Raw genomic sequence first — 57127 nt, forward strand, 5'->3', positions numbered from 1 at the left:
GCTTGGCGCTGCGGCGGACGCATAGGGGGAGAGAAGTGTCACCTATGTATCCGGTTCAAAGTGTTACCCATCTATCGGCTGGACAGTTAACCGTGTGCCTCGGCGCCCTTGCCTGCAGGGCTGGTAATTGGCAAAACCTTCGGCGCCGGCGACCTTTCTCCCCTTACGGGGAGAAATGCCCGGCAGGGCAATGAGGGGCAGCGCTGGCGCCGACGGTATCGCCTTCCCAGTTACCGCGTCCGCGATTTCAGCGGCAGCCTGCTTGCGCCGTCTCGTATGCAGTGCGGCGCGCCGTCAGGCGAAACGGCATGTCGGCGAGTTCGCGCTCCGACATGGTGTCGAGCACGGGATGCGACAGCGGATCGGTCACCCAATTGAGGACATCGCCGTCATGGCGCCGCCGCGTGTAGCCGGCAAAGACTTTGAGCAATGATACGATCGTCACCATCCTCACCTCCTCGGTCTGACTGTCCCGCTAGAATCTGCCCTGTCTCGCCGTCTTTCAATTGAGATTTCGGCCGCGCCGGTTTAGAAAAACTGGAATGGCTATGCTGAACCGCGTCCATCTCAACGGCTTGCGCGCCGTCGAAACCGTCGCCCGCCTCGGCTCGCTGGCGGCCGCTGCCGGCGAGCTCAACGTCTCCGTCAGCGCCGTCAGCCAGCAGATCAACCGCACCGAAAAGCAGCTTGGACAGGCGCTGTTTGAACGAACGGCGAGCGGGCTGGTGCTGACCGAGTTCGGCACGGTTTTTTCCGCCCGGCTGGGCGCCGGTTTTCGCGAGCTGGCGCAGGCGGTGGCGCTGGCCGACGAGGCAAGCCAATGCACGCTGGTGGTTTCGGTGGCGCCGGCCTTCGCTTCGAAATGGCTGCTGCCGCGATTGTCGCGGCATTTCGATCGCCATCCCAACGTGCTGCTGCGCATCGACGCCTCGGTGCGCCTCGCCGATCTCGAACGTTCCGACATCGACATCGCCATCCGGCTTGGCGACGGCAAATGGCCGGGCGGCCGGGCGGAACTTTTGTTGGCGCAGGAAGTCTTTCCGGTCTGCGCGCCGGTGATCGCCAAGAAACTGAAGTCGATCGAAGACCTGGCGCAGACCTGCGCCATCACCGACGAGCGGGCGATGATCAACTGGGAGAGCTGGTTCAAGGCTGCCGGGGCCGAGCCGGTCACTTTTCGCAAGGGCGCGCGCTTCACCGACCCGATGTTGTGCCTGGAATCGGCAATCGCGGGCCACGGCGTCATGCTCGGCTGGCAATTGCTGGCCGCCGATGCGCTGGCCGACGGCCGCCTCGTCGCGCCTTTCGGCGTGCGGGCGCAGAGCGGCCTCGGCTACTGGCTGGTGACCTCGGCGACCAAGACCGAAAGCCGCAAGGTGCGCGATTTCAAGATCTGGATCCGCGAGGAAATCGCGGCGACCGTGGCGCAGTTCAGCGCGCTGGAAAGCGCTGCCTAGGGCTGTCCGTCGCGACAGTGCTGGAAAGCACAGCCGCGCCGATCTATGTTGGAAGCTTCACCCCCAAGACCAAGACAGGCAGGATCATGACCACACATTCGCGCGGCGTTTCCGCAACGATCGACCCGGTGAAGCTCGACAGGCTGGCGGAAGTCGCCATCAAGGTCGGGCTGCAATTGCAGCCGGGGCAGGATCTGGTGCTGACCTCGTCGACCGCAGCCCTGCCGCTGACCAGGCGCATCGTCGAGCACGCTTACAAGGCGGGCGCCGGGCTGGTAACGCCGATCTTCAACGATGACGAGATCACGCTGGCGCGCTTCCGCTACGGGGCGGATGCCGGCTTCGACCGCGCCGCCGGCTGGATGTATGAAGGCATGGCGAAGGCCTTTTCCAACAATGCGGCGCGGCTTGCCGTGCGCGGCGAGGACCCGTCGCTGTTGTCGGCGCAGGACCCGGCGAAAGTGGCGCGCGCCAACAAGGCGAACTCGATGGCCTACCAGCCGGCGCTGGAAAAGATCACCGGCTTCGACATCAACTGGAACATCGTCGCCTACCCGGATCTCGCCTGGGCAAAACAGGTCTTCCCCGGCGATGCCGACGATGTCGCCGTGGTGAAGCTCGCCGATGCGATCTTTTCGGCATCACGGGTCGATGTGGAAGACCCGATCGCAAACTGGACGGCGCACAATGCAGCGCTGCGCGGCCGCACAAAGTGGCTGAACGAGCACAATTTCCATGATCTGCATTTCAGCGGCCCGGGCACCGACCTCACCGTCGGGCTGGCCGATGGCCATGAATGGATGGGCGGCGCCTCGACTGCCAAGAACGGCGTCACCTGCAATCCGAACATCCCGACCGAGGAGGTCTTCACCACGCCGCATGCACGGCGCGTCTCCGGCCGTGTATCCTCGACCAAGCCGCTGTCCTACCAGGGCACGCTGATCGACGATATCTCGGTGCGTTTCGAAGAGGGCAGGATCGTCGAGGCCAAGGCTTCGAAGGGCGAGGACGTGCTGAAGAAAGTGCTCGACACCGACGAGGGTTCGCGCCGGCTCGGCGAGGTGGCGCTGGTGCCGCATTCCTCGCCGATCTCGGCCAGCGGCCTGCTGTTCTTCAACACGCTGTTCGACGAGAACGCCGCCTGCCACATCGCGCTCGGGCAGTGCTATTCAAAATGCTTCGTCGACGGCGCCTCGCTCAGCCAGGACGAAATCGCCCAGCGCGGCGGCAACAAGAGTTTTATCCACATCGACTGGATGATCGGCTCGGACAAGATCGACATAGACGGCGTGCACAAGGATGGCCGCAAGGTGCCGGTGATGCGCAAGGGCGAGTGGGCGTAAGCTCGCGGAGGGCGGATGGGTTTCGACCTGACGGTCAAGCGAATTTACGAAGCACCCGCGCCCGATGACGGGCAGCGGGTGCTGGTCGATCGCATCTGGCCGCGCGGCATCAGCAAGGAGGATGCCGCGCTGACGCTGTGGCTGAAGGAGATCGCGCCGAGCGATGAATTGCGGAGGTGGTTCGGACATGAGCCGGCGCGATGGGCGGAGTTTCAGGTGCGGTATTCGGTCGAGCTGGATGGGAATAGAGAAGCGGTGGCGAAACTGCGTGGCTTGCTCGGCAAGGCCAAGGTGACGCTGCTTTATGGCGCGCATGACGAGGCGCATAACAATGCGGTGGCGTTGGCGGGGTATTTGCGCGGGACGGGTTGAGAGACAGCGAACCGCTGCATACGCCGCAAGCGAAAGCCTTCACAATTAGCGATCGCCCTCCACGCGTTCGTCATCCTCGGGCTGACCCGAGGATCCTGTGTGTTGTTCCCATGCTATGTTTGGGGTGGGAAGGAGACCGACAGGATCCCATGGTCTGCGCTGCGTCGCTTCGAACCTAGCTTCGCCACAGGATGACGAAGCGAGGCGACGCTACTTCACCACCCCTTCATAAGCCTCCGGCTTGAAGCCAACCAAAATCTCATCCCCGACCTCGAGCACCGGGCGCTTGATCATCGTCGGGTTGGCCAGCATCAGCTTCCTGGCCTTCTTCTCGTCGAGCCCTTGCTTGTCCTTGTCCGGCAGTTCGCGAAATGTGGTGCTGCCCTTGTTGAGCAGCTTTTCCCAGCCAACCTTGCCGACCCACCCGTCCAGTCTGCCCGCCTCTATCCCCTCGGCCCGGTAGTCGTGAAAGCGGTAGGGCACAGCATGGCCCTCCAGCCAGGTGCGCGCCTTGCGGATCGTGTCGCAGGTGGTGATGCCGTACATGGTGATCGTCAAAACGCGCTTCCCTCGACTGACAGTCGAATCCTCAGACAGCCTAAAACCGCCCTCCCCGCTTTGCCAGCGTCCCAATCGCTAGCGGCGCTTTTTTAGAGGTTGCCAATACTAAGGAAATTTCCTAAGTATCTGCTGCACCGCGTCGACAGACCTCAGGATCGCCCATGCCAAGCCTCCACGCCCCAACTACAAGTCTCCCGCCGATCGACGGCATCTTCCGCGCGCTGGCTGACCCGACGCGGCGGCGCGTGGTCGAGCGGTTGAACCGCAGTCCGGCCTCGGTCAGCGAGTTGGCGCAGCCTTTCGAGATGGCGCTGCCTTCCTTCATCGAGCATCTGAAAGTGCTGGAAGGCTGCGGTCTGGTGCGATCGGGAAAAATCGGCCGCACCAGGACCTATCAGCTGGCGCCCGAACCGCTGCAGCTCGCCGAAAACTGGCTGGCCGAACAGCGCACGCTGTGGGAGCGCCGACTCGATCAATTCGACGCCTATGTGATGAGCCTCAAGGAGCCAGAAAAGTGAGCTATCCCTTCAAGCCTGACCCCAGACTGGACCTTGTGCTGGAGCGCAAGCTCGACGCGCCGCGCGAACTCTTGTGGAGCGCGATGACGGTGCCGGAGCATGTCAAGCAATGGTTCACGCCCAAGCCCTGGCTGATCACCGATTGCGAGATCGACCTTCGTCCGGGCGGACTGTTCCGGACGCGCATGCAATCGCCCGACGGCAAGGAGGTCAACGACCGCCATTGCTGCTATCTCGAGATCGTGCCGAACGAGCGGCTGGTGTGGACCGATGCGCTGCTGCCGGGCTATCGGCCCTCCGGCGAGCCCTTCATCACCGCAGTCATTTCGCTTCAGTCAGATGACAAGGGCACGCGCTACACGGCAACGGCCATCCATCGCGACGAGGCTACCCGCAACAATCATGAAGAGATGGGGGTTCTTCGACGGCTGGGGCACGGTGGCCGATCAGTTGGCGCACTATGTGAAGACCATTTGAGCTTTTCCCACTGCGGCCAGGACTTTGTCCCGGCCGCCTGGTTTTTGGGTCGTGCAGCGAAGTGCGCCGGAACCCTACGGCACCCGGGCTCAGTAGTAGAAGCGCTCTTCGGTGATCTTGCCGTTCTTGACCGTGTACAGGCCAACCTCGTCCATGGTGACCCGTTCGCCGGTCGCCTTGGGCGTTATGTCGAACTTGAAGCGCACCGCGAACTGGTCGCCGTTGACATAGGGGCCTTCGACAGAGCCGCCATGGACTTCGTGGTTGTCTTGCCACCATTCGCCCTTTTGCCTGAGAGCCTCCTTGCCACGGGCGATGGCCATCGGCCCCTCCATGGCTTCGAGGCTGACGATATCATCGGCATTGTACTTTTCACCAGCACCCAGGTGATCCCCCTGCTGGAGCATTTCAGTGAAATCCTTGGCAACATCCGCGATGGTCATGTGTGTTCCTCCTGTTCAGACTGGTTTGAAGTAGGTAAGCGCTTGCCGGCCCGCCACCTTTACCCGCACGACAGCTGACAAGGTGTGTCAGGACGATGATATAGCGCGGCTGTGTGACGACGATTGCGGCGGCGTCGGACAGCGACTTCGGTTGCAGACAAAAGCCAATTCCGCAATGCTGGGTGCATGTGCAACCTCTACAACATCACGACGACGCAAGAGGCGGTCCGCCAATGGACCCGCACATTGCGCGATATCAGCGGCAACCTCGAACCTTCGCTTGATGTCTATCCCAATCAACCTGGGCTTGTCGTTCGCAACAGGACGGATGGGGAGCGTGAACTGGCGAAACTGCTTTGGGGGTTGCCAACGCCGCCCGAGCGCATGAAAGGTAAGGCCGACTACGGCACCACCAACGTTCGCAATCCGCAATATTCGCACTGGCAGCAATATGTGGGCGTCGAGCACAGATGTGTCGTGCCGGTGACCAGCTTTGCCGAGCCCAGCCCTGCGGCGAACGATAAAGACCCGGAAACAGGAATCCAGCGAAATTACTGGTTTGCCCGTGGCGAGAGCCGGCCGCTGTTCTTCTTCGCTGGTTTCTGGACGTCTTGGCAGGGCGTGCGAAAGGTCAAGGACGGTCCCGGCGACTTCGAGCTATACGCCTTCATGACCACCAAGCCTAATGCTCTCATTGCGCCGATACATGAGAAGGCTATGCCCGTGATCCTCACCACGCCGGAGGAAACCGAGGCTTGGCTGACGGCGCCATGGTCGGAAGCACGGCATCTGCAGCGGACGGCGCCCAACGACGCGTTGGTGATCGTTGAGAAGCCAGCCACACAGATCAAGTTCCCACCACAGGCCCCGGCCCAAGGGTCTCTGTTTTAGCCCGAAATCGGCTCTCCTCAATCGTCGTCTCGCCAGATTACCCGGCGAACCATGCGGATTTCGACAAGACGTCTGACGCGAATTTTAAGGCGTTCAGCAGCGCTTGGCAGAATGATGCCTGCATCGAGCTCACGACCTTTGCAGCGCTCGCACCGCATGTGCCGCTCCACATCCCAAAAGGGGATATCACCAACCAGCTTTGCGAGATCGCCAGGCAGATAGTGTCGAGTGATGTTGCAGTTCCGACATCGAACACGAATTAGCTGCCCGACTTCATGCGCCAAGCAGAGGGTTTGCACATTTCGGCGCGGTCGGGTGCTTAGTTCGGGCATCCCGCAAAGTAGGAATATGTTCCTTTGCGAGTCAATTCACACTTAATTCCACCTTGGCGATCTTCACAGCAGGTTAAATCCAACCGTCGATGAAGGGATTGGGTTGGATCAGCTTGGCAGCATAGGGCAGTTGGCACCACGGCGCAGGCTGATATGCGCCACGTCGCCGACGCTGAATTGAAAGCCCTCGGCCTGGCGCGGCGCATCGATCACCACCGGCAATCCCTGCCCCAGCTCAGCATGCAGCCGCAGCGTGCGGCCGTGGAAGACGATGGAGTTGACGCGCGCCGGCGCGGTGCCGGCGGCGGCATCGGTGGTGGCCAGCAAGTCCTCGGGGCGAACGCCGATGGTGCGCTCAGTGCCTTCGCCGGGTGTGTCGCCGGTTTCAGATGTTGCTTCCAGCGAAAGCCCGCCAGCGGCGAAGCGCAGGCGGTCGCCGTCGCGGCCGATGAAGCGCGATTGCAAGAGGTTCATGGTGCCGATGAAGCTTGCGACGAATTTCGTCGCCGGCCGGTCGTAAAGCGTAGCCGGCGGCGCGATCTGCTCGATGCGGCCCTTGTTCATGACGACGATGCGGTCGGAGATCGACAGCGCTTCGGTCTGGTCGTGGGTGACCATGACGAAGGTGGTGCCGAGCCGCGACTGCAGCCGCTTCAGTTCGACCTGCATCTGTTCGCGCAGATGCGCATCGAGCGCCGACAGCGGTTCATCGAGCAACAGAACGCGCGGCTCGCAGACTATGGCTCGGGCGAGCGCGACGCGCTGGCGCTGGCCACCCGACAGTTCGGAAACGCGGGCGCCGAGCTTGTCGGCGAGGCCGACCATGTCGAGGGCTTCGCGGACGCGCTTTGCCTGCTCGGCGCCGGACAGTTTGCGCAGCGACAGGCCGAAGCCGACATTCTCGGCGACGTTCATATGCGGGAACAGCGCATAATCCTGGAACACGGTGTTGACGGGACGGTCGAACGGCCTGAGCGCGGTGATGTCGCGGCCGTCAAGCAGCACCTTGCCGCTCGACGGGCTCTCGAAACCGGCAATGACGCGCAGGCTGGTGGTCTTGCCGCAGCCCGAGGGCCCGAGCAGGGTGATGAACTCGCCGCTGATAATGTCGAGATCGACGGCGTCGAGCCCGACAATGCCGCCGGGGAAAACCTTCGAGACCGTGTCCAGGCGTACCAGCGCATCAGGCGCCATCGCGAACCTCGGACGGCTTGGTGGTGTTGACCCAGAGGATCTGGCAAGGCTCGGTGCCGGGATTGCGGAAGGCGTGCAGAAGCGTGCTCTTGAAGGCAAAGGAGTCGCCGCTCTTCAGCACGTATTTTGTCGAGTCCACCACCAGTTCGACCTCGCCCGACAGGACATAGCCGAACTCGTGACCGATATGCGCATAGGCTTCCGCCGTGCCGCCATCGGCTTCCACGGTCACCAAGAGGCCGGTCAGCGCCGCGCCCGGCGGCGACAGCAGCGCCTTGGCGATGCCTTCCGACTTGACCGGGAGCTGCCGCCTTTTGTCGGCGCGCACGCAATAGAGATCGTTGGCGGCTTCGTTGCCGTCGGTGATCAGCGCCGAAGGCTCGATGTCGAGCGCGGCCGCAAGCGGCCAGATCACCTTGACGCGCAGCGAAGACAGGCCGCGCTCGATCTGGCTCAGCGCACCGATGGAGACGCCGGCTTTTGCTGCCAGCTCGGCCAACGACAAATTGCGCTCCAGCCGCAGCGCCCGCACGCGCCGGCCGACGCGAATGTCGGCGTCGGCCTTTGGTTTCGCTTCAAGCATGTCCATCAGTTGGTCCTTGTTGCAGTCTTTGGCGCGGCGGCAAGACCCGCGGGCTTCAGGAGATTAGTCACAATTACCTGCCGTCGGCGCTGCCCCTCATTGTCCTGCCGGACATTTCTCCCCGTATAGTGACGGGGAGAAAGCGGCTGGTCGCAAACTCGGCGCCATTTCTGCAACGTTTGCGATTTGCGAAATCGCTGGTGACAGCGCCCCTCTCCCCGTCACTATACGGGGAGAGGATGCCGGCAGGCAGGTGAGGGGCAGCGCAACCGTCGGCGATGGATCCCTCAGCCGCCCGCCTTCACTTTCTCGAACATCTTCGCCACATCGTCGTTCTGCTCCATCGGGCCGGTGAAGATGGTGGTCTTCAGCATCACCTCCGGGTCCGCCGGCAATTGCAGCTTGTCCAGTTCGTCCTTCGCCACGCCGGCGAAGGCGGTGCTCAGCGAGCTGCCATAGCCGTAGGCCTGGATCAGGTACTTACCCGAGTCGGCGTCGAGCCGACTGTTGATGAAGTCATAGGCGAGGTCGACGTTTTTGGCGTCCTTGAGCATGACGAAGCCGCAGGCCCAGGTCAGCATGCCCTCCTTCGGCTTCATGAACTCGACCGGCACGCCCTGCTTCTTCAGCGAGGTTGCCGACGCGTTCCAGGTCATGGCGGCGACCAGCTGGCCGCTGGCCAGCGCCTGTTCGACCGAGGTCATGTCGGTGGTGTAGTTGGAGAGCAGCGGACGCTGCTCGCGCAATTTTTCCGCCACCTTGTCCATCTGCTCCGGCGTCATATCGAAGGGGTTTACGCCGGCCAGAAGTGCTGCAACGATCGGCGTGTCATGCACGGCATCGATGGTCGCCATGCGGCCGGCATATTGCTTGTCCCACAGAAGGTTCCAGCTCGCTTCCGGGTTCTTCACCAGATCGGTGCGGTAGAGGATCGAGGTGTTGCCCCAATCCCACGGCACCATCCAGACCTTGCCGTCGCCGGCCTGGATGTCGGGCAGGTTCTTGAACACCGGGAAGATCGAATCCCAGTTCTTGATGCGCTTGGTATCGATCGGCTGCAGCAGGCCTTCCTTGTTCCAGCGCGCCACCTTGTCGTAGCAGGGATGGGCGATATCGGGGCGGAAGCCGGCCTTGACCTTGGTGAAGGCATCGTCGTCGTCGCCGAAGATCGAGGCCTCGACGCCATCGGGATGGGCCGTCAGGAAGCTCTTGTTGAAGTCTGGCAGTTCATAGCCGGACCAGGTGAAATATTGCAGCTTGTCGGCGGCGAAGGCGACAGTCGACGACAGGACGATTGCAAGCGCGGCAAGCCCGGTGCGGGCTGTCTTTGCAGTGATCGATTTCGGGCCAGTGATCGATTTCAGCCCAGTAATTGATTTCGGGTCGAATGCCATTTCGGTTCTCCTCTTTTGTTATGGTTCAGGCTGGACTGGTGGGCGCCGNACGGGCTGTGCTCAGCCCGCGATGGCGCAGGATTTCGGCGATGCCGGCGATGATGACGGACACAGCAAGGATAGCTGTCCCCAGCGCCATCACGGTCGGCAGCGAGCGAGGAAAACGCAGTTGGCTCCAGATGTAGAGCGGCAGCGTCGGCTCGGTGCCGGCGAGGAAGAAGACGACGATGAACTCGTCGAAGGAAATCAGAAAGGCCAGCATGAAGGCCGAGACGATGGCCGGCAGCGAGAGCGGCAACATCACCCGCCGGAAGGTCGTCCAGTCGGAAGCGCCGAGATCGAGTGCGGCCTCGCGAATGGTTTTCGGAATTGCGGCAAACCGGCTGCGCATGATCACCACGGTGGTCGGCAGCGCCACCAGTATGTGGCCGAGAACGATGGCGATGCGCGACGGGCCGAGGCCGATGAGATTGACGAGGATCAGCAACGATATGCCGACGATGACGCCGGGGATCAGGATCGGCAGCCTGGAGATGGCGCTGATGGTGGCGGCGAGCGGCGAGCGGCCATAGAGATCCATGTAGGACACCGTGATGCCGCAGAGCGTGGCGCCGGCGGCGGCCACGACCCCAATGACGAGACTGTTCAAAAGCGCGCCGGACAGCGCCGGATTGCCATAGAGCGTGGCATACCATTCGAGCGTGAAGCCCTGCAGCGGAAACGCGGCCTGGATGGAGTTGTTGAAGGAAAACAGCGGGATCAACAGCACCGGCATATAGAGGAAGACGAGATAGGCACACACATAGACGCCGAGCCAGCCGCGGCCATCATCTCTCCGCGCCGCGCTCATGTGCGGCTGCCGAATCTGCGGTCGGCGCCACGTGCGACCAGCACCACGCAGAGAATGACGAGCATGACGCAGACTGAAAGTGCCGCCCCGAACGACCAGTCATTGGCCTTGCCGAACTGCGACTGGATCAATGTGCCGATCATGGTACTGGCGGGACCGCCGACCATGGCCGGGGTGACATAGTCGCCGACCGTCGGCACAAAGACGACGAGGGCGGCCGCCAGAACGCCCGGCATCGAATTGGGCAAGACGACGCGGCGAAACGCCGTGAACGGTCTGGCGCCGAGATCGGAGGCGGCTTCGAGCAGCGATTTCGGGATGGTGTCCAGCGCCACATAGATCGGCAGGATGGCGAAGGGCGCATAGGCATGCGCCAGCGTAACGACGACGGCGGCCGGCGTGTTGAGGAAGGCCAGCGTCGGTTCCGACCAGATGCCGCTTTCGATCAGCGCCGAGTTCAGCACGCCATTGTAGGCGAGCACGATCTTCCAGGCGAAGACGCGCAGGAGATAGCTGGTCCAGAATGGCAGGGTCACCAGAAACAAAAGCAGGCTGCGGCGGCGGCCGGCATGGAAGGCGAGATAGTAAGCGACGGGATAGGCGGTGACGACGGTTGCCAGCGTCACCAGGCCGGCGATCACCAGCGAGCGCAGCGTCACCGTCCAGTAGAGCGGATCGGAGACCACGGTGATGAAGTTGCCTGCCGTGAAGCCAGCGCCGAGCAGCGAGCCGTCATTGCCGCGCAAGGCGAGGAACAGCACCAGGCCGAGGGCAAACAGGATCAGGAAGAAGGTGACGAGCCCGCCCGGCAGCAACATGGCGAAGCGGAAGCCTCGGGACGACCCTGCCGGCGCTTCTGTTGCAACGATGCTCGACATCGGACTGCTCAACGGAAATATGAAATCGGCTTAGCTTTTTTCATATTTGTGAAACTGTCAAGCTGAATCCACGAGGCCTAGGCGACCGGCGCCCAATCAGCGCTCGAAGGCGTCGAGCATCCGGTACCAGGCGATGGTCGCGGCGACGCCGACCTGGCGGAAGGCGTGGAACGGGATCGGCCGGACCGGCGACAGCGGGAACGGCAATTGATTGACATCGCCGCCCGCGAGGTAGCCCGCCATGCGTTTTCCCAGCGCGGTCATCAGGCCGACGCCCCTGCCCTGGCAACCAACCACGGCGAGCAGGCCCTTTTCCGGCTCATGGATGTGCGGCAGGTGATCCGGTGTCATCGCCACACGACCGAACCAGCGTTTCTCGATCGAGATATGGGCCAAGGCCGGATAGAGCCGCACCAGCGCGTGCTGCAGATGCGCCCAGTCGGCCTCGCTCCTCGGCCGCGCCATGCGGCCGCGGCCGCCAAGCACCAGATGGCCGTCGGCTGTTTTGCGGTAGTAGACGAGAATGCGCCTGGAGTCGGACACCGCCTGCCCTTCCGGCAGGATCGTCGCCGCAAGGTTGGATGACAGCGGCGCGGTGGCGACCTGGAAGGAATGCAGCGGCACGATCGTTTCGGCGAGGCCCGGAAGCAGTCCATCGGTATAGGCGTTCGTCGCCAGGACAACCGCTTTCGCCCGCACCTCGGCGCCGTTTTCGCTTGAAACATGCCAAAGGCCGGCCTCCTTGCGGAGTTTCACCACCTTCTGCCGCTCGGCAATGCTGGCGCCGGCGGCGGCAGCGATGCGCGCCAGTTCCACTGTATAGGCGAGCGGATCGATGATGCCGGCGCGGCGGTCGAGCCAGCCGCCGAGATAGCCTTGCGCGCCGGTCATAGCGGCGATCTCGCTTTCATTCAGAAGCCGGACATCGGCGCCACGCGCCCGCCATTGACGATCCCTGTTCGCCGCCGCTTTCAATGCGGTTTCGGTATGCGCGGCCTGGATCCAGCCATTGCGCGTGAACGGCACCGCCAGCTTTTCGTCTTGGATGAGGTCGAACACCGCGTCCGCCGTGGAGGCGGCGAAATCGACCAATGCCTGGCCGCGCTCGGGACCGAAATGCTCGAGCAGCCATTCGGGATCATATTTCAGGCCGGGAATGACCTGGCCGCCATTGAGGCCCGAGGCACCCTGGCCGATCTCGCCGGCCTCCAGCACCTGTACACCGAGACCGAGCCGGGCTGCGTGCAAGGCGGTCGACAGGCCCATGAAGCCGCCGCCGACGATGGCAACGTCGACCGGCGCAGTGACGAGCAACTGGAAGGCGGATGCGGTCTGCGGCTTCTGCCAGATCGGAACGGAAAACGGTGTGGGCAAGGCTTCACCTGGAGTATGCGGAAAATGAAAATTCTAGTGCTAGTTTCATTTTTTTGAAAGAGCGGGCCTCATGTCAGAACCGACAATTGCCTGCGCCACGGGATAGACCTTTGGCGTGAATCCGGTGAAAGTGCCGCGGCCCAGCTGCCATCTCGATCATCAAAGGACCGTAAGCCATGACGAACCCAACGCAGCTTCCCGCCGACGGGCTCTTCATCGGCCGAGCCAGGGCAAGCGATGCCTCGCATCCTCTGGTGGTCACCGTGCGCGACGGGATCGTTTTCGACGTCACCTCGACCACCGCACCCACAGTGCGCGACATCTGCGAGATGGCCGATCCGGCCGGACACGTGCGCTCTGCCAAGGGCGAACCGATCGGCTCGCTCGACGCGATCGCCGCCAACAGTTTTCAGGCCACCCGCGATCCGGCAAAACCCTATCTGCTCTCGCCTGTCGACCTGCAGGCGGTGAAGGCGTCGGGCGTGACCTTCGTGGTCAGCCTGCTCGAACGCGTCATCGAGGAGCAGGCGCGCGGCTCGGCGGAAAAGGCCGACTCCATCCGCGCCGACATTGCCGGGCTGATCGGCCACGATCTGTCCAAGCTGAAGCCCGGCTCGCCCGAAGCGATGGAGATCAAGGCCAAGCTCATCCAGCGCGGCGCCTGGTCGCAATATCTGGAAGTCGGCATCGGCCCCGACGCCGAGATCTTCACCAAATGCCAGCCGATGGCGTCCGTCGGCTTCGGCGCCGATGTCGGGCTGCATCCTGTCTCCACCTGGAACAACCCCGAGCCGGAGATCGCCATGATCGCCGCCAGCACCGGCAAGATCGTCGGCGCGACCATCGGCAACGACGTCAATCTGCGCGACGTCGAGGGACGCTCGGCGCTGCTGCTCGGCAAGGCCAAGGACAACAATGCCTCGGCCTCGCTTGGGCCCTTCATCCGGTTGTTCGACGCAAGCTTTTCCATCGACGATGTCAAGCGCGCCACTGTGCGGCTGAAGGTCGAGGGCGAGGACGGGTTTTCGCTGGAGGGCGCGAGCTCGATGGCCGAGATCAGCCGTTCGCCCGAAGAACTGGTCGCGGCCGCCATGGGGCCGCACCACCAGTATCCCGACGGCTTGGCGCTTTATCTCGGCACCATGTTCGTGCCGTCGAAGGATCGCGGCGAGAAGGGCAAGGGATTCACCCACAAGGTCGGTGACATCGTCACCATCTCGTCGGAGAAATTCGGCGCGCTGGTCAACCGGGTGCTTCTGTCGCCCGATTGCCCGCACTGGACCTACGGCGCCAGCCATCTCATGCGGGACCTAGCCAAGGCCGACCTGATCTGATTTCGGAGCAGCGGGACGAACGGCTAGCCGGTAAACGTTCCTGTCCGGGATTCGTAAGCCGTTTGTTAGCGGAATCCGGGTGACTGTATCGGAAATTCGCTCCAGGATCGGGGCGCGGTCTGTGGGGGCCGAATCGCATGCTCGGTTTGCCGATGATATCGGTGCGCAATCTCGCCAAGCGTTATGGCGGCGTTTTCGCGCTAAGGGATATGAACCTGTCTGTCGGACAGGGGACGATCCATGCTGTCGTCGGTGAAAGCGGCGCCGGCAAGTCGACGCTGGTGAAGGTGCTTGCCGGCGTGCTCCGGTCCAACAGCGGCACCATCCGTGTCGGCGACCAGATAGTCACCGTCGACAGCCCGATCGCTGCACGCAAGCACAGCTTCGGCGTCGTCCACCAGGGGCTCAGTCTGTTTGCCGACCGCTCGGTGCTGGCCAATCTGTTCGTCAATCGCGAGCCGTTGCGCAACGGCTTTGTCTCCAGGCGCGAGATGGAGGCACGCAGCCGCACCTTGCTTCGGCAACTCAAGCTCGACGTCGATGTCCACGCTCCTGTGGGACAACTCGGCATGGGCGAACGGCAATATGTCGAACTCGGCCGCGCAATTCTGGAAGGCACGAGGCTGCTGATCCTCGATGAACCGAATTCTGCGCTCGACCTGCGCCAGACCGAGCACCTGTTCACCGTACTAAGTGACCTCAAGGCCAAGGGCACGAGCGTGCTCTATGTCTCGCACCGGCTGGAGGACGTGTTTGCGATCGCAGACCAGGTCACCGTGATGCGCAACGGCCGTGACGTGCTGACAAGTGAGCGCTCGGCGTTGAGCGAAGCCGATGTGATCGACGCCATGATCGGCCAGCAGCGCGGCAGCCTGTTCCCGCCTGCACTGCCGGCCAATGCCAGCACGATAAGGCCGCGGATCACGGTGGAGGGTCTGAGCGGCGGCCGGATTTCCGGCGTCAGCTTCACCGCCCGCTCCGGCGAGATCCTCGGCTTGGCCGGGCTTGAGGGGTCGGGCGTTGAAGACCTGTTCGAGATGCTGTTTGGCCTGCGCGAGGCGCAAAGCGGCAGGGTGCGGCTCCCCGACGGCTACGGCTTGCCTGGAAATCCGACCGAAGCGGCGCGGCGCGGCATCGGCCTGGTGCCGGCCAACCGCCTGTGCAACGGCCTGATGCCCGACCGGTCGCTGGCCTTCAACATAGGCAACATCGCTACCGGCGCCCGCAACTGGGGGTCTCGCCGCTACTCGCCCAAGGCCGCGATCGCCGCCGCCGCAAGGCAGATCGATGCGCTGCGCATCAAGGGCCTGCCGGACGCGCCGGTGAATTCGCTGCTGGCCGGCGATCAGCAGAAGATCGTAATCGCCAAATGGCTGGAGACGGCGCCGCAAGTGCTGCTCCTAGACAATCCGGCTGGCGGTATCGAGGCGGCTGCCAAGCGCAAGATCTATGCGCTGATCCGGCAGATGGCGGCCAATGGCTGTATCGTTTTGCTGCGTTCGGTCGAGCCGTCCGAACTGACCAACCTCAGCAACCGCGTCCTTGTCTTCCACCGCGGCCGGGTCGCCGGCGAGCTGTCCGGCGCCGAGATGAAGCGAAGGACAGTGCTGCAACTGACCACCACCGGCGAGATGCCGGGGGCGGAGCGGCCGAAAAAGAAACTCGTGGGAGCCATGGCATGACACGATTGGATCCCATGCTACAGCTTGCCGGTTCGGCTGCCCACCCGAAGCGCAGCCTTCGCCTGCCCGTCGAACTCAGGCCGCTCATCGGGCTCGTTGTCCTTGTGGCGATTACAGGCTTTGCCCGGCCGGATTTCCTCGACGAGGCCAATGTGCTGTCGTTGCTGGAAACCGCTGCGTATCCCGGCATGCTGGCGATCGGCATGGTGTTCGTGCTCGCACTCCGCGAGATCGACCTTTCCGTCGGCTGGATATTCCATCTCGCGGCCCTTCTCACCGCATTCCTTCTGGCCACCGGCATCGACCCGTGGCTTGCCGCCCTTGCCGGCGTGCTGCTCGGCGCCGGGCTCGGCCTCGTCAACGGCCTGCTGGTGGTGGCGCTGCGACTGCCGGCCATCGTCGTTACGCTGGGCACCTTTGCAATGTTCCGGGGCCTGGCGGCGGTGGCCGTCAAGATGCAAGCGACAGCTCCGGCCAGCCCAGGCGGCGACTTCTTTGAGATCGTTCACGGCAAGCTGTTCGGCCTTGTGCCGACGGCTGTCTTTGTCTTCGTCACAATGGCGGTGGTGATGCACCTCGTGCTTCACCGCAGCCGCTTCGGCTACCGGATCCAGGCCGTCGGCAGCAATCCGCAGGCGGCGCTCTATGCCGGCATCCCGACAGGTGCTGTGCGGCTGCAGACGCTGGTGCTGATGGGCATCGTCTCGGGGCTGGCGGGCGCGCTGTGGCTTGGCTCTCCCGTTACCGACGTCGACCAAGGCGGCGGTTTCGTGCTGATGGCGATTGCCGCGGCGATCATCGGCGGCACCTCGCTTTCCGGCGGGCGCGGCACCGTCTTCGGTGCGGTGATCGGCATGCTGATCGTCCAGGTCATCTTGAGCGGCGTGACCCTGTTCGGCATCGACGCCGCATGGAGCCCCTTCGTGATCGGCGCGGTGATGGTGCTGGCGCTCGCGCTCGACCGGCTGGCCAAGGTGCTGCGCAACCGCCAGGCCGAGCGCTTTCAGGAAAATCCGCGCGCCTGAGTTTAAGCCCCGCCTGCTTGCCGGGAAATATCTCTATCTCTTGGTTGACGCAATTCCGGACGGAAAACCGTTTCACACTTTTCCTGGAATCGCCCTCTAACTGATGCGATCTGATGGGATCGATGATGGCGCGTTGCATCGCGCCACCATCCATTGGGCGGATGGAGGCTTGCCATCGGCCGCAAAAGAAGATGCTCTGCGCATCCGGGTCGGCGCTGGCAGGAGGAGAGGATCAAGGGCATGGCCCGGATCATCGCCGGACGTGGAGGTCGTTTTTCAACATGGGAGGAAAGCAAATGCTGACGAGGCTACGATTACTCGTGCTTGGCTTGATTGTGGCGCTGGCCGTTCCGGCGGCGGCACAGGCCAAGACGTTCTACTGGATTTCGCATGGCGGCCCGGCCGACCCGGTCTGGACCTACTTCCTGGCCGGCGCCAAGCAATGGGCGAAGGACACCGGCAACACCGTCAACACCTCGTTCCACAATGGCGACGTTGCCTCGCAGCAGGAGGCCGTGCGCGCCGCGATCTCGGCAAAGGCCGACGGCATCGTCACCACCAGCCCCGATCCGGGCAGCCTGATCGAAATCGCCAAGGAAGCCAACACGGCCAAGATCCCGATCATCAACTTCAACACGCCCGATCCCAAGGCAAGCTTCGACGCCTATGTCGGCGGCGACAACGTCACCTTCGGCAAGCACTGGGCGCAATATCTGGTCGACAAGGGCCTGGTGAAGAAGGGCGACTTCGTCTGGATGCCGGTCGAAATCCCCGGCGCCACCTACGGCGTCCAGGAAGAGGAAGGCATCAAGAGCGTCTTCGAACCGCTGGGGATCACCTATGAGATCACCGAAGCGACCCTCGACCAGGCCGAAGCCATCAACCGCATGGTCGACTATCTCACCGCCAACAAGGCCAAGGTCAAGGCAATCATCGGCCTCGGCGATCTGGTCACCGGCTCGATCAAGCGGGTGTTCGACCAGGCCGGCATCAAGCCGGGCGAAATCCCGGTCGTCGGCTGGGGCAACTCGCTCGACACCACCCAGGAAGTGCTGACCGGCTACGTCAATGCCGGCCAGTGGCAGGACCCGCAGGCGACCAGCTACGTCGCGCTGTCGCTGGCCAACATGGCGGCGTCAGGCATTCCTCCGGGCTTCAACGTCATCACCGGCGCGCTCTATGAAAAGGACACCGCGCAGGTCTACGACGACATCCTGTCGGGCAAATAACCCAGACCTTCAACAGTCGCGGCCGCAGCCGCGGTCGCGACTGTCTTGTCGCCGAGCCCTTCGCGTTGCGCGCTGGGCTCAGCCTTCCCCTTCCTGTCGCAGGTTATCAGTGGAAAACCGTTCGCTCATCCAACGCCTGATCGCGAGGCCGGAATTCGGGCCCTTCGTTCTGCTCATCGTCGAAATCGCGGTGTTCTGGAGCATCAACCACGATTTCCTGTCGCCGCAGAACATCTCCAACACGCTGGCCTTCACCGTCGAGCTCGGGCTGATCGCGCTGGCGATGACGCTGTTGATGACGTCGGGTGAATTCGATCTGTCGGTCGGCTCGCTGTTCGGCTTTTCGCCGGTGCTGATGTGGACGCTGTTCAACAGCGGCCTGACCTCGCTGGAGGTCGGCTTCCTCGCCGCGCTGCTGATCGCGGCCTTCATCGGCCTGGTCAATGGCTGGTTCGTCACGCAGCTGAAAATCCCATCCTTCCTGGTGACGCTCGGCATGCTGCTGGTGGTGCGCGGCACCGCGCTGTTCGTCACCGACGGCTTTCCGCAGCGGACGTGGAGCGCCGAGGGCAGCTGGCTGGCCGAAGCGCTGGTCGGTGATTTCTTCATCGGCCCGTTCCGCATCTACATGTCGCTCTTCTGGTTCATCGCGGCGGCCATCGCACTGGGCTACGTGCTGACGCAAAGCCGGACCGGCAACTGGATCCAGGCAGCCGGCGGCAATCCAGGCGCCGCAAGGGCGCGCGGCGTCAACGTCAGCGGCGTCAAGATCGGCCTGTTCGTGCTGTCGTCGGTGATGGCTTCGCTTGCCGGCGTCATCTCGTCGCTGCGCACGTCGGCCGCCAACCCCAACAGCGGCACCGGCTACGAGCTCGAAGTCATCGCCATGGTGGTGATCGGCGGCACGGCGCTGACCGGTGGGCGCGGCACCATCATCGGCACGGTGCTCGGCATCCTCATCCTGCGCGTCATGCGCAACGGCATCGTGCTGATCGGCGTGCCCGGGCTGGCCTACAACATCTTCATCGGCGCCATCATCCTCGGCATGATGGCGCTGCACTCATGGCTGGAACGCCGGCATCAGGCAGGGACCTAGAACCATGGCTGAACCGCTCATCCGCATGTCCAACATCAAAAAGTCCTACGGGCGCGTGCAGGCGCTCGAAGACGCCAATTTTCATGTCAACGAAAGGGAGATCGTCGGCCTGCTCGGCGACAATGGCGCCGGCAAATCGACGCTGATCAAGGTGTTGTCGGGGGCGGTGCCGCTGACCAGCGGCGACATTTTCATCCGCGGCAAGAAGGTCAATCTGCGCAGCACCAGCGACGCCATCGCGCACGGCATCGAGACGATCTACCAGGATTCGGCACTGGTGACGCAGCTGTCGATCGCGCGCAACCTGTTCCTCGGCCGCGAGCCGATCAAACCGCCGCGCTTTTTGAACCGCATGGACCAGGAGGCGATGAACAATGTCGCCCGCGACCTGTTGAAACAGGTCGGCATCTCCAAGAACATCCCGCCGACGACGCCGATCGGCTCCCTGTCCGGCGGCGAGCGGCAGGCCGTCGCCATCGCGCGCGCCATGCACTTCGACAGCGACCTGATCATCCTCGACGAGCCGACCAACAATCTCGGCGTCGCCGAGACGCAAGGCGTGCTGAGCTTCGTGCGCAACGCGCGCGATTCCGGGCATTCCTGCATCTTCATCGCCCACAACATCCACCATGTCTTCCAGGTGGTTGACCGCATCGTCGTCATGCGCCGGGGCAAGGTGGTGGCCGACGACATCGACCCGAAGAAGACCAGCGTGGCCGAGGTCGAACGCATCATCACCGGGATGTCGGACAAGGAGATCCGCGACGCCATCATCGAAGGCGGGCCATCGCACGGCTGAACCGTCTTCGCGCCGTCTGGCACGGAAACGCATCCGCTCTAACTCGTTGTAGAGCATGACGTTTTGACAAAACGGTTCCCGTTTGTCCGAGAAAACCGGTTCCCACTTTTCGGGATCATGCTCTATGACTACAGCCATGAAAGCCACCGTTGCCGACATAGCCAGGAGCTGCGGCCTGTCGACCGCGACCGTCGACCGGGTTCTGAACAACCGGGCCGGCGCGAGCGCCGCCAACCGCCAACGGGTGATGGAGGCGGCCAAGCAGCTCGGCTATTTGCCGGTGGTCGATCAGGTGACGCTGCCGTCGCGGCCGGCGCATCTTGAATTCTTCCTGCCGATCGGCGCCAATGGTTTCATGATCGACCTCGCCGGGCACATCGAGGACTATGCGGGGCGCCTGCCGCTGGTCGCCTCGTGCCGGATCCACAATCTCGGCGGCATCTCACCGGCAGCGCTGCAGGCGGCGGTTGAAAATCTGTCGCTGAAGGCCAATGGCGTCGGCGTCATTGCCGTCGATCATCCGCGAACCCGCAACATATTGCGTGACGTGGTCGAGGCCGGCATCCGCCTTGTCACGCTGGTCTCCGACGTTCCAGCCGCCCCGCGTTCGGCCTATGTCGGCATCGACAACCGGGTTGCCGGACGCACGGCGGCGCTGTTGATGGGGCGCTTCCTCAACGGCCGCCAGGGTCATCTGGCGATGGTCGTCGGCTCGCGTTCCTATCGCGGGCACGAGGAGCGCGAAATGGGTTTTCGGTCGGTACTGACAGAGGAATTCCCCAATCTCACCGTCTCGAGTGCGGTCGAGATCAATGACGAACCCGAAGGCAGCTACACAGCAACGATGCAGGCGCTGCACAACGAGCCGGAACTGCTCGGCATCTATTGCGTCGGCGCCGGGCGCTCAGGTGTGGCGAGAGCGCTGCTCGAGGCCAAGCCAAAGAAGAAGCCGGTCTTCATCTGCCACGACCTGACCAAGGAAACGCGCGGCTATCTCGTCGACGACCTCGCCGATGTCGTCATCGACCAGAATGCGCGGCTGATCGCGGAGCAATCTGTGATCCGCCTGCTTGGCTCGATCGCATCCGCCGCGCCATACCTGACGAAGAAGTTCATCGAGCCACGGCTGATCTTCAAGGAAAACGTGCCGGTGCAGTGACGTCGCGCCGTGGCGGTTTCTCCGATTTGTACGACAAGTCGGGGTAGATGCCGCAAATCTGCACAGCAGCCATGCAACTTTCATTGTTGCCGAATCATTGGGCAACCCTTACTCATCTGGGTGTCGGCCATCTACTCCTCCCAGATGCGATGCCGACGCTGAGCGCGGTGCACCTCCTCCCGCATCTCGTTCGAAATCGAGCCCGCTGCCACCTCCTCCCGGCAGCGGGCTTTTTTCATTCCCAAATGAAACTTGGCATATCCAAAGCCCCTCACCCGGATTGCCGAGACCGAGTTGCAAAGAGCAATTCGCTGCAATCCGACCTCTCGCCAAAGCGAAAGGAGATCATCAGCGCCGGCGCCAGCCTCTTCTCCCCTCGGGGAGGAGCTAGCCGCGAAGCGGCCGGATGAGGGGGCCTTGCAAACTCGGTGAGCTGGAATTCAGCGCGCCCTGAAAGAGCTGATCAGGCCTTCAGCCATGCGCACGAACTGCGTGCTGGGGCCCTGGCAGCCCATGGTCTGCACGCTGACGCGCGCCCCTTCGAACAGCAGCGACAGCGTATCGGCCAGAAGCTCGGCCTGACCGATGCCCGCATCCCGGCACAGCGCAACGAGGCGATCGCGCTGAGCGCTCTTGAGCTCCTTGATCACGCTCCTGGCGGGATGGTCCGGCTCGGTCAATTCGGCGGCGGCATTGGCCATGTCGCAGCCGCGACCGTCAGCCGCCAGGCAAGCAGCGGCCATGCGAATCCAGGCATGCAACTGGGCGAGCTTGTCGCCGGGATGCTCAGCCTCGAATTGGTCCCACATCGCGGCGCCTTTAGCCGCCGACGCGCGCAGGCATTGGACGATCAGTTCGTCCTTCGACTCAAAATGACGGTAGAGCGTCATCTTGTTGGTGCCGGCGGCTTCCGTGATGGCGTCGACACCGACGCCCTTGATGCCATGCTTGTGAAACATGTCCTGCGCCGTCTCCAGGATTCGATCCCGGGGGCGCACGCGATCGGTAATGCCGTCTGCCATCGCAGTCTCCTTGTCTCCCTAAAAATTCGGTTCACCTCTTGACTAGGGTGTTACCGGTCTGTAACTATCCGAATGTTACTTACTGGTAACACCTATGTGGCCTTCCGTCAATAACAAGGCCGTGAACTGGTCCTGCCAGATCACAAAGGGTGAAAATTGCAGGTCATGCGGCTCCGGCCGGTGAAGAGATGAAAACCGGTTCGCGATCGTCCGATGCGGGCCGCTGGAATGGAGACGCTCCAATGTCGCAGCGCAAGGATTTGACCATCGATGAAGCCATCCGGGATCCGATGATCCGGCTGGTGATGAAAGCGGACCGCGTCAATCCGCGCGCCTTCGAAGCGATGCTGAGGACCGTTGCCGATGAGCAGGGCCTCAGCGGTGCGGCGCCGTCTTCGTATTTTTTGCAGGACCCGGGTTCGGTGCGCGGCCGGCGGCTGTCCCGGTCTGCCCATTCTTTTAAAGAGGCCGGTTCTTCTAAAGAGGTTTGCGTGTCGTGGTAAACTTTTTCATCCATCGTCCGATCTTCGCCTCGGCCATCGCCATCATCATGGTGCTCGCCGGGACGATTTGTTATTTCCTTTTGCCGGTTTCGCAGTTTCCCGACATCACGCCGCCGCAGGTCGTGGTCAGCGCGCATTATCCGGGCGCCAGTGCGCAAGTGGTCGCCGATACGGTGACGACGCCGCTGGAGCAGCAGATCAACGGCGTCGAAGGTATGACCTACATGTCGTCGTCGAGCTCCAATGACGGCTCCTCGACCATCACCATCACCTTCGATGTCGGCTATTCCTTGAGCACCGCGGCCGTCGACGTCCAGAACCGCGTCTCGCAAGCGGCCTCGTCGCTGCCGGCGATCGTCAACCAGGGCGGCGTGACGATCAAGAAGCAGAACCCGAATTTCGTCCTCATCGTCAACCTGACCTCGCCCGACAGTTCGGTCGATCCGGTGGCGCTGAGCAACCTCGCATATCTGCAGGTCGTCGATCCGCTGAAGCGGCTGCCTGGCGTCGGCGACGTCCAGATATTCGGCGAGCGCCGCTACTCGATGCGCGTCTGGCTCGATCCGGACAAGCTGGCCAATCTCGGCATCACCGCTGTCGACGTCCAGAACGCCATCTCGGAGCAGAACGTCCAGGTGGCGGCCGGCAAGATCGGCCAGTCACCGGCGCCCGCCGGCACCGCCTTCGAGATGCAGGTCAACGCCGTCGGCCGCCTGAGCGACCCCAAGGAGTTCGGCGACATCGTCGTGCGCGCCAACACCGGCACCGGCTCGCTGGTGCGACTGCGCGACGTCGCCCGCATCGAGCTCGGCGCACTGCAATATTCGTCGTCGGCCTTCTTCGGCAAGGACCCGACGGTGGTGCTGGCCGTCTATCAGATGCCGGGTTCCAACGCGCTCGATCTGCAGCAGCACGTCAAGGACAAGATGCAGGAACTGTCGGCCCGTTTCCCCAAGGGCGTCAGCTACGCCATGCACTACGACACCACGCGCTTCGTGTCGGCATCGATGCATGACGTGCTGATCACGCTTGGCGAAGCGCTGGTGCTGGTCGTGGCCGTGGTGTTCATCTTCCTGCAGAGCTGGCGCACGACGATCATCCCGACCATCGCCATTCCGGTGTCGCTGGTGGCGACGATGGTCGTCATGGAAATGATGGGCTTCTCACTCAACATGCTCTCCCTGCTCGGCATGGTGCTGGCCATCGGCCTCGTCGTCGACGACGCCATCGTGGTGGTCGAAAATGTCGAGCGACAATTGGAGGCGGGCCTCAAACCGCTGGCGGCGACCAAGGCCGCGATGGCCGAGGTCACCGGACCGATCATCGCCACCACCGCAGTGCTGATGGCCGTCTTCGTGCCCGTTGCCTTCATTCCCGGCGTCTCCGGCAAGCTCTACAATCAGTTCGCGCTGACGGTGGCGATTTCGGTCGGCATATCCGCCTTCAACTCGCTGACGCTCAGCCCGGCGCTGAGCGCCGCCTTCCTGCGCCATCGCGGCGAGACGCAGTTCGCCCCGTTCCGCTGGTTCAACACGGGCTTCGACAGACTGTCGCATGCCTATGCGCACGGCGTGCGTATCCTCATCCGGCTGCGCTGGATCATGCTCGGCTTGTTCGCGGCAGGCCTGGTGGCCACCTACTTCGTCTGGCAGAAGTTGCCCTCGACCTTCCTTCCGGTCGAGGACCAGGGCTATTTCTTCGTTGTTATCCAGCTGCCTGACGGCGCCTCGCTGGAGCGCACCGACGCGGTAGCCCAGAAGGCGCGCGACATCCTCCAAGCTACGCCCGGCGTCGAGATTGTCGGCTCGATCAGCGGCCTGAACTTCCTGACCAGTGCCGCGCAGTCGAACTCGGCTGTCGAGTTCGCCATCCTGAAGCCGTGGGAAGAGCGCGGCCCCGACCAGAGCGCGTCGAAGCTCGTCGCCGACGTGCGCGGCAAGCTGATGCAGATTCCGGAAGCCTTCGCGCTGTCCTTCGATCCGCCTTCGATCCCGGGTATCGGCACCACGGGCGGCTTCGAATTCGTCGTCGAGGATCTCACCGGGCGCGGCAGTTCAGCTCTCAACGACGCGACGCAAGCCGTGATCGCCGAGGCGCGCAAGCAGCCGGAAATCAATCCGCAGCAGCTGTTCTCGCCGTTCTCGACCTCGACGCCGCAGTTCAACTACGACCTCGACCGCAGCAAGGCCAAACTGCTCGGCCTCAACCTGCCCGACGTCTTCAACACGCTGCAGATCTATCTCGGCTCGCTCTACGTCAACGACTTCAATCTGTTCGGCCGCACCTTCCGGGTGACCATCCAGGCCGACAAGGATGCACGTGCCGACGCAGGCGACCTTTCGCGACTCTATGTGCGCAACGCCTCCGGCGGCATGGTGCCGCTGAGCACACTGGGCAAACTGGTGCCGTTCGTCGGCCCGGAAACCGTGCCGCACTACAACAACAACGCCTCGGCCACGATCAATGGCGGCGCAGCCCCCGGCTTCTCGTCGGGCCAGGCGGTTGCCGCGATGGAACGGGCCGCCGCCACCGCTTTGCCCAGGGATTTCGGTTTCGAATGGACCGGCATCACCTTCCAGGAGCTCAAGGCAGGATCGATCGCGTCGGTCGTCTTCGGCCTCGCCATCGTCTTCGTCTTCCTGATCCTGGCGATGCAGTATGAGAGCTGGGCGATGCCGTTAATCGTGCTGCTGGCGGTGCCACTGGCCCTGTTCGGCGCCTTCGCAGCCCTGTTCCTGCGCGGCATGCAGATCGACGTCTACTCGCAGATCGGCTTCGTCATGCTGATCGGCCTCGCCGCCAAGAACGCGATCCTGATCGTCGAGTTTGCAAGGCGGCGGCGCGAGGAAGGCTTGAGCATTGTCGACGCGGCGATGGAAGCCGCGCGGCTGAGGCTGCGGCCGATCCTGATGACGGCCTTCGCCTTCATCCTCGGCGTGCTGCCGCTGATGTTTGCGACGGGTGCGGGTGCGGCAAGCCGGCAGTCGATCGGCACCACCGTGTTTGGCGGCATGGTCGCGGCGACCATCCTGTCGCTGGTGTTCGTGCCGGTCTTCTACGCGGTCATCGAGCAGCTGCGCGAAGGCCGCGTGCGCAGCGAACTGAACGCCGCTCATGACCAGGACAATAATGAACCGACTGCCGAACCAGCGCCGATGCGCCTGGCCGAAGCAGCCGAATAGAATTGGAGACCAAAATGCGTAAATGGAAAATAGCTTTGGGAACGGCCGTCGCCCTGGGAGCGATCTCGGTGGCAAGCGTCCACTTCCTCGACATGGGCAATCTCAGCCTCAATGCCGGCACGGCGGCAGCGACGGCAGCACCTGCGGCATTCGTCATGCCGGTGCCGGTGACGAGCGTGGTCAAGAAGACGATCCCGATCTACCTCGACTACGCCGCCCGCATCGAGGCGATCCGCAGCGTCACCTTGCAGGCCCGCGTGCCCGGCTATCTGCAGGAGCAGACGGCTGAGGACGGCGCGGATGTGCGCCAGGGTGATCTGCTCTACAAGATCTCGCCCGACGACTTCAAGGCGGCTCTCGACCAGGCCAAGGCCGAAGTGCAGCGCGACCAGGCGAGCCTCGACTATGCGCGCTCCAATCTCGGCCGCGGCTCCGAACTCGCCAAGAGCGGCTATCTGGCCAAGGATGGGTTCGACCAGCGTACGAGCACCTTGCGCCAGGCCGAAGCGTCGCTTGCCGTCAACCAGGCGGCGGTGCGCACGGCCGAGCTCAATTTGAGCTACGCCGAAATCCACGCTCCGTTTGCCGGCCGCGTCGGCCGCAACCAGGCTTCGGTCGGCACGCTGGTCAGCGTCGCCGGTACGGTGCTGAACACGCTGGTGCAGCTCGACCCGATCTACGTCACCTTCAATCCGAGCGAGACGGACCTGGCCGAAATCGAACGGGCCCGGGCCGCCGGCCCGATCGAGGTGGAGGTGCTGCTGCCCGGCGAGACCGAAGCCAGCCAGAAGGGCGAACTCACCTTCATCGACAACACGGTCGACCACTCGACCGGCACGATTACGGCGCGCGCCACCATCGGCAATGCGAAGTTCTCGCTGCTGCCGGGCCAGTATGTCCGCGTGCGGCTGCACATCAAGCAGCTGCCCGACGCGCTGATGGTGCCGCAGGTGGCGCTGGGTTCGAGCCAGCTCGGCAAATATGTCTATGTCGTCGGCAAGGGCAACACGGTCGACCAGCGCATCGTCTCGCTTGGCGCGACCAGCGGCGACCTTGTGGCGGTCCTCAGCGGCGTTGCCGAAGGCGACCAGGTGATAACGGGCAATCTGCAGAAAATCGGACCAGGAATGCCGATCTCGCCGTTGCCCCAGGAGAAACCGGCCAGCTGATAACCCCCATCAGCCCCGGTCCTGCGGCGCCTTCGGCTTCCACGCCGAGGGCGCCGTTTTTTTATGGAGCGCCGCACGCCGTTTTTGGGGTAACCGCAAGGCACAAGAATCCGGAACAGACATATTGTAGGATTGTCGACAATCTGCTTGTCTGTTTCCGGCTCTCGCTGGAGTGACGGAATGGCCAAGCTGGACTTCAATCCGATCGCGGATACGACACGCCGGGCCGAGATCGTTGCGCTGTTGCGGCGGGCGATCCTGACCGGCCAGCTGGAACCCGGCCAAAAGCTGAGCGAGCTGAGGATCGCCGAGCAGATGCGGGTCAGCCGCGCGCCTTTGCGCGAAGCTATGCGCGAGCTGGTGCAGGAAGGCATCCTGACCAGCATTCCCTATGCCGGCACCTTCGTCATCGATGTCACCGCCAAGGACATTGACGACGCCTACTCGCTGAACAAGGTGCTCGATGAATTCGCCATCGAGCGGACATGGAAGCTGCGCGACCAGCGCTTCTTCGATGAACTCGACCGCCGCCACGAAGCGGTGAAGCAGGCAACGCGCGCGCGCGACACCACCCGCCAGATCGAGACCGCACTGCAATTGCACGGGCTGATCTATGAATGGGCCGACAATTCGGTGCTGCTGGAAACCTGGCAGCGGCTGACCAGCCGGCTGCAGATGTACTTTGCCCTGCACCAGCGGGCCCGCAACGAGCCGGTGCCGGCCGAAGATCTCCACGAAACCTATGTGCGGCTCTTGAAGGGCGCCGACATGCGCGCTGCCCAGCGCCATGCGCGCGAGCATATCGACCTCGATTTCGAAGAGCTGCTTGCCTATACGCGTGGCCTCGATCAGCGGAACATCGAAGGGCTGACCCTCCTCAACGCCTAGAGACAACGGACAGACAAGTGCAGATCAAAACCATCAAGGCCTATCGCGTCGTGCAGCCCTTCGTGGACGGGCCCTACCGCATGTCAAAGGGGCGGGTTGCAGACTGCTTCGACGCGGTGATCGTCGCCATCACCTCCGACAGCGGCGTGACCGGCTGGGGCGAGATGGCGCCGCTCGGCAATTTCTATTCGGCCGCGTTTCCGGCGGGAACGCGCGCGGGCGTGGTCGAGATCGCGCCGCACCTGATCGGCCAGGACCCGCGTGGCCTCGCCGGCATCGGCCGATTGATGGATACGGTGTTCAAGGGCCATCCCTACATCAAGTCGGCGCTCGACATGGCCTGCTGGGATCTGGCGGCCCGGGCCGCCGACGTGCCGCTGGTGACCATGCTTGGCGGCCGCGAGAGCGACATGGCGGAGACCTACCGCGTCGTCACCCACGGCACGCTCGACCAGATGGCGGCACTGGCCAAAAGGATCATCGCGGAAGGCTGCCGGCGGCTGCAGGTCAAGGTCGGCGGCAATGTGCATGACGACATCGAGCGGGTGAGCGCAGTCGCTTCGGCCGTGCCGAAAGGCACGGTGATTTTCTGCGACGCCAATGCCGGCTGGACGCCCTATCAGGCACGGCAGTTCGCCGACGCAACGCGCGGCATCGACTACACGTTCGAGCAGCCCTGCACGACGATCGAGGAGAACATGTCGGTGCGCCGCATGCTCGACAAGCCGATGGTGCTGGACGAGAGCGTCATCTCGCTCGAGGCGATGGTGGAAATCTATCGCCTGGGCGCCGCCGATGGGCTGACGCTGAAGATTTCGCGGCTGGGCGGCGTAACCAGGACAAGGCAAATCCGCGACGTCGCCGTCGATCTCGGTTTCATGATCACCGTCGAGGATACGGGCGGCGCCGAGATCGACACGGCGGCGATGGCGCATCTGTCGCTGTCGACGCCGGAAGAACGCCGGCTGCATGCCATCGCCTTCCATGAGTGGGTGACGGTGCGCACGGCCTCCAACGCCCCACCGGTCGCCGGCAGCCACATGGGCATTCCCGACGGGCCCGGCCTCGGCATCGATGTCGTGCCCGACCTGCTCGGCAAGCCTTTCCTAGAGATCGGCTGAGATCAAGCGCAGCATGAAGCTGTCACCCCACGAATCCTCCGTGGGAGATTTGGTCCTGCAGCCATTCTCCGATTTGCGGGTTGAAATATTTTTCAAATGGAAATAGGAATGTTCAAAATGATGATTTGACGCTGCGGCGCGTCGTGACTGGAGGAAGCGATATGGCCCATCCGCAATTTGCAGCGGAACTTCTGCAGCGCGCTGAAGCCCAAGGGCCCATCACCATCGGTCTCGCCGGCGCCGGGCAGATGGGCACCGACATCGTCGTCCAGGTGGCGCTGATGCCGGGCATGCGGATCGGTGCCATTTCCGAGGTGCGCCCGCAAGCGGCGATCGATGCCGCACTGCTCGCCGGCCATGACCGCTCCGACATCGTCCAGGCTGCGAACGCCTCTGCCATCGACCGCGCCATCGAGGCCGGCAAGATCGCTGTCACCGAAGATCTGCATGCGCTGGCCGCGGCCGGCCGCATTGATGTCATCATCGACGCGACAGGCAATCCCAACATCGGCACGCTGTTTGCGCTCGAAGTGATGAAGAACGGCAAGCACATCGTCATGCTCAATGTCGAGGCGGACATTACGATCGGCCGCTTCCTCAAGGAGGAAGCGCGCAAGGCCGGCGTGGTCTACACCGGTGCGGCCGGCGACGAACCCGCCTGCACGCTGGAGATCATCGGCTTCGCCAAGAGCCTCGGCTTCAACATCATCGCCGCCGGCAAGGGCAAAAACAACCCGCTCAAGATCGACGCCATGCCCGCCGACTACGAGAAGGAAGCGGCCGAGCGCAACATGAATGCGCGCATGCTGGTCGAGTTCGTCGACGGTTCCAAGACGGCGATCGAGATGGTGGCTATCGCCAACGCCACCGGGCTGGTGCCCGACGTGCCGGGCATGCACGGCCCGACGGCGACGCTGGAGGAACTGGCCAGCGTGCTTTGCCCGCGCGAGGATGGCGGCGTGCTGCACCGCAAGGGCGTGGTCGACTATTCCATCGGCAAGGGCGTGGCGCCCGGCGTGTTCTGCATCATCGAAACGAGGCATCCGCGCGTGCTGGAGCGCATGGTCGACCTCAAGGTCGGCAAGGGCCCCTATTTCACGATCTACCGTCCCTATCACCTGACAAGCCTTGAAGTGCCACTGTCGGCGGCGCGCGCCGTTGTCTACAAACGCGCCGACATGGAGCCCCTCGACCATCCGGTCGCCGAAGCGGTGGCGGTGGCCAAGAGCGATCTCGGCGCGGGCCAATCGCTCGGCATGATCGGCGAGAACGACTATCGCGGCTTCGCCATGACCTGGGAGGACGCCCGCGCCAAGGGCGCGCTGCCGCTCGGGATTGCCGAACGCGCCAAGGTGGTCAAGCCGGTCAAGACCGGCGACTTCCTTACCTATGAAAATTGTGTACCCGACGATTCGATGGTGATAACGCAGATCCGCCGCCGTCTAGACCAGTCGGATGGACAGTTTGTGACCAACGCCGCCTGAACCTTCGGGATCTCCCTGTGATGGACGATGTCGTTATCGGGATCGATGCCTCGACGACGGCGGTGAAGGCGATCGCCTTCACCGGCGACGGCGCGGAGCTGTTCCAGGCGCGCGAGGCCTATCCGCTGGCCAATCCTAAGCCCGGCCATTTCGAGCAGGATGCCGAACATTGGTGGGCAGCCCTTATCAGTGCGCTGAAGCAGGTTGCCGACAAGGTCGGCGCCGCGCGCGTGGCGGCAATTGCCATGGCCCATCAGCGCGAGACCTTCACCCTGATCGATCAGGCCGGCACGCCGCTCATCCCGGCGATCCTGTGGCTTGACGAGCGCGCCCGGCCTCAAGTCGCCAGGCTGTCGGCCGAGCTTGGCCGCGAGACGATCCGCGACTGGAGCGGCAAGCCGCCGGATCCGACGCCGGCGCTCTATGCCATCGCCTGGCTGGCCGAACACCAGCCGCAGGTGCTGGCCAACGCCGCCGCCCTGGTCGATGTTCATGGCTTCTTCGTTCACCGGCTGACCGCACGGCTGGTTACCAGCACGGCAAGTGCCGACCCGCTCGGCTTGCTCGATGTCGCGACAGGCGAATGGCACCCTGAGCTTGTCGCGGCTGCAGGGCTGCAGCCACGGCAGTTGCCGGCGCTGATCGGCCCAGGCGAAATCTGCGGCGGCCTTGCCGAAAGCATTGCCCAGCTGACTGGCCTCAAAGCGGGCACGCCAATTGTCGCCGGCGCCGGCGATGGCCAGGCCATGGGTCTCGGCATGGGCGTCTATGGTGCCGGCAGGAGCTATCTCTCGCTCGGCTCCGGCGTCGTCAGCGGCTGCTATTCCGGCACGGTCACCACATCGGACGCGTTTCGCACGCTGGTCTCGCCGACCGGCTCCGGCTTCATGCTGGAAACCGTGCTGCGCTCGGGCATGCAACTGGTCGACTGGATCGTGCGCACCACCGGCGCGTCTTCCGCGGCAGAACTGGAGAAGGGTGCGGTCGATGTTGCGGCCGGCGGCGACGGTCTTTTGGTCATGCCCTATTGGGCCGGCGTCATGAGCCCCTATTGGGATGGCGCGGCGCGCGGCGCCGTTGTTGGCCTGTCGCTCGACCATGAGCCCAGGCATCTCTTCCGCGCCACGCTGGAAGGCATCGCTTTGGAGCAGGCCATCGCCAGCGAGGCGATGGAGGCCGAAAGCGGCGGCAAGCCGGGAGAGATGATTGCCGCCGGCGGCGGCACCAATTCGGCGCTGCTGATGAAGATCATGGCCAGCGTGCTGGAGCGGCCGCTGTTCGTGTCGCCGGTCAACGAGGCGGCGGCCCTTGGCGCGGCCATGCTGGCGGCTTCGGCGATCGGCTGGTTCGCCTCGGCGGAAGACGCCGCCAAGGCAATGGCGGCGGCGCCGGCCAGGCGTGTCGATCCGGATATGACGCTGGTGCCGGCTTACCGGGCGCGCAAGGCGATCTACCGCGACCTCTATCACGCGACACGCGACATCCACGCGCGGCTCGGTGCGATCTGAGTTCAAGCGCAGCTTGCCTGCGTGAGGCTCCCATGCCCAACCTGCCCAGCTTGCCGATTTTGCGTCCCGCCCGGCCAATGCTAGACTCATCGGGCTCATGAAAGCAGTATTTCACCTTGCCGCCCTGCCCTGGATTGTCGCGCTTGCGGCAGCTCCGATGACGGCGCGTGCGCAGGACGAGCCGCCCTTCGAGGTCACGCTCGACATGGACAATGACGGCAGGATGGATCGGGCCGCGATCGCAGCGGATTCCGACACCGGGCTGGCGGATCTCTCGATCTATCTGGCTGCCGGCGAAGGAAAGCTCGATCCTTCGCGCAAGCCTGACTTTGTCAAAAAGGCGCTGACACAGGACCGTGTTCTCGGGCTCGAAAGCAAGGGCAAGGGATCGCTTGTCGTCACCTCGTGCTTCGGCTGCGGCGCCAACAAATCATGGGATGCGACGCTGACCATCGTCTGGCGCGGCGGTAAACTCCTTGTCGCCGGCTACAGTCGCGACTGGGACTGGAATGTGCAGAAAGCCGACGGCTCGGTCGAGACGACGCTGGGCGGCTGCGACATCAATTTTCTCACCGGCAAAGGCACCGCTTCAAAGGACCTGGACGACGGCAAACCGGTCGCGGGAAAATTCGTGCCGATCGCACTGGCCGACTGGTCGGACGACAATCGTCCGGAGCCCTGCGAATTCTGACCGACGCCGGACAGCGCTCAACGGTTGAGCAGGCCTTTGGCCGCATCTTCATCGGTAATGAGCACCGAAATCCTGGTGTTGGCGAGCGCCGCGCGCATGACGGCGACCTTCTCCTGACCGCCTGACACCAGGATGATGCTCGGAATATCGGACAGATCCTGCAGCGGATAGGCGCAGACGCGGCGGTTGACCTCATGGTCGACAGGGTGGCCCTCGGCGTCGATGAAATGGCACAAGAGGTCGCCGACCGCGCCGGCCGCCTGCAATTCCTCTAGTTCGCTCGGTTTGATGAAGCCGTAATTGGCGATCGGGCTGTCCTTGGAAAACGAGCCGACGCTGAGCACGGCGATGTTGGCGCGGCGCGCGCGGAAGACGACATCCTGAACGCTGCGCTGGCTCATGAAGGCATCGCGCTGTTCCGGCTTGTCGGCATAGACCGGCACCGGCAGCAGGAAACATTCAGCGCCGATCTTTTCGGCGAACTCCCAGGCGCTTTCGGTCGGGTTGAGCGGCTGCGCGTGGGTGAGGCCGCCGAGCATCGAGACGACCGTCGTCCTGGCGATCGGCCGCCTCGGCAATTCGTTGATGGCGAATTTCAGCGTCCGGCCCCAGCCCAGCGCAATGACGTCGCCGGCATTGACGTTGTCGGCGAGATAGGCAGCGGCCGCGTGGCCGATCATCAGCGGCGCGTTGCTGCGGTCGGCGGCCGACGGCACCACGACCGCCTGGCTTAGCCCGAAGCGCTGCTTCAGGCTCTCCTCGAGCTGCACGCATTCGACGACACTGTCGCGAATGCGGAACTGCACGATGCCCTCCTCGCGGGCAGCGGAGAGAATGCGGTGCACCTTGATGCGGCCGACGCCGAGGATCTCGGAGATGCGCTCCTGCGTCAGACCCTCGACATAGTAGTGCCAGGCGGCGCGGGCCTTGAGCTCGGCATCGGGGAAGCGCGAAGCCTTCTCATTTTCGACGGTCGCCATCTTTTGCCCTCCCGCGGCAGATTTCGGAAATCTTTTCCGCAGGCGCCGCCGCCTGGCCTTCCCTAGGACAAACCGCCCTGTGGCGCAAACCGTCGCCGAATGGCGCAACGGCTCTTGACAATTTTCTAATGAACAGTTTAGCTGAACAAAATTGTATATCAAAGATAAATTGTTCACAGGGAGGTGCCTGGTGAACAAGAGCGGACGGCAGGCCATCGCCGTTTCGCTGACGGAGGAGACGAAGTGGCCGTGAGTAATGATGCAAGCGAGTCGAAGGCTGGCGAGTTGAAAGCCGCGCCCGGCACTCAAGGTGCGACGGCCGCGAAGCTTTCGGCACTGTTTGCCGGAACCATGGGGCCGCTGATCGGGCTGCTGCTGCTTTGCCTGGCGCTGACGTTGACCACCGACACGTTCCTCACCGTGCGCAACATCCTCAACGTGCTCGACCAGATCACGGTGCTCGGCATCATGGCAATCGGCATGACGCTGGTGATCCTGATCGGCGGCATCGATCTCTCGGTCGGCTCGGTGCTGGCGCTGGCCGCCATGGTGATGGGCTTTGTCTCCCATCCCGACTATCTCAATCTCGGCCTTGCGGCCGGCGTCGTTGCAGCACTGGTCGTCGCCGGCCTTTGCGGACTGGTGTCCGGCCTGCTGGTGACCGTCACCCGGCTGCCGCCGTTCATCGCGACGCTGGCGATGATGTCGGTGGCGCGCGGCCTTGCCAACATGATCACCGACGGCTCGCAGATCGTCGGCTTTCCCGACTGGTTCACCAGCCTGTCGATCATCCGCCATTTCGGCTTCCTGTCGGTCACAGTCGGGGTGATGATGGTGCTGGCGATCGTCTTCGCCATCTTCCTCAACTACCGCGCCACCGGCCGCAGCCTTTACGCCATCGGCGGCAGCGCCGAGGTGGCGCGGCTCTCCGGCATTCCGGTGAAGTCGCTGACCAACTGGGTCTATGCCATCTGCGGCGTGCTTGCGGGTCTTGCAGGCATTGTGCTTGCCGCGCGGCTGGATTCGGTGCAGCCGAGTTCCGGCCTCGGCTATGAGCTCGACACCATCGCGGCGGTGGTGATCGGCGGCGCCAGCCTCTCGGGCGGCGTCGGCTCGATCGGCGGCACAGCGGTCGGCGTGCTCATCATCGGCGTGCTGCGCAACGGCCTCAATCTGCTCGGCGTCTCGCCCTTCATCCAGCAGGTGGTGATCGGCGTGGTGATCGCGCTGGCCGTCGCCAGCGACACCTGGCGGCGCAGGGCGCGATAGAGAGCGGGGCACAATTGAGAATTCGCCCGGAACGTCCGGGCGATAGACGGATCGGTCGATCCGAAACTGGGATGTTCCAAGGGGCGCGATGCGCTGGCGGGACAGTTTGACTATCAACGGAGGAAACATATGCTCACCAAACGTTCACTGCTGCTCGCCGCTGCCGCAATCATTCCCCTGCTCGGCCTGACCGACATGGCCTCGGCCAAGGAGGCCAAGAAACTCGGCCTCGCGGTGGCCAATTTGCAGGCCGACTTCTTCAACCAGATCAAGCAGTCGGTCGAAGCCTACGGCAAGGAGAAGGGCATCGAGATCGTCACCGTCGACGCCAAGGGCGATTCGGCAACGCAGGTCAGCCAGGTACAGGATTTGATCACGCAGAACATCGACGCGCTGATCTACATTCCGGCCGGCGCCACAGCCGCCACCGTGCCGACCAAGACCGCCAAGGCCGCCGGCATTCCGGTGGTCAATGTCGACCGCAACGCAGACGGCGCGCCCGGCGACACCTTCATCGCCACCAACAGCGTCGCCTCGGCGCAGGCGGTGTGCGACTACATCGCCAAGCAGGCCGGCGGCAAAGGCGAACTGATCATCATCCACGGCCAGAAGGGCACCACGCCGGAAGTGGATCGCTCGAAGGGCTGCGGCGAAGCGCTCAAGGCCTATCCCGATATCAAGGTGGTCGGCGAATTGTGGAGCGAAGGCTGGCACCAGGACGAAGGCTTCAAGCTGACGCAGGACCTGCTGCAGTCGCATCCCGATGTCTCCATCGTCATCGGCCAGGCCGATGCGCTGGCGCTGGGTGCGGCACAGGCGGTCAAGGTCGCCAATCCCGGCCACAAGGTCTGGGTTGCCGGCTTCGATGGCGACGTGGCCGCACTCAAGGCGCTGAAGGACGGCGTGTTCGACGTCACCGCGACGCAGCAGACGCAAGGCATGGGCCGTCTCGCCGTCGATGCGGCGATCAAGCTGGTGGCCGGCGAAAGCGTTCCGGCCGAGCAGCTGCAGGATGCGACGCTGACCACCAAGGACAATGTCGAGCAGTTCATCGCCAAGCATCCGTAACGAACGGCACCGCTTAAGAGAGCACCACGATGTCTCCTGATCCTCGCCACAGCGAAAGCCCGCACAACGGGCTCTTCGTCAACGGCCTTTGCAAGAGCTACGGACCGGTCCAGGTCCTGGCCGATGCAAGCTTTGAGGTGCGGCCGGGCGAGGTCGTGGCGCTGCTCGGCGAAAACGGCGCCGGCAAGTCGACGGTGTCCAACATCATCGCCGGCTCGACCCGGCCCGACGCGGGCACCATCATCTGGCGGGGGAAGCCCTATTCCCCCGCCTCGCCTGCCGCGGCAATCGATGCCGGCGTCGGCATGATCCACCAGGAACTGAAGCTGCTGCCGGATCTGTCGGTGGCGGAGAACGTCTATGTCGGGCGCCTGCCGATGCGCGGCGGCCGCATCGACCGCGCCGAGATGAACGCCAGGGCCTCGGCGCAGTTGAAGCGGCTTGGCCTCGACGTCTCGCCCGAGCGCAATGTGGGCACGCTGCGCATCGCCGCCCAGCAGCAGGTCGAGATCGCCAAGGCCCTGACGCTGAATGCCGAATTGCTGATCTTCGACGAACCGACCGCAGCGCTCGGCGGCGAGGAAACGGAGCTTTTGTTCCAGCAGATCCGCAAGCTCAAGGCGGAAGGCATGTCCTTCATCTATATCAGCCATCGTCTCGACGAGATCGCGCAGATTGCCGACCGCGTGGTGGTGATGCGCGACGGACGCATCGTCGCCCGCCACGAGCGCGCCGATATTCCCGTGCGCACCGTGGTGGAGCAGATGGTCGGCCGCTCGGTCGAGCGGATGTTCCCGCACTTGACGCCGCCGCGCGAGGAAACACTGCTCGAGGTCGACAACCTGTCTTCGCCGGAGAAGAGTTTCAACAACGTCTCCTTCTCGGTCAAAGCAGGCGAGATCCTCGGCATTGCCGGGCTGATCGGCGCCGGCCGCACCGAACTGGTGCGGGCGATCGCCGGCGCCGATCCGATCTCGTCGGGCTCGGTGCGCGTTGCCGGCAAACCGGTGCATCTCAGCGGGCCGGCGGCAGCCATCAAGGCCGGCGTCGTGCTGGTGCCGGAAGACCGCAAGGCGCAAGGCGTCGTGCTCGACCAGACCATCGGCGAGAATTTGGCGTTCGGCAATTTCGACCATGTCGCGCCGAAAGGCTGGGTGTTTCCGAAAGCGGTGCAGAAATTCGCCGAAGCCGGCATCGCAAGGCTCGGGGTCAAGGGCAAACCTGGCCAGGCGGTCAGCAAGCTTTCCGGCGGCAACCAGCAGAAGGTGATCATCGCCAAATGGGTGTCGCGACCGCCGAAGGTGTTCATCCTCGATGAGCCGACGCGCGGCATCGATGTCGGTGCGCGCGCAGCGATCTACGACGTCATCGCCGACCTCGCCCGCTCCGGTATGGCGGTGGTGGTGGTCAGCTCCGACCTCGAGGAGGTGCTGGGGCTGTCGCACCGGGTGCTGGTGCTGAGCCGCGGCCGCCAGCGCGGCATTCTCGACCGCAGCGAGGCGAGCAATGTCGCGGTGATGGAACTCGCCACGAGCTGAGGACAGGAGTCGGAACAAAGCGCAGCAGGTGGTATCCTCCCAAGGACCGGACCGCGCGGGGCGCCAGCAAAAACTGGCGCCCCTTCATTTCAGGAGGGGGAACAACATGAAACTATTCGATCTCAGCGGCGACGTAGCGCTGGTAACAGGCGCCGGCAGCGGCATTGGCCAGGCCATTGCCATCGGGCTCGCCGAAGCCGGCGCCGACATAGCCTGTTTCGGCCACACCTCCAAGGGCGGGCTGGACGAGACGGCGCACAAGATTTCGGCACTTGGCCGCAAGGCGCTGGTGCTGACCGGAACGGTGACGTCGGAGGCCGATCTCGCGTCAGCGATCGAGCGCACCGAGAACGAACTCGGCGCGTTGACCATCGCCGTCAACAATGCCGGCATCGCCGGGGCCGAGCCGGCCGAGACGCTGCCGCTGGAAAAATGGCAGAATATCTACGACGTGAATGTCAGCGGCGTGTTCCTGTCCTGCCAGGCCGAGGCGCGCGCCATGCTGACGCGGCGCAAGGGCTCGATCATCAACATCGCCTCCATGTCGGGTTCGATCGTCAATCGCGGCCTGACCCAGGCGCATTACAATTCGTCGAAGGCGGCGGTCATCCACATGTCGAAAAGCCTCGCCATGGAATGGGCCGATCGCGGCCTGCGCGTCAATGTGGTGAGCCCAGGCTACACGCTGACGCCGATGAACAAGCGGCCGGAGGTCGCCGAACAGATCAAGATCTTCGAACGCGACACGCCCATGGGGCGCATGGCGACGCCGGAAGAGATGGTCGGCCCGACCGTGTTCCTGGCCAGCCGCGCCGCGAGTTACGTCACCGGCATCGACCTGATCGTCGATGGCGGTTTTGTCTGCTGGTAAGGAGAAAAGATGCAGAAGCGTTTTGAAGGCAAGACTGCGGTCATCACCGGCGCGAGCGGTGGCATCGGCGCGGCGATGGCGAAGCGCTTCGCCGAGGAAGGTGCCGCGATCGTGGTCAGCGCCATCGATGCCCGCGTCGAGGACGTCGCCGCCGGCCTGAAAGCAGCGGGCGCCAAGGTCGCGTCGATGCGCATGGACGTGACCAGGAAGGATGAGGTTACAGCGCTTTACGATCTCGCCGAGAAGGAATTCGGCCGTGTCGACATTTCGGTGCAGAATGCCGGCGTCATCACCATCGCCCGGATCGAGGCGATGACCGAGGCCGAGTGGGACAAGGTGATGGCCGTCAACACCAAGGGCGTGTTCCTGTGCTGTCAGGAAGCGATCGCCCGCATCCGCAAGCATGGCGATGGCGGCCGGCTGATCAACACGGCGTCGGGCCAGGCGCGGCAGGGTTTCATCTACACGCCGCACTATGCGGCGTCGAAGTTCGGCGTCGTCGGCATCACCCAGAGCCTGGCCAAGGAAGTAGCCAAGGAAAAGATCACCGTCAACGCGATTTGCCCCGGCATTATCGACACTGACATGTGGGCTTACAACGACGCCGCCTGGGGCAAGCTGATGGGTGACTACAAGCCCGGCGAGCTGATGGCCGAATGGGTGAAGAACATCCCGATGGGCCGCGCCGGCAGCGGCGAGGACGTGTCCGGCCTGGTCAGCTTTCTCGCCAGCGACGACGCCACCTACATCACCGGCCAAACCATCAATGTCGATGGCGGCCTGATCATGTCGTGAATCAGCTCTGGCGGTTGGCAATCGACCAGTCTGAAATTCCGCAGTGCACAGGGCATCAGCCGTTGCGCCGCATGAACGTTGGTATATATAATTTCATCCCATGAACGGCCTTGGCGAGGACGGGGCTCGCCGGCCGAGATCATGGGACCTTGATGGCTCGCACGTCTGAGAGCGCCGCTGGAGCGGCGATCGATCTGTTGACGATTGCTCACGCAGCAATCCATCCGATGCCATGACGCGGGCCCGCCCGGCATCACATAAACACCAAGTCGAGCAACCATTTCGCCTGCGCAAGTTGCGGCCGCGGCACTGGCTTGGTGCGAACGAGCTTGCGTAACGACCCGCCTTTCCAACACAATCAAGAAAAGACGCAAGAAGGGAACGATCAAGAAATTTCCACATGGTTTGACAGGAGAACAAGCATGTCATTTCGCAGTGTGATTTCGAACCTATCAATGGGAGCCTTGGCGCTTGCCACCGCAAGTGCGCTTACATCACCGGTCCACGCAGCAGCACCTGAATCCAACGACCCGATCAAGATCGCGCTGTTCGACTGGACCAGCGTCAACCTCAACGCCAAGATCCTTGGCGGTATCCTCGAAAAGCTCGGCTATACCGTCGAATATCCGACCGCCGACTACCTCTCCAGCCTGACCACCGGTCTCACCAATGGCGACCTCGATGTCGGCCTGGAGTTCTGGGACACGACGGCCGGCGAGGCGATGAAGGCTTCAGACGCCACCGGCCAGACCGAGCGGCTGGGCAAGCTCGGGCCGAAGGCCAAGGAGGAATGGTGGTTTCCCGAATATATGAAGGAGAAATGCCCCGGCCTGCCCAATTGGGAAGCGCTGAAGGACCCGAAATGCGCCGAGGCGTTCTCGACAGCGGAGACGGCGCCGAAGGGCCGCTATCTCGGCGGCCCGGTAACCTGGGAGGGTTTTGACGACGAGCGCGTCGAGGCGCTGAAGCTGCCCTTCACCGTCATCCATGCCGGCACCGACGCGGCGATGTTCGCCGAACTGGACTCGGCCTATCAGCGCAAGGCGCCGATCATGCTGTGGATCTATTCGCCGCACTGGGCGCCGGCCAAGTACAAGGGCGAGTGGGTTGAATTCCCGGAGTATACGCCCGAATGCTACACCGATCCGAAATGGGGCACCAACCCGGATGCCAAATACGATTGCGGCAAGCCGCATGGCGAGATCTGGAAATACTCCTGGTCCGGCATGAAGGACAAATGGCCGGTCGCCTACAAGGTGGCCAAGGCCTACACGATCGACACCGATGAGCTCAACAAGATGAGCGGCGAGATCGACCTCGGCGGCAAGACGCCGGAAGACGTCGCGGCCGCCTGGATCGCCGCTCATGAAGCCGACTGGAAAGCCTGGGCGCAGTGATCGCCTGACTGGAAGCCAGACCCGGCCCTGGCGGCCGGGTCTTATCTCCATTTTCCAGAAGGACCATTGGATGACGGAAGCGACTGAACCGCAGGCGGCTGGCACGCCGGAGGATGCGCGGCCGATAAAGCTTGCCTGCCGTAATGTCTGGAAACTGTTCGGATCGAACGCGGCCAGCTTCATCCGCGAGCGTAACGGCAAGGCCAGCATCGACGATGTCGCTGCCGCCGGACTGGTGGGTGCGGTGCGCGCCGTCGATCTCGAAATACGCCAGGGCGAGATCTTCATCATCATGGGGCTGTCCGGCTCCGGCAAGTCGACGCTGGTGCGCTGCATGTCGCGGCTGGTCGAGCCGACCCACGGCAAGGTCGAATTCGAAGGCAACGACCTGCTCAAGATTTCCGATGCGGCGCTGATCGAACTGCGGCGTCATCGCATGGGTATGGTGTTCCAGAATTTTGCGCTGCTGCCGCATCTTAACGTGCTCGACAACATTGCCTTTCCCCTGAGCATCCAGGGCCAGGACCGACCGACGCGCGAAACGAGAGCGCGGGAGGTGATCGATCTCGTGGGCTTACGCGGCCGCGAGCATTTCTATCCGCGCGAACTCTCCGGCGGCCAGCAGCAGCGCGTCGGCATTGCCCGCAGCCTCGCGACCAAGCCGGAGATCTGGTTCCTCGACGAGCCGTTCTCGGCGCTCGACCCGCTGATCCGCCGCGAGATGCAGGACGAACTGATGCGGCTGCAGACCATGCTGCACAAGACCATCGTCTTCATCACCCATGATTTCGACGAGGCGATAAGGCTTGCCGACCGCATCGCCATCATGAAGGATGGAGAGGTCATCCAGACCGGCACGCCGGAACAGCTGGTTGTCAACCCGGCGACCGACTATGTCGCCGAATTCACCCGCGATGTCGACCGCGCCAAGGTGATTTCGGCGCGCAGCCTGATGCGTGCCTGCGATGGCGCCGAGCACGGCGGCACGGTTTTGCCCGACGCCAAGATCGCCAGCTTCTCGGCCAGCATTGTCGCGTCGGGTAAGCCCTTCGCCGTGGTCAACGGCAGCGGCAGGCCGATCGGCGAGGTGACGCCGCAATCGGTGATCGAGTTGCTGGCCGGTATCGAGCATACGAGAGCCGGCGCATGACGGTGACGGCAAGCGCCAGCCAAACGAGGCCACCGGTTCAGCGCTGGCTGCTGGTCTGGGCGCTGGCGCTGGCCGCCGTGCTGGTGGTGTTTCTGCTGCAGGACAGACTGCCCTGGGCCGTCAACTATCCGGCCGATGCGGTCGTTCCCGTCGCCGACTGGGTCAGTGCGCTGATGCGCTGGATCAAGCCGAACTTGTCCTGGCTGACCCGCTCGATCACCGCGGTGCTCGGCGTTCCCCTCGATTTCGCGCTCGACCTGCTGGCCAAGAATTTCAAGATTGGTCACGGCGCCGATGCCTATTTCCTGCCGCGCCTGTCCTGGATCGGCGTCTGCGTAGCCGCCTTCATCGCCGGGCACGCCGTGGGCGGTAGAAAACTCGGCATGCTGGTCGGCGGCTGCTTCCTCTACACCGCGCTGTTCGGCCAATGGACCAGCGCCATGCTGACACTGGCACTGATTTCCATCGCGGTGCCGTTCTGCATCGTCACCGGCCTGTTCGCCGGCATCTGGGCGTGGCGCAAGCCATGGGCCGAGCGGCTGATCATCTCACCTGCCCTCGATTTGATGCAGACCATCCCGACCTTCGCCTATCTCATCCCGATGCTGCTCCTGTTCGGCAACAGCCCGGTCTCGGCGATGATCGCCACCGCCATCTTCGCCACGCCGCCGATGGTGCGGGCGACGATGCTCGGCCTGTCGCGGGTGCCGTCAGAGATCGACGATTTCTCAGAGATGGCCGGCTGCACGGCGCGGCAGAAATTGTGGCGCGTGCTGCTGCCGTCGGCGCGGCCGACACTGATGATCGGCGTCAACCAGGTGATCATGCTGGCGCTGAACATGGTGATCATCGCCTCGATGATCGGCGCCGGCGGCCTCGGCTACGACGTGCTGCTGGCGCTGCGTGCGCTGAAGGTCGGCGAAGCGATGGAAGCCGGGCTCGCCATTGTGGCGCTCGCCATCGCGCTCGACCGGCTCAGCCAGGCGATCGCGCATAAGCAGGCAAAAGGCCACGTTCAACGGCAGGCGAACCAGAGCGTTTGGCGGCGCTATCCCAATCTGTCGCAGGCCATCGCCATCTTGGTCGTGACGACGCTGCTCGGCCTGTTCGTACCGGCCTTCGCGGCGGTGCCGAAGGCGATCACCTTCACCACTGCGCCACTGTGGAAGGCGGCGGTGAGCTGGGTGACGATCAACTTCTTCGACGTGATCGAAGCGTTTCGCGTGGCGCTCATCCTCAATGTACTGAACCCGCTGCGCGCCTTCTGCGAAGGCTTTCCGTGGCTCGGCGCGGTGGCCCTGCTCGGCCTCGCCGGCTACCAGTTCGGTGGCCTGCGTCTCGCCGCCTTCGTCGCCGCGCTGACCGCCTTCTGCGCCGTCACCGGCCTGTGGGAAAAGACCATGGCGACGGTTTATCTCTGCGGCATCTCGGCCTTCATCGCTTGCCTGATCGGCATCCCGATTGGCCTGATGGCCGCGCGCAGCGACCGCTTCGAAAAGATCGTCACGCCCATCATCGACACGCTGCAGGTGCTGCCGTCCTTCTGCTTCATCATTCCTGTGGTGATGCTGTTCCGGGTCGGCGACGTCACCGCCATGATCGCCACGGTCGCCTTCGCCGTGGTGCCGGCGATCCGCTACACCAATCACGGCATCCGGCAAGTGCCACCGGCGCTGATCGAGGCGGCGAAGGTTTCCGGCTGCACGCCGCGCCAGACCTTCTTTCGGGTACAATTGCCACTGGCGCTTCCCGAAATCATGCTGGGCGTCAACCAGACGATCCTGATGGCGCTGGCGATGATCATCATCTGCGCCATGGTCGGCACACGCGACCTCGGCCAGGAAGTCTTCATCGCGCTGTCCAAGGCCGATTCCGGACGCGGCATTGTCGCGGGTCTCGCCATCGCTTTCATCGGCATCGTCGCAGACCGGCTGTTCAATGCCTGGACGGCGAAGGCGCGGGCAAGACTAGGATAATTGTTGAATGTCCAATCCCGGCGAACCGCCTTTTGCCGTACTCGTCTTCGACATGGCCAAGACCGGCGAGCCGGACGGGGAGCACGTAGTTTCGGGGTTTGAGACGCTGGAGGCGGCGACGTCCTACGCCATTGCGCGGGTTCGCGCCTCGGTGGAGGAGTTGCGCAAGCCCGGCATCGCCACTGCTGAGCTTCGCCAGCTCTGGCAGCTCTATGGCGAAGACTGTTCGGTGCTGAACGCCGGAGTGCGCGGCAGCGATCTACTCGACGATTTCATTGCGACGCCGGCGACGCCAGCCGAGTGCAACTGGCAGGCGCTGGCGCCCAGGCTGCGCCGCTTCCGCGCCTCGCTGCTGATCTCCAACGGCAACAACGAATCCGTCTGGGCGGGCGGCTTCTTTCGCTCGATCTACAGGCTGACGCGAGACGGCCTCCTCGAGCGCTTTGGCGACGACGCCATTGCCGCCTTCAAAGCCAAGGGGATCGAGCCGGCGGAGCCGACGAAGCTCATGGTCGCCAATTACTTCGAGCTTCCCGACCCGCCCTACCCGCCGCCAGGCCTGACGCTGCGATCCTGGAAGGTCGAGGTCGGTTTTGTCTGCCACGACGTGAAGTTCGGTGGCGACGCCGCCGGAATCTTCGCCTGGCCGCAAGAGCCGACCGACTGGGCGCTCAGAACCATGCAGTTCCTGCTGATGGCCGACATGATGGCCATGCGCGGCGATGGCCCCGACTGGGCCAATGACTGCGAGATACTAACCGCCAAAGTGACCGAGACGGAGGCGCCTCCCGACTATCCGCTGGATTGAAGTGATGATCATCACCTGCCCCGTGGCCGGCACACGCGATCTCGGCCAGGAAGTGTTCATCGCACGGTCCAGGGTCGCGGCATTTTCGGGGGCTGGTAATAGCATGCCATCGACATCATCGCGGTCGGTCTTCGACCCCTGAGCCGCGAAAGCTCAAGCACGGCTCGGATAGAACGGTTTCGCCTCTTCTGGAGTTCGCCTCTTCTGGAAATGGCAGGCCGCGCTCCAGCTCTTGACTTTGACGCATTTTCGCGCGGAAAGCTGCTTCATCCTCGACCAGCCTGAGCTTGCTGCCGAATGCCCGATCAGCGCGAACCGCCTTTTACTGTCGTCGTCTTCGACATGGCCATGACCGGCGAGCATGTGGTTTCGGGGTTTGAGACGTTGGATGCGGCTACGTCCTACGCGATTGCTCGGGTTCGCGCCTCGGTGGAAGAGCTGCGCAAGCCCGGCATCGCAGCAGCCGAGCTCCGGCGGCACTGGCATATCCATGGTGAGGATTGCACGGTGCTGAACGCCAATGTGCGCGGCAGCGATCTGCTTGACGATTTCATCGCGACGCCGGGGACACCGGCCGAATGCGACTGGCGGGCGCTGGCGCCACGACTGCGCCGTTTCTACGCCGCTGTGAACGTCTTCAACAACGATGGCAAATCTATCCGGGTCAGCGGCTTTTTCCGCGCGACCTACCGGTTATGGCACGCTGGCCTGCTCGCACGATTTGGCGACGACGCCATCGCCTCCTTCAAAGCCAAAGGCATCACGCCGGCAGTGCCGACGAGAGTCTCGGTCGACCATCACTTCGAGCAGCCCGATCCGCCGCGCCCGCCGCTCAGCGATATCAGGCCGTTGCTGTCGTGGAAGGTCGAGATCGATTTCGGATGCACCGATGTGAGGTTCGGCGCCAAAACCGACGGCGTCTTCGCCTGGCCCGAGGAGCCGACCGGCCGGGCACTCAACGACATGACACATCTGCTGATGGCTGACAGGCTGTCTATGTACGGCACCGGCCCGGAGGGTGCCTATTATAGCGAATTGGTGTGGGTCAAGGTGACGGAGACCGATGCGGCTCCCGACTACCCTCTGAATTGAAACTGGGCCGGTGCCGGCGCATTGTTTTGCATCACGCCGACCTATTCCGCCGCCACGCCCTTCACCTGGAGATAGCTTTCCATCGAGTCGTCCAGCGCCTGCAGCCAGGGCGTATGGTGCAATGGCGCCATGGTGCCGGTCATCAGCGAGCGGTAGGCGTGGTCGCGAAAGCTCATAATGTCTTCCGCCTTGTGGTGCTCCCATTCCATGAAGGTCTGGTTGACCGCCTCGACGTCGAAGCCGGGATAGTCGGTCTGGTCCATCAGTTCCTTGGTGTAGTCGCCCTGGAACCAGATCATCTGCTCGGCGTCTTCCAGCGTCTCTTCGCGTGCCCGCCACTTGGCGCCGTGCTCGGCCATCGCCTGTCCCGACGGCAGCTTGATGCGGCCCATGATGACGTCACGGGCGAACCAGGCCTGGGCGTCGAACATGTTGAAAGTGTAGAACTGGTCCTGCATGCCGATATAGGACAGTTTCGGGTTCTTCTCCCACACGACGCCCTCATAGAGCCCGTCCGGCCACATGCGGTTGGCGGTCTTCAGCTTCAGCTCTTCCGTGAGGAACGGGAAGGAATGCAGATAGCCGGTGCACAGGATGATGGCGTCGACATCTTTTGTGGTGCCGTCCTTGAAGTGCGCCGTCTTGCCGACGACCTTCTGCAGCAGCGGCACTTCCTTCCAGTTCTCCGGCCATTTGAACCCCATCGGCTTGGAGCGGTAGCTGGAGGTGATCGATCTGGCGCCGTATTTGTAGCATTGCGAGCCGATGTCCTCGGCAGAATAGGAGCGGCCGATGATCAGTATGTCCTTGCCCTTGAACTCCATGGCGTCGCGAAAATCATGGCTGTGCAGGATACGGCCGTTGAAGGTCGAAAAGCCTTCGAAATAGGGAACGTTGGGAACCGAGAAATGCCCGGAAGCGACGACGACATTGTCGAACTCTTCGGAGTAGGTGACGTCGTTGGTGCGGTCATGCGCGGTGACAGTGAATTTCCTGCTCTCGTCCGAGAAGGTGACCATGCGCACCGGGCTGTTGAAGCGCACCCATTTGCGCAGGCCTGATTTCTCGACGCGACCCTTGATGTAATCCCACAAAACGGCGCGCGGCGGGTAGGATCCGATCGGGCGGCCGAAATGCTCCTCGAACGTATAGTCGGCGAATTCCAGGCATTCCTTCGGTCCGTTCGACCAGAGGTAGCGGTACATCGAGCCGTGGACGGGGTCGCCATGCTCGTCGAGGCCGGTGCGCCAGGTGTAGTTCCACAGGCCGCCCCAGTCCGACTGCTTTTCGAAGCAGACGATTTCGGGGATCTCGGCGCCCTTGTCGGCAGCCGACTTGAAGGCCCTGAGCTGGGCCAGACCGGATGGCCCCGCTCCAATGACGGCAACGCGCGTTTTCATGGCAGGCCTCCCGGTGTCATTCGATTTTTGGAATTGCTCTTACGAAACAAATTTCACTCACAGGACAGTAATTGCCTCTTGGATGCTGTCAACAGGCCTTGTGGAGAAACCGCGTTTCGCCCCAGCGGATTTCCGGAAAAACGGATGACGGCGTAAATCCTGTTCGGACACCATTCGACTTAAGGGGCTTGCTGCGCGGTTGCGTTTCTGTATCGGCACCGAATATGTTCACCTGGAGTGAAATAATCATGGGGATTCGGAGGCGAGATGGCGAAGACAAGTTCCGATTCCAAGACTGCTTCGACAAGGGCAAAGCCACCGGCAAAGGCCTCCGTGGACGGAAAAACCATCCGCGCGCCGCTGACGCAGAATCCGCACGCCATTCGCGACACGCGCGAAAAAGTGCTGGAGGTGGCGATCGGGCGCGAGGTGCGCGCCTTCCGCAAGAAGCTCGGCATCACCGTCGCCGATCTCGCCGTCGCCACCGATATTTCGCTGGGCATGCTGTCGAAGATCGAGAACGGCATCACCTCGCCGTCGCTGACCACACTGCAGGCGCTGTCGAGGGCGCTCGGCGTTCCCGTCACCGCCTTCTTCCGCCGATTCGAGGAAGAGCGCAGCGCCGTCTTCGTCAAGGCCGGCGAAGGGCTAGATGTCGAACGCCGCGGCACCCGCGCCGGCCATCAATACAATCTGCTCGGCCATATCGGCTCCAACACCAGCGGCGTCGTCGTCGAGCCCTATCTGATTACGCTGACCGAGGATTCGGATGTGTTCCCGACCTTCCAGCATGAGGGCATGGAATTCCTCTATATGCTGGAGGGCGAGGTGGTGTACCGGCACGGCAGCAACCTCTATCCGATGAAGCCGGGCGACAGCCTGTTCTTCGACGCCGACGCGCCGCACGGGCCGGAGCAACTGACGAAACTTCCGATGCGGTATCTGTCGATTATTTGCTATCCGCAGAGCGCGGGGTAGTCGGACCGCCGCAGCCCGCTCACCCGGATTGCCCCGAGGGGAGAGGAGTCTGGCGTCAGCGCTGGCGATCTCTTCTCCGCTCGGGGAGAAGGTGGCCGCGCAGCGGCCGGATGAGGGGGCCTTTAGTCCGGCCCGAACCCCGGTGACGTCGCACTGCCATCATCCAGCTTCGACAGCCATTCCACCAATGTCGGCCGATACCGCGTCAGGCCCTTGTAGGTGGCCAGCTCTTCCGGCAAATCCCGGATCACCCGGTGCAGTCGCCTTGCCCATTTCGGCTGTGTCACCAGTTCGTCCATCTTGATCAGATAGCAGCGGATCGGGAAGACGATGCCGTTCGAGCGCGGCAGGCGCCAGAAGCTTTGCAGTTCGACGCGCAGATGCACCTTGTCGCCGACATTTTCGGGCGTCACCGTCGCGCGGTCCGGGCCCCATTTGTGGTAATTCTCCGGACTGGTGTCGAGGCGCGGGTTGATGGTCATCGTCCAGTTGAGACGCCGCGCCGGCTTGCCCTGCTGGATGTTGGTGAGGAACTTCAGCGCCCTGACGAAAATCCCCTTCTCATGCGCCAGCGGCACCGGCGCGTGCCATTCGAAGAAATTCATGCCGATGTCGAAATCGAGCGACCAGTCGGCCTGAGTGGTGACCATGCCGGCGTCCATCCAAAGATTGCCGTCGCGCTGATCGAGAATGCAGAAATCACCCTGGCTCTGGCGGGTGATGTACTCCATCGGCCCGTAAGGCAGTGTCGAGGTGTCGCCGAAGGTGAAGGTGTCGTCGATGCCGAGCGGCCGGTTGATCCAGCGCCAGCGGTCGCCGTCGCGGGTCAGGGTGAAATGCTCGGGATAGCCAAGTGCCTGTTGCTCCATCAAAAGTTCGAGCAGGTCCCAGCCGGCCAGCGTCATATGCGGCAGCGACTGGCAGCGCAGCGGATCGTCGGCCAGCACCAGTGCACGGTCCTGCATCTCGGCGACATAGTGCTCGTCGACGTCGATCAGGTTTTCCAGAACGCTGCCCTTGGGGCCAACCACATGCGGCTCGATGTTGACCGCATACATGTAGGCGTCTTCGTGGAACGGGAACGGAAACCGCCTGATGTGTTCCGGGCTGTTCCTGAAGGTGAAATCGTCGCGAAACGTTTCCTTGCGAAAGGTGATGCCCAAGCTGGCCTCCTATCTTTCCAGGACCAGCGACTTGCCTTCGAAGCGCGACACGCACGGCATGATCTTGCAGCCGGAACGATGGTCTTCCTCGCTGAGCCAGTGGTCGTTGTGGATGAACTTGCCGTCATACGAGACGACGTTGGTCTCGCACTGGCCGCAGACACCGCCGCGGCAGAGATAGGGCGGATCGACGCCGGCGGCCTCGATCGCTTCGAGCAGGCTCTGCTGCTCGCCGACGCGGATGGTCTTGCCGCTAACGGCAAGTGTGACGTCGAACGGCAGGCCGGGCTGGGGTGCCGCGAAATGCTCGTAGTGCACGGTCTCCGCCGGCCAGCCGAGAGCCGCAGCGCGCTCGCGCACCCAGTTGATCATGCCGGCCGGGCCGCAGACATAGAGATGGGTGCCGAGCGGCTGCGAGGACAAGAGACGGTCGAGTTCGATGCGCTCGTCGCGGTCGTCGTGATAGAGCCGGACGCGACGGCCATAGCGCTCCTGCAGCACATCGGCATAGGTGCCGAGCGAGGCGGTGCGGCAGGTGTAGTGCAGCTCGAAATTGCCGCCGGACCCGGCGAGCTGCGCGGTCTGCGCCATGAACGGCGTGATCCCGATGCCGCCGGCAAGCATCAGATGCTTCTTTGCCCTGAGGTCGAGCGAGAACAGATTGACGGGGTAGCTGACCACCATCTCCAGGCCAGGCTTGACGCTCCGGTGCATGAACAACGAGCCGCCGCGGCCGACATCGTCGCGGCGCACCGAGATGGTGTATTCGCGGGTGTCGAGCGGCGATCCCATCAGCGAATAGGGATTGAGCCTTGTGCGGTCGCCATCGCGCATCTCGACCACGACATGGGCGCCGCCGGAAAAGGTCGGCAAAAGCTCACCGTCACGGCGGCGGAAATGGAAGCGCGTCACCAGTTCGTTGACCGGGACGACGTCGCTGACGACGACATCGAGCTTGGTGGTGCCGGTGCTCATGGGAAGACCTCCTCTATGGGAGGGATCTCCGAGCGATCCTCGGCATTTATGCAGACGCCCTGGAATGCTGCCAGCCGTCGCGAATAATGATCGCGCACCAGAAGCAGCAGGCCGCAATGCGCGCAGGTGGCCGGCTGCGTCGTCACATTTTCGGTGATGCCTTTGCAATGCACGCACTGCATGCGCCGCGCCAATGAGCCGCGATGCTCGGTCTGCATGGAGGTATGATCGATGCCGGCTTCGAGCGCCACCTGCATGGCCTGGCCGATCAGCCCTTCGGTGCCGGCGAGATAGAGGCGCAGGCCCATATGCGCGTTGGCAAGCGTCTGCTTCAGCCGGGGCAGCAGGCTGGCGAAGGTTGGCGCGACATGAAATTGCGCGGACTTCAGTGCCTCAAGAGCGGCAACGTGCTTGCCGTCGGCCCCGGGAATGAAGACGATTTCGGCGCCGTCGAAGAAGCCGGGGGGCGCCGTCCTTGCCATATCGACGATCGCCAGCGCGCCTTCCGCATCCGCCACGAAAAGATGATGCTTGCCGGGCTGCGGGGACAGGGTTCCGTAAATGGGCCGGCTGATGATCGTTTTGGCTGCCATTCTCTACTTCGTACCTCGAAACCCCTCGCTGTCGATTGTGCCTCAGCCTTTCGCCGTGCGCTTGGTCTTTTTGGGATCGTCGAAGGGCAGAGGCTGCGCCGTCGCCCTGATCGAACCGCTCTTGTTGCGGATCTCGAGCTTGGTGTCCTTGACCGCGCAGTCGACGTCGAGGCGGGCGATGCCCATCGATTTCTCGACCAGCGGCGAATACATGGCGCAGGTGACCACGCCCACCTTTTTGCCGTCGCGATAGACCGGCGCGCCCTCATCCGCGGGTTGCTTGCCGTCGAGCAGCACGCCGTAGATCTTGAAGCGCTCCTTGCCCTTGAGGCGGTAATGCTCTTCGGCGCCGCGAAAGCCGGTCTTGCCGGGGCTGACGGTGAAGTCGAGGCCGAGCTCCCACAGCGTGTCGCCGGGGCCTTCGTTCTCGAACGGATATTTCTGCGAGTTGTCATAGGGATAAAACAGCAAATAACTTTCGACGCGCAGCATATCGAGCGTGGTGAAGCGGCACGGAATGATGCCGGCGCTCTTGCCCTCGTCGAGGATCCTGTCCCAGATCGTGCCGGCGTCCTGGCCGCGGCAGAATATCTCGTAGCCGCGCTCGCCGGTATAGCCGGTGCGCGAGATCATGACGGGAAAGCCGAACAGCTGCGTCTGCATATGATGGAAATAGTTGAGGTCGCGAATGCCCGGCACATGCTTTGAGAGATAGTCGACCGCGGTCGGTCCCTGCAGCGACAGGTCGTGCAGATTGTCGTCGAAGCGCAGCGATACGTCGCGGCCGACGGAAGCGCGCTGCAATTCCTCATGGCCGGTGCCGGAGCCGTGCACCACCATCCAGGCGTTCGGCCCGGTGCGGTAGAGGATGCAGTCGTCGGTGAATTTTCCGGCCTCGTTCAGCATGCAGGCATAGGCCGACTTGCCGGGATAGATCTTCTCCACGTCGCGCGTCGTTGCCAGGTCTATGAGGTGTGAGGCGTGCGGCCCGGTGATGTGAACCTTCTTCAGGCCCGACACATCCATCAGCCCGGCCCTGGTGCGGATGGCGGTGTATTCCTCGTCGGCGTCCTTGTCGTAGGTCCAGGCGGTGCCCATGCCGCTCCAGTCTTCGAGCTTCGAGCCTAACGCGCGATGGCGATCCGCCAGGGTCGAAAATCTCCAGGATGCCGTCATCCGCAAATCCTCCGTTCGAAAATTCTATTGTGTTCCCGGCTCCCTGCGCGGAGGCGGGAGCATTTGGTCGAATATTGATCGCAAACGTCCTGATGCCGCAATACCCGCAAGCAAATAATTTCATTGTCAGGCAAAATTCGCGGCTGGGGACAAACGGTTAACCCAACGTAAAATCGGCTTGACAATTGCTGGATTCGGCCCGAATTTATGAAAAAAATTTCACTCTGTTGAAAGAGGGCAGCAGGCGGCCAATTCGGGGTCGGGCGCTGGAAAAAGGGGAAAACCGATGTCAGACCTGCAGCAGCGCATCGAAGCGCTGTACCGTTCCGACCTGCGCGGATCCGCGCTCCTGATCATCTGCCTTTGGGCGACGATCCTCTTCGTGCTCGTCATGACATGGCCCTACATCCCGGACACCGGGATCAAGATCGTCGTCGCGATCGCGGCGGCCGCCGTGCTGATCTTCAACACGGCCGCCATCCTGGCGATGGTCAATCACTACAAGGAAGACAAGGACTTCATCTACGGTCTCGACATCAAGAACGCCGACGCGGCCCGCAGCCGCAAGTCCTGAAAACAGAACGTCCTGAGGGGTAGAAGTCATGTCGCGCTACACGCCGCCGGAACAAGGCAAGGCCGGGCAGATTTTCGATATCGTGGTCGTCGTGGTCGCCATTTTCGTGGCGCTGTGGCTGCCATTGAAACTCGGCCTGGCGGGTGCGGCGAAATCCATCGACGCGCTCGATGCCAAAACCTGGGAAGCGTTGGGACAGAACCCGACCATGGCCTCGATCTGGGAAAAGCTCGGCTATACGCCGGAGACCGCGCACGACATCATCCAGAACCGCTTCCACTACATCATCGACTGGCCGACGCTGATCATCATGGCGGCGGTGCTGATCGGCTATTTCGTCTTCCTGTTCCGCGCCTCCGACCGCGAATATCGCGACGTCATCAACGAAAAGTTCGACGACAAGTAACGCCAGAGATTTTGGGGAAGCACGCTCATGTGGGTCGCACTCTCTTACGCATCGTGGGGCATCTCGGTCGTGCTTGCGCTGTGGATGCTCTACGACTGGTTCAAGATCGACACGACCTATTCCGAGGAGGTGCTGACTTCCTCGCGCGAAGGCGAGCTTGAAGCCGCTTCCGAAAAACACCGGATCTGAGTGGGGATTGAACAATGACGATCACGCTTGAACCGGCAATACACGGCGACAGGGTTTCACTGCTACGCGTGCTCGGCCCGGCCCATGTCTGGGCGCTTGGCGTCGGCATCGTGCTGGTCGGCGAATTCACCGGCTGGAATTTCTCGGCCGACAAGGGCGGCGCACTGGCGGCGCTGATCGTCTGCTGGGTGGTCGGGCTCTTGTACACTTCGGTCGCCATGATCGACTCCGAGGTGACATCGACGGTTGCCGCCGCCGGCGGCCAATACGCGCAGGCCAAGCACATTGTCGGGCCGCTGATGGCCTTCAACGTCGCGCTGTTCCTGGTCTTTGCCTACACCATGCTGGAGGTTTCGGACGCCATCCTGCTCGGCGACACCATCGTCGCCAAGGCCGGCGTCGAAGGGCTCACCCACAACTCCTTCATTGCCGCCACCATCGTCGTGCTGGCATGGCTGAACTATCGCGGCGTGCTGATGACGCTCAACGTCAACTTCGTCATCACGGCGATAGCCTATGTCTCGATCGTTATCCTGTTCTTCTCGGTCAGCCCCTGGACGCAGGGTGCTGTGCTGAAGCTCAACGAACTGGTCACCCCCGGCAATGCGCTGCCCTATGGCTGGATCGGCGTCATCGCGGCCTTCCAGTTCGGCATCTGGTACTATCTCGGCATCGAAGGCACCACGCAGGCCGCCGAGGAAGTGCGCTCGCCGGCGCGTTCGCTGCCTTACGGCACCATGGCCGGCATGATCACGCTTTTGATCGCCGCCGCCATGACCTGGTATGTCTGCGCCTCGCTGATGCCCTGGGAGTACCTCGGTATCACCTATTATCCCTTGTGGGACGCCGGCAAGCTGACCGGCAGCCCGCTGCTGGAAAACCTGTTGTTCGTCGCCACGCTGCTCGCGGCACTGGCGTCGGCCAATGGCTGTATCAACGATGCGGCCCGCGCGTGGTTCTCGCTTGGACGCGACCGCTATCTGCCGACATGGTTCTCGGCCGTGCACCCGAAATACCGCACGCCCTATCGCTCGATCCTGTTCCTGTTGCCGATCGCGCTCGCCTTCGCCTTCATCGCCGACCTCAACCAGGCGATCACCTTCTCAATCCTGTCGGGCGTGCTGCAATACACCTTCATGAGCATAAACATCATGATGTTCCGCAAAAAGTGGCCGCTGGGCACGATCCGCCGCGGCTATACGCACCCGTTCCACCCGATCCCGGCGATCGTGCTGTTTTGCCTCTGCGTGGTGACCTTCTTTGCGATCTTCCTCGGCTACGGCACGCAGCTGATCGCCATGGTCGCCTTCTACTTCCTGATCTCGCTGTGGTTCCACTTCTACCGTTACCGCTATGTGCGCCGCGGCGACCAGTTCACCATGCCGTGGCCGAAGCCGCAGGGCTATTGACAGGAGAGGGCCTGCCGGTCTGGGCGGGCATGGCGTGACGAGGTGTCTGACGTGACGACAGCATTGCTGGCCGGGGCGGTCGCCGTGGCTCTCGTCCTGCACCTCGCCTGGCATACGCGCGCCAGCCGCAAAAAGGCCAAGGCTGATCTTGCAGCCGAGGCAGCCAGCATCCGGACCGTCATCACAGATGCCGTTGATGTCTCCGATGGCACAGCCGGCGTTGTCACCTGGGCCGGCACATGGAACGGACAGCGCGTGCAGCTGCGCACCATCGTCGACACGCTGGCAACGCGAAAGCTGCCGGCGCGATGGTTGAGTGTCACGATCACAGAGCCGGTTGCGGTGCCGGCGACCTTCGACATGATGATGCGGCCGGGCTCGCCGACGACCTTCTCCAATTTCGATCATCTTCAGCATACGCTGCCGAAGGCTCCGGGATTTCCGGCTGAAGCCGTGCTGCGAACCGACCTCAGGGCGGCGCGCTTTCCGCAGAACCTGATCGCCAGCCATCTCGACATCTTTGCCGAAGGCCGCGCCAAGGAACTCTTGATCACCCCGAACGGCGTGCGCATCGTCTGGCTGCTGGCCGAGGCCGAGCGGGCGCGCTACGGCGTGTTCCGGCAGGCCGCATTCGGCGGCGCAAGGCTGGATCCAACGCTGGTCGAGAGACTGCTGACCTCGGCCTCAGTGCTGCGCGATGCCATCAACCGACAGGAAAGGCAGGTCGCATGAGCGCACCCGCACCGACAAACCCGTATCTGGTGCTCGGCGCTGCCATCGTCTTACCGGCCAGCGGCCACGTCATTCTGGGCGTGCCCGTGCGCGGCCTGCAGTTCCTGTTCTTCATGGTGATCCTCGCCTGGGTGACGGCCAAGATCGCGCCGGCCGATGCCAGCTTCGTCGGCCGCCACGCCGGCGGCTTCCTGATCTATGCGCTGTCGATCCTCGATGCCTACAGAATAGCCCGCATCCGCACCGCCACATGGATTCACAGCGCCCGCGACGGCGGCGATAGTTCACAAGGCCGCATCGAGCCGGATACGTAACTACAGGAATATTTTTTTCATACGATTGAATTCGCACGACGCATTCGATACATCATCGTCTAGTGGTAACGTCGGGAGGCTGACATGTGTGGAATCGTCGGACTTTTTCTGAAAGACAAGTCGCTTGAGCCGCAGCTCGGCTCGATGCTGTCGCAGATGCTGATATCGCTCAGCGATCGCGGCCCCGACAGCGCCGGCATTGCCATCTATGGCGCGCCTTCCAGGAATGAAGCCAAGATCACCATCCAGTCCGCGAAGCCCGAGCGCGATTTCCGCGGCCTCGACGCCGAACTCGCGAAGGCCATCGGCGCGCCGGTGAGCATAGCGGTGAAGTCCACCCATGCAGTGTTGAGAACCGCGCCCGACAAGGTCGATGCCGCGCGCGAAGCGCTGCAGTCAATCCGCCCCGACGTGCGCATCATGGGCGCCGGCGAAGCGGTGGAAATCTACAAGGAAGTCGGTCTGCCGGAAGCGGTCGTCGACCGCTTCGACGTCCGCTCGATGACCGGCACGCATGGCATCGGCCATACCCGCATGGCGACGGAATCGGCCGTCACCACTATGGGCGCGCATCCGTTCTCGACCGGCGCCGACCAGTGCCTGGTGCACAATGGCTCGCTGTCCAACCACAACAATGTGCGGCGTGAGCTGGTGCGGGAGGGCATGAAATTCGAGACCGAGAACGACACCGAGGTCGCCGCCGCCTATCTCTCCTCGCAGATGGCGCATGGCAAGAACCTCGGCGAGGCGCTGGAAGGCACGCTGTCCGACCTCGACGGCTTCTTCACCTTCGTCGTCGGCACCAAGAACGGTTTCGGCGTGGTGCGCGATCCGATCGCCTGCAAGCCCGCCGTCATGGCCGAGACCGACCAGTATGTCGCCTTTGGCTCGGAATATCGGGCGCTGACCAAGCTGCCCGGCATAGACAATGCGAGGGTCTGGGAGCCGGAACCCGCAACCGTCTATTTCTGGGAGCATTGAGCCCATGCCGGCAACCAAACTTTCGAAGGCGGCGCAAGACCAGGCGTCCCGGGTCTTCGATCTTGATGTGTCGTCGCTGCGCGAGCTCAACCAGGCGCTTCACAATCTGACGCCCGGCTCCAACGAAACGGCGTGGGAAGTGCTGCACCCGAAGGGCAGCCATTCGGTTGCGGTCGGCGTCGACCAGCCTGTCAGCATCGATGTGCGCGGCAGCGTCGGCTACTACTGCGCCGGGATGAATGACGGCGCTGCCATCACCGTGCACGGCTCGGCCGGACCTGGCGTCGGCGAAAACATGATGTCGGGCTCGATCGTCATCAAGGGCGACGCCAGCCAGTATGCCGGCGCCACCGGCAAGGGCGGGCTGCTCGTCATCGAGGGCAACGCCTCGTCGCGCTGCGGCATCTCGATGAAGGGCATCGACATCGTCGTGCACGGCAATATCGGCCACATGTCGGCCTTCATGGCGCAGTCCGGCAATCTGGTGGTGCTGGGCGATGCCGGCGACGCACTTGGCGATTCCATCTACGAAGCGCGGCTGTTCGTGCGCGGCAAGGTCGAAAGCCTGGGCGCCGACTGCATCGCCAAGGAGATGCGGCCCGAGCATATCGAACTGCTGCAGGGACTGCTCGACCGCGCCGGCGTCACCGGCGTCAAGCCGTCGGAATTCAAGCGCTACGGCTCGGCGCGCACGCTCTACAATTTCAATATCGACAACGCCGACGCGTATTGAG

The 57127-nt window shown here is 63.2% G+C and carries 55 protein-coding genes and 1 pseudogene; 40 read left to right on the forward strand and 16 right to left on the reverse strand.

All coding sequences use genetic code 11. The annotated features are described in order from the left end of the window. Window positions 1-247 precede the first annotated feature (247 nt). Complete coding sequence (locus X727_RS142365; RefSeq protein ID WP_023834818.1) at window positions 248-448, reverse strand: hypothetical protein; 201 nt, start codon at window positions 446-448, stop codon at window positions 248-250. Window positions 449-542: 94 nt separating this feature from the next. On the opposite strand from X727_RS142365, the gene X727_RS142360 reads away from it, so the two are divergent. The 3 genes from X727_RS142360 (at window position 543) to X727_RS142350 (ending at window position 3172) form a co-directional block, all read left to right on the forward strand. After that, window positions 543-1457, forward strand: coding sequence for a LysR substrate-binding domain-containing protein (locus X727_RS142360; RefSeq protein ID WP_023716127.1), 915 nt, complete (start codon window positions 543-545; stop codon window positions 1455-1457). A gap of 86 nt (window positions 1458-1543) precedes the next feature. Further along, window positions 1544-2800 (forward strand): aminopeptidase, encoded by a 1257-nt coding sequence (locus tag X727_RS142355; protein WP_031204566.1) that lies wholly within the window; start codon window positions 1544-1546, stop codon window positions 2798-2800. A 15-nt stretch (window positions 2801-2815) separates the two neighbouring features. Continuing rightward, window positions 2816-3172, forward strand: a complete 357-nt coding sequence (locus X727_RS142350) for a DUF488 domain-containing protein (protein WP_023834820.1) — start codon at window positions 2816-2818, stop codon at window positions 3170-3172. 210 nt (window positions 3173-3382) lie between these two features. Here the strand turns inward: X727_RS142350 and X727_RS142345 are convergent, their stop codons facing one another. Continuing rightward, complete coding sequence (locus X727_RS142345; protein WP_023709906.1) at window positions 3383-3730, reverse strand: ArsC family reductase; 348 nt, start codon at window positions 3728-3730, stop codon at window positions 3383-3385. Window positions 3731-3894: 164 nt separating this feature from the next. Between X727_RS142345 and X727_RS142340 the strand changes: the two genes are divergently transcribed. Together X727_RS142340 and X727_RS1000000166910 are read left to right on the forward strand one after the other, a co-directional pair. Further along, window positions 3895-4251: a metalloregulator ArsR/SmtB family transcription factor gene (locus X727_RS142340; RefSeq protein WP_023834821.1), complete on the forward strand. Its 357-nt coding sequence runs from the start codon at window positions 3895-3897 to the stop codon at window positions 4249-4251. Then, a pseudogene (locus X727_RS1000000166910) lies at window positions 4248-4728 on the forward strand (SRPBCC family protein). The gene X727_RS142340 and the pseudogene X727_RS1000000166910 overlap by 4 nt, the downstream one beginning before the upstream one ends. 89 nt (window positions 4729-4817) lie before the next feature. On the opposite strand, the gene X727_RS142335 reads toward X727_RS1000000166910, so the two are convergent. Continuing rightward, complete coding sequence (locus tag X727_RS142335; RefSeq protein WP_023834822.1) at window positions 4818-5171, reverse strand: nuclear transport factor 2 family protein; 354 nt, start codon at window positions 5169-5171, stop codon at window positions 4818-4820. A 186-nt stretch (window positions 5172-5357) separates the two neighbouring features. Here X727_RS142335 and X727_RS142330 point away from each other — a divergent pair, with 186 nt between their 5' ends. After that, complete coding sequence (locus tag X727_RS142330; RefSeq protein ID WP_023834823.1) at window positions 5358-6062, forward strand: SOS response-associated peptidase; 705 nt, start codon at window positions 5358-5360, stop codon at window positions 6060-6062. Window positions 6063-6502: 440 nt separating this feature from the next. Here the strand turns inward: X727_RS142330 and X727_RS142325 are convergent, their stop codons facing one another. The 6 genes from X727_RS142325 to X727_RS142300 form a co-directional block, all read right to left on the reverse strand. Beyond that, window positions 6503-7588 (reverse strand): ABC transporter ATP-binding protein, encoded by a 1086-nt coding sequence (locus X727_RS142325; protein ID WP_023687090.1) that lies wholly within the window; start codon window positions 7586-7588, stop codon window positions 6503-6505. Next, window positions 7578-8177 carry a cupin domain-containing protein gene (locus X727_RS142320; RefSeq protein WP_023684396.1) on the reverse strand — a complete coding sequence of 200 codons (600 nt, stop codon included), beginning with the start codon at window positions 8175-8177 and terminating at the stop codon, window positions 7578-7580. Before X727_RS142320 ends, X727_RS142325 begins: the two co-directional genes overlap by 11 nt. 281 nt (window positions 8178-8458) lie before the next feature. Beyond that, on the reverse strand, window positions 8459-9565 hold the full coding sequence (locus X727_RS142315) for an ABC transporter substrate-binding protein (RefSeq protein ID WP_023834824.1): 1107 nt from the start codon (window positions 9563-9565) through the stop codon (window positions 8459-8461). 25 nt (window positions 9566-9590) lie between these two features. Further along, entirely contained in the window at window positions 9591-10415 is an 825-nt protein-coding gene (locus X727_RS142310) for an ABC transporter permease (protein WP_023834825.1), read from the reverse strand. Then, a complete protein-coding gene (locus X727_RS142305; RefSeq protein ID WP_023834826.1) occupies window positions 10412-11293 on the reverse strand; it encodes an ABC transporter permease in 882 nt (293 codons plus the stop codon). The genes X727_RS142310 and X727_RS142305 overlap by 4 nt, the downstream gene beginning before the upstream one ends. Before the next feature lie 96 nt (window positions 11294-11389). Then, window positions 11390-12667 carry an FAD-dependent oxidoreductase gene (locus tag X727_RS142300; RefSeq protein WP_023745521.1) on the reverse strand — a complete coding sequence of 426 codons (1278 nt, stop codon included), beginning with the start codon at window positions 12665-12667 and terminating at the stop codon, window positions 11390-11392. 176 nt (window positions 12668-12843) lie between these two features. On the opposite strand from X727_RS142300, the gene X727_RS142295 reads away from it, so the two are divergent. The 7 genes from X727_RS142295 (at window position 12844) to X727_RS142265 (ending at window position 20991) form a co-directional block, all read left to right on the forward strand. Further along, on the forward strand, window positions 12844-14001 hold the full coding sequence (locus X727_RS142295) for a fumarylacetoacetate hydrolase family protein (RefSeq protein WP_023834827.1): 1158 nt from the start codon (window positions 12844-12846) through the stop codon (window positions 13999-14001). A 137-nt stretch (window positions 14002-14138) separates the two neighbouring features. After that, window positions 14139-15683 (forward strand): sugar ABC transporter ATP-binding protein, encoded by a 1545-nt coding sequence (locus tag X727_RS142290; RefSeq protein ID WP_023745523.1) that lies wholly within the window; start codon window positions 14139-14141, stop codon window positions 15681-15683. Next, window positions 15680-16708, forward strand: a complete 1029-nt coding sequence (locus X727_RS142285) for an ABC transporter permease (RefSeq protein WP_196815016.1) — start codon at window positions 15680-15682, stop codon at window positions 16706-16708. The genes X727_RS142290 and X727_RS142285 overlap by 4 nt, the downstream gene beginning before the upstream one ends. A 296-nt stretch (window positions 16709-17004) precedes the next feature. Continuing rightward, window positions 17005-17937, forward strand: a complete 933-nt coding sequence (locus X727_RS142280) for a substrate-binding domain-containing protein (RefSeq protein WP_023687083.1) — start codon at window positions 17005-17007, stop codon at window positions 17935-17937. Window positions 17938-18046: 109 nt separating this feature from the next. Then, window positions 18047-19033: an ABC transporter permease gene (locus tag X727_RS142275; RefSeq protein WP_023668514.1), complete on the forward strand. Its 987-nt coding sequence runs from the start codon at window positions 18047-18049 to the stop codon at window positions 19031-19033. 4 nt (window positions 19034-19037) lie between these two features. Further along, the gene (locus X727_RS142270; protein ID WP_023668515.1) at window positions 19038-19832 is read left to right on the forward strand and encodes an ATP-binding cassette domain-containing protein; all 795 of its coding nucleotides are present in this window, start codon (window positions 19038-19040) and stop codon (window positions 19830-19832) included. A 136-nt stretch (window positions 19833-19968) separates the two neighbouring features. Beyond that, window positions 19969-20991 (forward strand): LacI family DNA-binding transcriptional regulator, encoded by a 1023-nt coding sequence (locus X727_RS142265; RefSeq protein ID WP_023668516.1) that lies wholly within the window; start codon window positions 19969-19971, stop codon window positions 20989-20991. A gap of 440 nt (window positions 20992-21431) precedes the next feature. On the opposite strand, the gene X727_RS142260 is transcribed toward X727_RS142265, so the two are convergent. Next, window positions 21432-22013 carry a TetR/AcrR family transcriptional regulator gene (locus tag X727_RS142260; protein ID WP_023668517.1) on the reverse strand — a complete coding sequence of 194 codons (582 nt, stop codon included), beginning with the start codon at window positions 22011-22013 and terminating at the stop codon, window positions 21432-21434. Between the two features lie 242 nt (window positions 22014-22255). Here X727_RS142260 and X727_RS142255 point away from each other — a divergent pair, with 242 nt between their 5' ends. From X727_RS142255 to X727_RS1000000165700, 8 genes are all read left to right on the forward strand, one after another. Further along, a complete protein-coding gene (locus X727_RS142255; RefSeq protein ID WP_023704858.1) occupies window positions 22256-22516 on the forward strand; it encodes a hypothetical protein in 261 nt (86 codons plus the stop codon). Next, window positions 22510-25698 carry a multidrug efflux RND transporter permease subunit gene (locus X727_RS142250; RefSeq protein ID WP_023834830.1) on the forward strand — a complete coding sequence of 1063 codons (3189 nt, stop codon included), beginning with the start codon at window positions 22510-22512 and terminating at the stop codon, window positions 25696-25698. Before X727_RS142255 ends, X727_RS142250 begins: the two co-directional genes overlap by 7 nt. Window positions 25699-25712: 14 nt before the next feature. Next, window positions 25713-26867: an efflux RND transporter periplasmic adaptor subunit gene (locus tag X727_RS142245; protein WP_023804343.1), complete on the forward strand. Its 1155-nt coding sequence runs from the start codon at window positions 25713-25715 to the stop codon at window positions 26865-26867. Window positions 26868-27047: 180 nt separating this feature from the next. Further along, on the forward strand, window positions 27048-27755 hold the full coding sequence (locus X727_RS142240) for a GntR family transcriptional regulator (protein WP_023834831.1): 708 nt from the start codon (window positions 27048-27050) through the stop codon (window positions 27753-27755). Window positions 27756-27772: 17 nt separating this feature from the next. Continuing rightward, complete coding sequence (locus X727_RS142235) at window positions 27773-28876, forward strand: mandelate racemase/muconate lactonizing enzyme family protein (protein ID WP_023834832.1); 1104 nt, start codon at window positions 27773-27775, stop codon at window positions 28874-28876. Window positions 28877-29037: 161 nt separating this feature from the next. Next, window positions 29038-30360: a homoserine dehydrogenase gene (locus X727_RS142230; RefSeq protein ID WP_023668524.1), complete on the forward strand. Its 1323-nt coding sequence runs from the start codon at window positions 29038-29040 to the stop codon at window positions 30358-30360. A gap of 20 nt (window positions 30361-30380) precedes the next feature. Next, the gene (locus X727_RS142225) at window positions 30381-31868 is read left to right on the forward strand and encodes an FGGY family carbohydrate kinase (protein ID WP_023834833.1); all 1488 of its coding nucleotides are present in this window, start codon (window positions 30381-30383) and stop codon (window positions 31866-31868) included. A 97-nt stretch (window positions 31869-31965) separates the two neighbouring features. Further along, complete coding sequence (locus X727_RS1000000165700) at window positions 31966-32559, forward strand: hypothetical protein (protein ID WP_031204575.1); 594 nt, start codon at window positions 31966-31968, stop codon at window positions 32557-32559. A gap of 17 nt (window positions 32560-32576) precedes the next feature. Here the strand turns inward: X727_RS1000000165700 and X727_RS142220 are convergent, their stop codons facing one another. Next, a complete protein-coding gene (locus tag X727_RS142220) occupies window positions 32577-33539 on the reverse strand; it encodes a sugar-binding transcriptional regulator (protein WP_023668527.1) in 963 nt (320 codons plus the stop codon). A 336-nt stretch (window positions 33540-33875) separates the two neighbouring features. Between X727_RS142220 and X727_RS142215 the strand changes: the two genes are divergently transcribed. The 10 genes from X727_RS142215 to X727_RS1000000165710 all read left to right on the forward strand — a co-directional run bounded on the left by X727_RS142215 (window position 33876) and on the right by X727_RS1000000165710 (window position 45503). Further along, on the forward strand, window positions 33876-34808 hold the full coding sequence (locus tag X727_RS142215; protein WP_245260056.1) for an ABC transporter permease: 933 nt from the start codon (window positions 33876-33878) through the stop codon (window positions 34806-34808). A gap of 129 nt (window positions 34809-34937) precedes the next feature. Continuing rightward, entirely contained in the window at window positions 34938-35876 is a 939-nt protein-coding gene (locus tag X727_RS142210) for a sugar ABC transporter substrate-binding protein (protein WP_023684414.1), read from the forward strand. Window positions 35877-35905: 29 nt separating this feature from the next. Beyond that, the gene (locus tag X727_RS142205; protein WP_023752582.1) at window positions 35906-37414 is read left to right on the forward strand and encodes a sugar ABC transporter ATP-binding protein; all 1509 of its coding nucleotides are present in this window, start codon (window positions 35906-35908) and stop codon (window positions 37412-37414) included. A gap of 106 nt (window positions 37415-37520) precedes the next feature. Beyond that, the gene (locus X727_RS142200) at window positions 37521-38285 is read left to right on the forward strand and encodes an SDR family oxidoreductase (protein WP_023752581.1); all 765 of its coding nucleotides are present in this window, start codon (window positions 37521-37523) and stop codon (window positions 38283-38285) included. Between the two features lie 9 nt (window positions 38286-38294). Beyond that, complete coding sequence (locus X727_RS142195) at window positions 38295-39080, forward strand: SDR family oxidoreductase (protein ID WP_023834835.1); 786 nt, start codon at window positions 38295-38297, stop codon at window positions 39078-39080. A 422-nt stretch (window positions 39081-39502) separates the two neighbouring features. Further along, a complete protein-coding gene (locus X727_RS142190) occupies window positions 39503-40477 on the forward strand; it encodes an ABC transporter substrate-binding protein (RefSeq protein ID WP_023732157.1) in 975 nt (324 codons plus the stop codon). Window positions 40478-40547: 70 nt separating this feature from the next. Further along, window positions 40548-41627 carry a glycine betaine/L-proline ABC transporter ATP-binding protein gene (locus X727_RS142185; protein WP_023825995.1) on the forward strand — a complete coding sequence of 360 codons (1080 nt, stop codon included), beginning with the start codon at window positions 40548-40550 and terminating at the stop codon, window positions 41625-41627. Continuing rightward, window positions 41624-43603 carry an ABC transporter permease subunit gene (locus X727_RS142180; protein ID WP_023834836.1) on the forward strand — a complete coding sequence of 660 codons (1980 nt, stop codon included), beginning with the start codon at window positions 41624-41626 and terminating at the stop codon, window positions 43601-43603. Before X727_RS142185 ends, X727_RS142180 begins: the two co-directional genes overlap by 4 nt. A 7-nt stretch (window positions 43604-43610) precedes the next feature. Continuing rightward, on the forward strand, window positions 43611-44411 hold the full coding sequence (locus X727_RS1000000165705; protein WP_023825993.1) for a hypothetical protein: 801 nt from the start codon (window positions 43611-43613) through the stop codon (window positions 44409-44411). A 297-nt stretch (window positions 44412-44708) separates the two neighbouring features. Further along, window positions 44709-45503, forward strand: a complete 795-nt coding sequence (locus X727_RS1000000165710; protein WP_023825992.1) for a hypothetical protein — start codon at window positions 44709-44711, stop codon at window positions 45501-45503. A 41-nt stretch (window positions 45504-45544) separates the two neighbouring features. Here the strand turns inward: X727_RS1000000165710 and X727_RS142175 are convergent, their stop codons facing one another. Continuing rightward, on the reverse strand, window positions 45545-46903 hold the full coding sequence (locus X727_RS142175) for an NAD(P)/FAD-dependent oxidoreductase (protein WP_023709929.1): 1359 nt from the start codon (window positions 46901-46903) through the stop codon (window positions 45545-45547). A 267-nt stretch (window positions 46904-47170) separates the two neighbouring features. On the opposite strand from X727_RS142175, the gene X727_RS142170 reads away from it, so the two are divergent. Beyond that, complete coding sequence (locus X727_RS142170; RefSeq protein ID WP_023687066.1) at window positions 47171-47881, forward strand: XRE family transcriptional regulator; 711 nt, start codon at window positions 47171-47173, stop codon at window positions 47879-47881. Between the two features lie 122 nt (window positions 47882-48003). Here X727_RS142170 and X727_RS142165 read toward each other — a convergent pair whose 3' ends face one another. From X727_RS142165 to X727_RS142150, 4 genes are read right to left on the reverse strand one after another with little or no spacing between them, the layout of a single operon-like run. After that, the gene (locus tag X727_RS142165; RefSeq protein ID WP_023687065.1) at window positions 48004-49044 is read right to left on the reverse strand and encodes a DUF3445 domain-containing protein; all 1041 of its coding nucleotides are present in this window, start codon (window positions 49042-49044) and stop codon (window positions 48004-48006) included. Between the two features lie 9 nt (window positions 49045-49053). Beyond that, window positions 49054-50019 (reverse strand): PDR/VanB family oxidoreductase, encoded by a 966-nt coding sequence (locus X727_RS142160; protein ID WP_023687064.1) that lies wholly within the window; start codon window positions 50017-50019, stop codon window positions 49054-49056. After that, the gene (locus X727_RS142155) at window positions 50016-50612 is read right to left on the reverse strand and encodes a dimethylamine monooxygenase subunit DmmA family protein (protein ID WP_023668542.1); all 597 of its coding nucleotides are present in this window, start codon (window positions 50610-50612) and stop codon (window positions 50016-50018) included. Before X727_RS142155 ends, X727_RS142160 begins: the two co-directional genes overlap by 4 nt. A 42-nt stretch (window positions 50613-50654) precedes the next feature. Then, window positions 50655-51788, reverse strand: coding sequence for an aminomethyltransferase family protein (locus X727_RS142150; RefSeq protein WP_023668543.1), 1134 nt, complete (start codon window positions 51786-51788; stop codon window positions 50655-50657). A 286-nt stretch (window positions 51789-52074) separates the two neighbouring features. On the opposite strand from X727_RS142150, the gene X727_RS142145 reads away from it, so the two are divergent. The 8 genes from X727_RS142145 to X727_RS142110 all read left to right on the forward strand — a co-directional run bounded on the left by X727_RS142145 (window position 52075) and on the right by X727_RS142110 (window position 57126). Further along, window positions 52075-52362, forward strand: coding sequence for a hypothetical protein (locus tag X727_RS142145; RefSeq protein ID WP_023684429.1), 288 nt, complete (start codon window positions 52075-52077; stop codon window positions 52360-52362). A gap of 28 nt (window positions 52363-52390) precedes the next feature. Beyond that, window positions 52391-52768, forward strand: a complete 378-nt coding sequence (locus tag X727_RS142140) for a hypothetical protein (protein ID WP_023668545.1) — start codon at window positions 52391-52393, stop codon at window positions 52766-52768. A gap of 27 nt (window positions 52769-52795) precedes the next feature. Next, the gene (locus X727_RS1000000166925; protein WP_023668546.1) at window positions 52796-52957 is read left to right on the forward strand and encodes a hypothetical protein; all 162 of its coding nucleotides are present in this window, start codon (window positions 52796-52798) and stop codon (window positions 52955-52957) included. A 14-nt stretch (window positions 52958-52971) separates the two neighbouring features. Then, on the forward strand, window positions 52972-54366 hold the full coding sequence (locus X727_RS142130; RefSeq protein ID WP_023668547.1) for an APC family permease: 1395 nt from the start codon (window positions 52972-52974) through the stop codon (window positions 54364-54366). Window positions 54367-54408: 42 nt separating this feature from the next. Further along, window positions 54409-55098, forward strand: coding sequence for a hypothetical protein (locus X727_RS142125; protein ID WP_023704841.1), 690 nt, complete (start codon window positions 54409-54411; stop codon window positions 55096-55098). After that, window positions 55095-55412: a hypothetical protein gene (locus tag X727_RS142120; RefSeq protein WP_023668549.1), complete on the forward strand. Its 318-nt coding sequence runs from the start codon at window positions 55095-55097 to the stop codon at window positions 55410-55412. The genes X727_RS142125 and X727_RS142120 overlap by 4 nt, the downstream gene beginning before the upstream one ends. A gap of 84 nt (window positions 55413-55496) precedes the next feature. Next, window positions 55497-56393 carry a glutamine amidotransferase family protein gene (locus X727_RS142115; RefSeq protein WP_023668550.1) on the forward strand — a complete coding sequence of 299 codons (897 nt, stop codon included), beginning with the start codon at window positions 55497-55499 and terminating at the stop codon, window positions 56391-56393. A 4-nt stretch (window positions 56394-56397) separates the two neighbouring features. Continuing rightward, on the forward strand, window positions 56398-57126 hold the full coding sequence (locus X727_RS142110; RefSeq protein ID WP_023668551.1) for a GXGXG domain-containing protein: 729 nt from the start codon (window positions 56398-56400) through the stop codon (window positions 57124-57126). The last annotated feature ends 1 nt before the right edge of the window (window position 57127 follow it).

The sequence above is a fragment of the Mesorhizobium sp. L103C105A0 genome (genome assembly GCF_000502215.1).
In the GTDB taxonomy this organism is placed as follows: Bacteria; Pseudomonadota; Alphaproteobacteria; order Rhizobiales; family Rhizobiaceae; genus Mesorhizobium.

Coding starts and splice junctions, on each gene's coding strand:
- X727_RS142365 (WP_023834818.1), bottom strand. CDS start 448: ATGGTGACGATCGTATCATTGCTCAAAGTCTTTGCCGGCTACACGCGG.
- X727_RS142360 (WP_023716127.1), top strand. CDS start 543: ATGGCTATGCTGAACCGCGTCCATCTCAACGGCTTGCGCGCCGTCGAA.
- X727_RS142355 (WP_031204566.1), top strand. CDS start 1,544: ATGACCACACATTCGCGCGGCGTTTCCGCAACGATCGACCCGGTGAAG.
- X727_RS142350 (WP_023834820.1), top strand. CDS start 2,816: ATGGGTTTCGACCTGACGGTCAAGCGAATTTACGAAGCACCCGCGCCC.
- X727_RS142340 (WP_023834821.1), top strand. CDS start 3,895: ATGCCAAGCCTCCACGCCCCAACTACAAGTCTCCCGCCGATCGACGGC.
- X727_RS142335 (WP_023834822.1), bottom strand. CDS start 5,171: ATGACCATCGCGGATGTTGCCAAGGATTTCACTGAAATGCTCCAGCAG.
- X727_RS142330 (WP_023834823.1), top strand. CDS start 5,358: ATGTGCAACCTCTACAACATCACGACGACGCAAGAGGCGGTCCGCCAA.
- X727_RS142325 (WP_023687090.1), bottom strand. CDS start 7,588: ATGGCGCCTGATGCGCTGGTACGCCTGGACACGGTCTCGAAGGTTTTC.
- X727_RS142320 (WP_023684396.1), bottom strand. CDS start 8,177: ATGGACATGCTTGAAGCGAAACCAAAGGCCGACGCCGACATTCGCGTC.
- X727_RS142315 (WP_023834824.1), bottom strand. CDS start 9,565: ATGGCATTCGACCCGAAATCAATTACTGGGCTGAAATCGATCACTGGC.
- X727_RS142305 (WP_023834826.1), bottom strand. CDS start 11,293: ATGTCGAGCATCGTTGCAACAGAAGCGCCGGCAGGGTCGTCCCGAGGC.
- X727_RS142295 (WP_023834827.1), top strand. CDS start 12,844: ATGACGAACCCAACGCAGCTTCCCGCCGACGGGCTCTTCATCGGCCGA.
- X727_RS142290 (WP_023745523.1), top strand. CDS start 14,139: ATGCTCGGTTTGCCGATGATATCGGTGCGCAATCTCGCCAAGCGTTAT.
- X727_RS142285 (WP_196815016.1), top strand. CDS start 15,680: ATGACACGATTGGATCCCATGCTACAGCTTGCCGGTTCGGCTGCCCAC.
- X727_RS142280 (WP_023687083.1), top strand. CDS start 17,005: ATGCTGACGAGGCTACGATTACTCGTGCTTGGCTTGATTGTGGCGCTG.
- X727_RS142270 (WP_023668515.1), top strand. CDS start 19,038: ATGGCTGAACCGCTCATCCGCATGTCCAACATCAAAAAGTCCTACGGG.
- X727_RS142265 (WP_023668516.1), top strand. CDS start 19,969: ATGAAAGCCACCGTTGCCGACATAGCCAGGAGCTGCGGCCTGTCGACC.
- X727_RS142260 (WP_023668517.1), bottom strand. CDS start 22,013: ATGGCAGACGGCATTACCGATCGCGTGCGCCCCCGGGATCGAATCCTG.
- X727_RS142255 (WP_023704858.1), top strand. CDS start 22,256: ATGTCGCAGCGCAAGGATTTGACCATCGATGAAGCCATCCGGGATCCG.
- X727_RS142245 (WP_023804343.1), top strand. CDS start 25,713: ATGCGTAAATGGAAAATAGCTTTGGGAACGGCCGTCGCCCTGGGAGCG.
- X727_RS142240 (WP_023834831.1), top strand. CDS start 27,048: ATGGCCAAGCTGGACTTCAATCCGATCGCGGATACGACACGCCGGGCC.
- X727_RS142230 (WP_023668524.1), top strand. CDS start 29,038: ATGGCCCATCCGCAATTTGCAGCGGAACTTCTGCAGCGCGCTGAAGCC.
- X727_RS142225 (WP_023834833.1), top strand. CDS start 30,381: ATGGACGATGTCGTTATCGGGATCGATGCCTCGACGACGGCGGTGAAG.
- X727_RS1000000165700 (WP_031204575.1), top strand. CDS start 31,966: ATGAAAGCAGTATTTCACCTTGCCGCCCTGCCCTGGATTGTCGCGCTT.
- X727_RS142220 (WP_023668527.1), bottom strand. CDS start 33,539: ATGGCGACCGTCGAAAATGAGAAGGCTTCGCGCTTCCCCGATGCCGAG.
- X727_RS142210 (WP_023684414.1), top strand. CDS start 34,938: ATGCTCACCAAACGTTCACTGCTGCTCGCCGCTGCCGCAATCATTCCC.
- X727_RS142205 (WP_023752582.1), top strand. CDS start 35,906: ATGTCTCCTGATCCTCGCCACAGCGAAAGCCCGCACAACGGGCTCTTC.
- X727_RS142200 (WP_023752581.1), top strand. CDS start 37,521: ATGAAACTATTCGATCTCAGCGGCGACGTAGCGCTGGTAACAGGCGCC.
- X727_RS142195 (WP_023834835.1), top strand. CDS start 38,295: ATGCAGAAGCGTTTTGAAGGCAAGACTGCGGTCATCACCGGCGCGAGC.
- X727_RS142190 (WP_023732157.1), top strand. CDS start 39,503: ATGTCATTTCGCAGTGTGATTTCGAACCTATCAATGGGAGCCTTGGCG.
- X727_RS142185 (WP_023825995.1), top strand. CDS start 40,548: ATGACGGAAGCGACTGAACCGCAGGCGGCTGGCACGCCGGAGGATGCG.
- X727_RS142180 (WP_023834836.1), top strand. CDS start 41,624: ATGACGGTGACGGCAAGCGCCAGCCAAACGAGGCCACCGGTTCAGCGC.
- X727_RS1000000165705 (WP_023825993.1), top strand. CDS start 43,611: ATGTCCAATCCCGGCGAACCGCCTTTTGCCGTACTCGTCTTCGACATG.
- X727_RS1000000165710 (WP_023825992.1), top strand. CDS start 44,709: ATGCCCGATCAGCGCGAACCGCCTTTTACTGTCGTCGTCTTCGACATG.
- X727_RS142175 (WP_023709929.1), bottom strand. CDS start 46,903: ATGAAAACGCGCGTTGCCGTCATTGGAGCGGGGCCATCCGGTCTGGCC.
- X727_RS142170 (WP_023687066.1), top strand. CDS start 47,171: ATGGCGAAGACAAGTTCCGATTCCAAGACTGCTTCGACAAGGGCAAAG.
- X727_RS142160 (WP_023687064.1), bottom strand. CDS start 50,019: ATGAGCACCGGCACCACCAAGCTCGATGTCGTCGTCAGCGACGTCGTC.
- X727_RS142155 (WP_023668542.1), bottom strand. CDS start 50,612: ATGGCAGCCAAAACGATCATCAGCCGGCCCATTTACGGAACCCTGTCC.
- X727_RS142150 (WP_023668543.1), bottom strand. CDS start 51,788: ATGACGGCATCCTGGAGATTTTCGACCCTGGCGGATCGCCATCGCGCG.
- X727_RS142145 (WP_023684429.1), top strand. CDS start 52,075: ATGTCAGACCTGCAGCAGCGCATCGAAGCGCTGTACCGTTCCGACCTG.
- X727_RS142140 (WP_023668545.1), top strand. CDS start 52,391: ATGTCGCGCTACACGCCGCCGGAACAAGGCAAGGCCGGGCAGATTTTC.
- X727_RS1000000166925 (WP_023668546.1), top strand. CDS start 52,796: ATGTGGGTCGCACTCTCTTACGCATCGTGGGGCATCTCGGTCGTGCTT.
- X727_RS142130 (WP_023668547.1), top strand. CDS start 52,972: ATGACGATCACGCTTGAACCGGCAATACACGGCGACAGGGTTTCACTG.
- X727_RS142120 (WP_023668549.1), top strand. CDS start 55,095: ATGAGCGCACCCGCACCGACAAACCCGTATCTGGTGCTCGGCGCTGCC.
- X727_RS142115 (WP_023668550.1), top strand. CDS start 55,497: ATGTGTGGAATCGTCGGACTTTTTCTGAAAGACAAGTCGCTTGAGCCG.
- X727_RS142110 (WP_023668551.1), top strand. CDS start 56,398: ATGCCGGCAACCAAACTTTCGAAGGCGGCGCAAGACCAGGCGTCCCGG.